This window comes from Rathayibacter sp. AY1D9, from assembly GCF_002932395.1.
Classification (GTDB): domain Bacteria; phylum Actinomycetota; class Actinomycetes; order Actinomycetales; family Microbacteriaceae; genus Rathayibacter.
In genome coordinates, this window is sequence record NZ_PSVQ01000012.1 from 1 (window position 1) to 56,141 (window position 56,141).

The following is a 56,141-nucleotide window of genomic DNA, read 5'->3' on the forward strand; positions in this document are numbered from 1 at the left end:
CCCCGGCCGCCGCCGCGCCTGCGCCCGCTGCCGCCGCGCCCACCGCCTCCCCGGAGCCCACCGACTCCAACCCCGGCTACGTCACCCCGCTCGTGCGCAAGCTCGCCGGCGAGAACGGCATCGACCTCTCCACCCTCACGGGAACCGGAGTCGGCGGCCGCATCCGCAAGCAGGACGTCCTCGACGCGGTCGAGGCCGCCAAGTCGGCTCCGGCCGCCCCGGTCTCGGCGCCCGCCGCCGCAGCCGCCAAGGCCGCGCGCACCCCGCTCGAGACGTCGCCCCTCCGCGGCACCACGCAGCCGATGTCGCGCCTGCGCAAGGTCCTCGCGCAGCGCGCCGTCGAGTCGATGCAGACGAGCGCCCAGCTCACCTCGGTCATCGAGGTCGACGTCACGGCGGTCGCCCGCTTCCGCGACTCGGTCAAGAAGAGCTTCCAGGAGAAGACCGGCGCCAAGCTGTCCTTCCTCCCGTTCTTCGCCCTCGCGGCGGCCGAGGCGCTCAAGGCCTACCCGGTGATCAACTCGACCCTCGACGGCGAGTCGATCGTCTACCCGGACCACGAGAACATCAGCATCGCCGTCGACACCGAGCGCGGCCTGCTGACCCCGGTCCTCAAGAACGCGTCCGAGCTGAACCTCGCGCAGATCGCCTCCACCATCGGAGACCTGGCCGAGCGCACCCGCAACAACAAGCTGAAGCCCGACGAGCTCGCCGGCGGCACCTTCACGCTGACCAACACCGGTTCGCGCGGGGCCCTGTTCGACACTCCCGTCGTGTTCCTGCCGCAGACCGCGATCCTCGGCACCGGCATCGTCACCAAGAAGCCGGCCGTCGTGCAGGTGGACGGTACTGACGCCATCGCGATCCGCTCGACCGTCTTCCTCGCGCTCTCGTACGACCACCGCACGGTCGACGGAGCCGACGCGGCGCGCTTCCTGGTCGCGATCAAGGAGCGCCTCGAGGAGGGCTCGTTCGAGAACGACCTCGGCATCTGACACGCTCCCCCTGAGCGCGCCTCTCACGAGGCCGCTCCGGTGTAGACGTCGCGGATGAGCCAGCCGGCCTCCGTCCTGATGATCAGGACGGAGGCCGCTGTCGTCCCCGGGGCCGTCCGGAGGTGCACGACCGCCGATGCCCCGTTCACGTCGACGAGGACGGCCGACGCCTCCCCCGTCGCCGGGACAGCGGAGGCGGGGCCGTCCGCTGCGTCGCCGAGCGGCGAGTCCGCCGTGACCAGACCGCGGGCGCACTCCCGGTCCCCGCACGCGCGCACCGCGTCGATCAGCACCTCCGCCGCCTGCTCGGCGTCGAGTGAGGTCGCCGCGACCGGAGCCGGCGGTGCCGCGGTCGCCACCGCCGGCGGAGCCGACCGAGCCGGAACGGGCGCGGCTGCGGTCGACGCCTCCGCATCCTGCACCTGCCGATCGGGCCCGCCCGCGAGCGAACCGGCGAGCACCGCTCCCAGCACGATCGCCGTCCCGACGGAGAGCGGTCCCCGACGCCGGACGACGAACGCCCGGAGGCGGTCCTGCCAGCCGTCGAGCGGATGGACCCGCCTGTGCCGGGCAGCCGGAGCGGGCACCGCCTCCCGACCCCGGGCATCCGCGCCGGACGTCGGCAGCGCCCGCACCGCCTCGCCTATCCCCTGCGGATCAGCGAGTCCGTAGAGGTTGCCCTCCAGCGCCAGCAGGTCGCGGTGCCGCGCGAGGGCGGCGACCGGCAGCTCCGGGCAGAGCATTCCGAGGCGCTCCAGGACCCGCTGCAGCGCGTCGCGCGCCGCACGCGGGGTGTCGACGGCGGGCGTCGTCAGCAGCAGCAGCGGCCGACCCTCCTCCGTCAGGCCGATGTCGTCCGTCGTCGGAGCCAGCCATGCTCCCTCGAGCGCGGCCGATCGGACCGCGCCCACCACGGGGGCGAGGAGGGTGACCGCGGCGCCGAGTGCGATCCCCCGCTCGACCCGCAGGAACCTCTCGAGTGTGGCGACGACGGGAGGGGCGGTCGAGACGATGCGCCTCCTCGGAGACGACTCCACCCGGACGATGCGCTCGCGGTGGCGGTGCTCGGCGAGCCGAGCCACCGCCGACACCTGTAGCGCCTCGGCCTCCCGCGGCCGCATCGTCCGCTCGGCCGGCGGTGCGGCATTCGGCGCAGGCGTCCGCCGCCTCCCCGTCCGCACTCCGCCGATCCTCCGGCCCTGGACCGTCCCGCTGCTCGTCATGAGGCGAGCCTGACCGCAGGTCGGGGCGGAGGACGCCCGTCGATCCCGATCGGTGGACGGATCGGCGCACGTGCCCTCTGTGGAGGAGTCGGATCCGCGTCCGGGGTCCGCCGCCGCGCTCCCGCTCGGTATCCTTGACGTCATGGCACGCAGCACGGAACCGTCGACGAAGGCGGTCAAGGAACCCGGACGTCTCAAGCAGATGTGGCAGGTGTTCCAGATGACCCGCCGCTACGACAGCAGCGCCGTCTGGATCATCCTCCTCGCGCTCCTGCTCCCGATCCTGCTCGGCGTGCTCCTCGGCATCCTGCTCGGCAACGGCAACGGCTTCGTGATCGCGCTGTGGATCATCGTGGGCGTGATGGCCGGCCTGGTCGCCGGACTCGCCGTGCTCTCGCGCCGCGCCGAGCGCGCCGCCTACGGGCAGATCGCCGGGCAGCCCGGCGCGGTCGGCGCCGTCCTGCGAAGCGGACTGCGCGGCACCTGGACTGGCGGGGAGATGCCCGTCGCCGTCAACGGCAAGACCCAGGACGCCGTCTACCGCGCCGTCGGCCGCGGAGGCGTCGTGCTGATCGCGGAGGGCCCCGCCTCCCGGACCAAGCGCATGCTCGAGGACGAGCGGCGCAAGGTGTCGCGGATCCTGCCGAACGTCCCCGTCACCTTCGTGCACGTCGGCTCCGACGCCGATGCGACTCCGCTGCACAAGGTGCCGAGCCGCCTCTCGAAGACGAAGAAGGTCCTCACCAAGGCCGAGGTCCTCGCGGTGAAGAACCGGCTCTCCTCGCTCAACACGTCGCTGCCCATCCCGAAGGGCGTCGACCCCTTCAAGGTGCGCCCTCAGCGATCGCGCTGACGCACGACGCGACAGGCCGGTCGGGATCTCTCCCGGCCGGCCTGCTTCGTCTGCGGCACGTCAGTAGCGGACGAGAACCGTCCCGGCCACCTTGTCATGGAAGCCGCGCTGGTCCGAGTCCCAGACGAGCGCCGGCACCAGCACGGCCAGCAGCACAGAGCGCACGATCGGGCGCCACACGCCGACCCAGCCCCCGCCGAGACGGATGACGCGCATCCCGAGCAGGCGGTGCCCGATGCTGCCGCCGATGGTGGGGATGAAGACGACCTGCAGCAGGACGAACAGCAGCAGGCTCGCCCAGCGGTCGTAGTCGAAGAACGCGAGCGACAGCAGAGCGGCGACGGCGAAGTCGACGGCCAGGGCGGCGATGCGGCGGCCGGACCGTCCGACCGAGAGGCGGCCCTCTCGGGGGAGGCCGAGACGCTCCCCCGGGTACGAGCTCGGGGCGGCGTCGGCGAAGGTCCTGCGGTCGGCGGCTGGCATCCTCCGATCCTATCCGCGGCGTCTCGGAGCGGACCGAGGAGCGGGTGGTCCGGCAGACGACGTGGAGCCCGACCCCGGACCGGCCCCGTAACATGTCGGAAACAACAGGGACACGGTGGGGAAACCCCCCGTCACTACCCTGGAACGGCTGCGCTCTGCAGCACCCCGTCACGCCATTGGAGACCTTTGCATGTTTAAAGATTCTTCCGAGGTGCTCTCGTTCATCAAGGACACGGACGTCAAGTTCCTCGACATCCGGTTCACCGATCTCCCCGGTGTCCAGCAGCACTTCAACATCCCCGCCTCGACTGTCGATGAGGAGTTCTTCTCCGTCGGTCAGCTCTTCGACGGGTCCTCGATCCGCGGATTCGCGAACATCCACGAATCGGACATGCAGCTGATCCCTGACGTGACCACCGCCTACGTGGACCCGTTCCGCGTCGAGCGCACGCTGATCCTCGTCTTCGACATCTACAACCCGCGCAACGGCGAGATCTACTCCAAGGACCCGCGTCAGGTCGCGAAGAAGGCCGAGAAGTACCTCGCGTCGACCGGCATCGCCGACACCGCGTTCTTCGCTCCCGAGGCGGAGTTCTACATCTTCGACGACGTCCGCTACGAGATCACGCAGAACTCCGCGTTCCACTCCGTCGACTCGGTCGAGGGCGCCTGGAACTCGGGACGCGTCGAGGAGGGCGGCAACCTCGGCAACAAGACGCCCTACAAGGGCGGCTACTTCCCGGTGAGCCCCGTCGACAAGCAGGCCGACCTCCGCGACGACATCTGCCTCAAGCTGATCGACGCCGGCCTCATCCTCGAGCGCTCGCACCACGAGGTGGGTACCGGCGGCCAGGCCGAGATCAACTACCGCTTCGACACGATGGTCCACGCGGCGGACGACATCCTGAAGTTCAAGTACATCGTCAAGAACACGGCCGAGCAGTGGGGCAAGACCGCCACGTTCATGCCGAAGCCGCTCTTCGGCGACAACGGCTCGGGCATGCACACCCACCAGTCGCTGTGGAACGACGGCACGCCGCTCTTCTACGACGAGAACGGCTACGGCGGTCTCTCGGACCTCGCGCGCTGGTACATCGGCGGCCTGCTCAAGCACGCCCCCGCCGTCCTCGCGTTCACGAACCCGACGGTCAACTCGTACCACCGCCTGATCCCGGGCTTCGAGGCGCCGGTCAACCTGGTCTACTCGGCCGGCAACCGCTCCGCGTCCATCCGCATCCCGATCACGGGCACGAACCCGAAGGCCAAGCGCATCGAGTTCCGTGCGCCCGACGCCTCCGGCAACCCGTACCTCGCGTTCGCCGCCCAGCTGATGGCGGGCCTCGACGGCATCAAGAACCGCATCGAGCCGCACGAGCCGGTCGACAAGGACCTCTACGAGCTGCCTCCCGAGGAGGCGAAGCTCATCCCGCAGGTCCCCGCGACCCTGGGCGAGGCGCTCGACGCCCTCGAAGCCGACCACGACTTCCTCCTCCAGGGCGGCGTGTTCACTCAGGAGCTCATCGACACCTGGATCGAGTACAAGCGCGAGAAGGAGATCAAGCCCCTCGCGCAGCGTCCTCACCCGTTCGAGTTCGAGCTGTACTACGGGGTCTGATCCCGCAGCACTGCCGAAGGGCCGTTCCTCCTCGGAGGGGCGGCCCTTCGCCGTCCCCGGCGCGCGGGCGTCAGCGGTAGGAGGAAGCGTCTCCCGCGGCCGGCCCGTAGAACAGGCGCTCGAAGACCGCGCGGGAGCGGCGGGTCACGCCGAGGTAGTCGTCCTCGAGCGCCGTCGCGGACCCGGCCGGGTACTCCAGCAGGCGCGCGACGCCCTCGAGCTGCCGGCGGTCGGTCGGGAGGACGTCGCTGGTGCGGTTGCCCCAGAGCGTGGTGCCCGAGCGGACACGGGACGCGAGGATCCACGCGGCGCGCAGCCGATCCGCGTCCTGCGGGCCGATCATGCCCTCCTCCTCCGCGACCGCGAGGGCGGTGAGGGTCGAGGTCGTCCGGAGCGCCGGGGTCCGCCGCGCGTGCTGCAGCTGGAGGAGCTGCACCAGCCACTCGACGTCGCTCAGCGATCCGCGGCCGAGCTTGAGGTGACGGCGCGGGTCGGCGCCCTGCGGCAGACGCTCGCTCTCGACCCGTGCCTTGATCCGCTTCACCTCGCGGATGTCACGGTCGGAGACCGCTCCCGGGTAGCGGACCCCGTCGGCCAGCTCCTCGAAGTCCTCGATGAGCGCCTGGTCCCCCGCTACTCCCCGCGCCCGGAGCAGCGCCTGCGCCTCCCACGTCAGCGACCAGCGGGCGTAGTAGGCGCGGTAGGAGTCGAGGGAGCGCACGAGCGGCCCGTTCTTGCCCTCGGGCCGCAGGTCGGCGTCGAGGTCGAGTGGCAGGCGGGAGTCCTCCGTGAGCCGGACCAGCTCGGCGACGACGAACTGCGAGTAGAGCTGGGCCTGGTGCGGCTCGGCGGTGCCGGGTCGCTGGACGTACATCACGTCGGCGTCGGAGCCGAACCCCAGCTCCGCCCCTCCGTACCGGCCCATGCCGATGATCGCGAACTCCGCGTCGGCGCCGGGCCGGGTCGCACTGCCGCGCCGGATGGCGGCGAGCACGCCGCCCAGCAGTGCGCTGATGATGTCGGTGAGGCTGGTCGCGATCTCCTCGATCGAGCTGAGGCCGAGCACGCCACCCATGGCGGTCCGCAGCACCTCGCGCCGGCGCATCGAGCGGAGGACCGAGGCGACCGCGTCGGGCGTCTCGTGCCGGGCGAGCACGGCGCGCACCTCCTCGGCGAGCTGGGCGGCGCTGCGGGGGCGGAGGGCGTCGTCGTCCTCGAGCCAGGCCGCCGACTCCGGGATGCGGTCGAGCAGCTCGCCGACGAAGCGCGATCCGGAGAGCACCGTGGTGAGCCGCTTGGCGGCTCCGGACGAGTCGCGCAGCATCCGGAGGAACCAGGGCGTCCCGCCCAGTGCGTCGCTGAGGCGCCGGAACGCGAGCAGGCCGTAGTCGGGGTCCGGTCCGTCGGCGAACCACTGCAGCATCACCGGCACGAGGTGGCGCTGGATGCTCGCGCGGCGCGAGACGCCCGAGGTCATCGCGGCGATGTGACCGAGCGCCCCGCGGGCGTCTGCGAAGCCGATGGCGGCGAGGCGCGCCTCCGCCTGGCCGGTGGACAGCTCGGCACCGCCGTCGGAGAGCGCGGCGACCGCGGAGAGCAGCGGACGGTAGAACAGGCGCTCGTGCAGGCCCCGGACGCGGTGCTTGATCCCGTTCCAGACGCTCAGCAGCTCCTCCGCCGTGCGGGCGAGCCCGCTGGAGCGGGCGAGGGTCCGCAGCTCGTGCTCGTCCCGCGGCATCAGGTGCGTACGCCGAAGGCGCCGCAGCTGGAGGCGGTGCTCGAGCAGCCGGAGTGCCCGGTAGTCCTGCGCGAACTCCTCGGCGGCGGAGCGGCCGATGTACCCGCGGTCGGCGAGGGCGCCCAGGGCGAGGAGAGTCCCGGGCATGCGGATCTCGTCGTCGGTCTGCCCGTGGACGAGCTGAAGCAGCTGCACCGTGAACTCGATGTCGCGCAGGCCGCCGGGCCCGAGCTTGATCTGGTAGTGGACGTCGTTCTGCGGGATGTTCTCGGTGACCCGCTCCCGCATCCGCTGCACCGACTCGACGAAGTTCTCGCGGGAGGCGCTCGACCAGACCTTGGGCGCGACCGCGTCGACGTACGCCCGCCCCAGCTCCTGGTCGCCGGCGAGCGGACGCGCCTTGAGCAGCGCCTGGAACTCCCAGCTCTTCGCCCACCGGTCGTAGTAGGTGATGTGCGACTCGAGGGTGCGCACGAGCGCGCCCTGCTTGCCCTCCGGGCGCAGGTTCGGGTCGACCTCCCAGAGCTCCGGCTCCATCGCCAGCGCAGAGGTCCCGCGCATGAGGAGCACGGCGAGCCGGGTGGCGACGTCGATCGCACGGGCGTTCGTCAGCTCCTTCTCCGGGTCGCCCTCGGCGACGAAGATCACGTCGACGTCGCTGACGTAGTTGAGCTCGGACGCTCCCGCCTTGCCCATGCCGATGACGGCGAAGCGGGTGGCGGCGACCTCGTCCCGGCCGAAGCGGCCTGGGCCCGTGCCCTCGACCAGCTCGGTCCGCGCCACGGCGAGGGACGCCTCCAGCGCGGCTCCGGCGAGGTCGGCCAGCGCCCTCGTCACCCGGTCGATCGCCGCGACGGGGTCGGCTTGGCTCAGATCGTGGACGACGATCCTGGTGAGGAGGCGGCGGTACCGGACGCGCAGCGCCGTCCAGCCCGCCTCCTCCCGGAGCGACGAGAAGCCGTCGACGGCGCCGACCGACTCGAGCAGCTCGGCCTTCATCTCGGCGCGCCCGGGGAGCGTGCGCACCGGCTCGAGCACGCTGGCCAGCTCGTCGGGCCGGCGCTGGAGGAAGTCGGCGAGGCCGGAGGAGGCCCCCACCACCAGAAGCAGCCGGGTCAGTGCCTCGTCGTCGGCGAGGACCGCGTCCATGCGGTCGCGGTGCCGCCGCAGCAGGTCGATCAGAGCGAGCAGCGCCTCGTCCGGGTCCGCCACCCGGGCGAAGGAGGGCAGCACCGACTCGAGCTGCCGCCCGGCGAGCTCCTCCGCCTCGGCCAGCCGCGCCCCGGTCTCGCCGAGCGCGGCGAAGCCGAGGCGTGCGACATCGCGGAGGGAGCGTTCACGGGGCATGGCCGAGGCGTCAGAGCATCTCGAGATTGCTGCGCAGCTCGTACGGCGTGACCTGGGCGCGATACTCGGCCCAATCCTTCCGCTTGTTGAGCAGCACGAAGTTGAACACCTGCTCGCCCAGCGTCTCGGCCACGAGCTCGGACTCCTCCATCAGCGAGATGGCGCGGTCGAGGCTGGCGGGCAGAGCGCCGTAGCCGAGCGCCCGGCGCTCCGCGTCCGAGAGGGCCCACACGTTGTCCTCGGCCTCGGCCGGGAGCTCGTAGCCCTCCTCGATGCCCTTGAGCCCGGCCGCCAGGAGCAGCGAGTACGCCAGGTAGGGGTTCGCCGCGGAGTCCAGCGCCCGGTACTCGATGCGCGACGACTGCCCCTTGTTGGGCTTGTAGAGCGGAACGCGCACGAGGGCGGACCGGTTGTTGTGGCCCCACGAGACGTAGCTGGGCGCCTCGTCGCCGCCCCAGAGCCGCTTGTAGGAGTTGACGAACTGGTTCGTCACGGCGGTGATCTCGGGGGCGTGCTTGAGCAGGCCCGCGATGAACTGACGGCCGAGCTTCGAGAGCTGGTACTGGGCGCCCTGCTCGTAGAACACGTTCACGTCGCCCTCGAAGAGCGAGAGATGCGTGTGCATGCCCGAGCCGGGGTGCCCGGAGAGCGGCTTCGGCATGAACGTCGCGTAGACGCCCTGCTCGATCGCCACCTCCTTGATCACGGTGCGGAAGGTCATGATGTTGTCGGCCGTGGTGAGCGCGTCCGCGTAGCGGAGGTCGATCTCGTTCTGGCCGGGGCCCGCCTCGTGGTGGCTGAACTCGACCGAGATGCCCAGATCCTCCAGCATGCGCACGGAGCGGCGGCGGAAGTCGTGCGCCGTGCCTCCGGGGACGTTGTCGAAGTACCCGGCGGAGTCGACCGGCTCCGGACCCTCGGCGCCGAAGGACGACGACTTGAGGAGGTAGAACTCGATCTCGGGGTGCGTGTAGAAGGTGAACCCGCGCTCGGCCGCCTTCGCCAGCGTGCGCTTGAGCACGTTGCGCGGGTCGGCGACGGCGGGCTGGCCGTCGGGCGTCGTGATGTCGCAGAACATCCGCGCCGTCGGGTCGATCTCTCCGCGCCACGGGAGGATCTGGAAGGTCGACGGGTCCGGATGCGCGAGGACGTCGGCCTCGAAGGAGCGGGTGAGGCCCTCGATGGCGGAGCCGTCGAAGCCGAGCCCCTCCGCGAACGCGCCCTCCACCTCGGCCGGCGCGATCGCGACCGACTTCAGCGTGCCGACGACGTCGGTGAACCAGAGGCGAACGAATTTGATCCCTCGCTCTTCAATGGTGCGAAGAACGAAGTCCCGTTGCTTGTCCATCCAGACCCCTCCTGTTTCGACCCTCAGGCTACTGCCTCCGACCGGGGCCCGCGGGGCGCCCGAGGCGCGCCGTAGACTGGCGCCCATGTCAGCGCAGCCCGTGAAACGCGTTCGAACCCGCCACTTCCAGAACGCGAAGGACTCCGGTGTCCGCATCACCGGGCTGACCAGCTACGACCAGCTGACGGCGAAGATCTTCGACGACGCCGGGATCGACTTCCTCCTCGTGGGCGACTCCGCCGGCAACACGGTGCTCGGCTACGACACCACTCTGCCCGTCACCGTCGACGAGCTCATCCCGCTGGCACGTGCCGTCGCCGGAGCCGTCGAGCGCGCCTTCGTCGTCGCCGACATGCCCTTCGGCTCCTACGAGTCGGGTGCCGACGACGCGCTGCACACGGCGTTCCGCTTCATGAAGGAGACGCACGCGCACGCGGTGAAGCTCGAGGGCGGAGTCCGCTCCGCCGAGCAGATCCGGCGCATCGTCGAGGCGGGCATCCCCGTGATGGCGCACATCGGCTTCACGCCGCAGAGCGAGCACGGGCTCGGCGGCCACATGGTGCAGGGGCGCGGCGAGGGCATCGAGCAGCTGCTCGCCGACGCGCGCGCCGTCCAGGAGGCCGGGGCGTTCGCCGTCGTCCTCGAGATGGTGCCCGCCGACGCGGCACGTCAGGTGACGGAGGAGCTGCGCATCCCCACGATCGGAGTCGGAGCGGGACCGCACGTCGACGGACAGCTGCTCGTGTGGACGGACTTCGCCGGATTGACCACCGGCCGCATCCCCCGCTTCGTGAAGCAGTACGCGGATCTGCGCGGCGTGCTCACCGGAGCGGTCACCGCGTTCCGGGACGACGTGGAGTCCGGCGCCTACCCCGGCGCCGAGCACAGCTACGAGTAACCGCCGTCAGCGGTCCTCGGCGGCGTCCTCCTCGGCCCACTTGCGGCTGTTCTCGTGCAGCCGCTCGAGGGCGTGCTCCGCCTCCTCGCGAGAGGAGAAGGGTCCCACCCGGTCGACGGAGGGGGACACGAATCCCTGCTCCACCGTGCCGGCCTTGAGGTTGTACCACCAGGAGTTCGCGTCGCCGTCAGCCATGCCGCGATCCTACGCCGCAGCCCGCGTCGGTCCGCACCCCCGCCCTTCGCTAGCATGGCCGCTATGACTGCTGCGGCGACCGCCATCGGGATCGACATCGGGGGAACGGGCATCAAGGGGGCCTCGGTGGACCTGGCCGCGGGCACCCTGCTCAGCGACCGGATGAAGCTCGCCACTCCCCCGGGCGGCACGCCGAAGGACATCGTCGCCACCGTCCAGCAGATCCTCGAGAAGATCCCGGACCTGCCCTCGGACACCCCGGTCGGCATCTGCTTCCCCGCCGTCGTCGTCCACGGACGGACGATGTCGGCGGCGAACGTGTCGGACGAGTGGATCGGCCTCGAGGCCGAGAAGCTGTTCGAGGACGCGATCGGCCGGAACATCTTCTTCGTCAACGACGCCGACGCGGCGGGCTACGCCGAGTCGCGCTTCGGAGCGGCGAAGGACAAGGAGGGCCTGGTCATCATGACCACCCTCGGCACCGGCATCGGGACGGCGCAGATCCACGACGGGATCCTCATCCCCAACGCCGAGCTCGGCCACCTCGAGATCCACGGCGGCGACTACGAGAAGAAGGCCTCGTTCGCCGCCAAGGAGCGCGACGACCTCGACTACAAGCACTGGGCGAAGCGCCTGCAGCGCTACTACTCCCACCTCGAGGCGCTGCTCTGGCCCGATCTCTTCATCGTCGGCGGCGGCATCTCCAAGCACCACGACGAGTTCCTCCCGCTGCTCGACCTGCGCACCCCGATCATCCCGGCGGCGCTCCGCAACAACGCCGGCATCCTCGGCGCGGCCGCGCTCGCAGGGCGGGGCTGAGTCTTTTTCCTCGGCGGTCCCCGCCCGCCGAGGCGCGGTCGGCCTCGGGAGGTGACGCGTTCCGGGGAGCGGGGTGCGGACGGCTACGGCGAAACGCTGGCACGCGTTTCGCCGGTTCGCCTGGTGCGTGGCGCCATGGCGCACGGACATGATCGGACCTTCGGGGTCCAGCGGTCGCGGTGAGCCACGACGGGGCGGGGGCACCCGGTCCTCGGCGGCGATCCGCAGCGGCGTCTCAGGACCGTCCTCCGGGATCGGCGCCTGCCGGACGTCGTGCTGCACCGCGTCGTCCGCAGGAGGCAGCGCGAGAGATGGACCGCGTCAGTCCTGACGAGTAGCCGCGCAAGGGTGTGTCGAGACCCGGGAACCGCCACGGCAGGCCGTCGCGCTGCCTGCGGGCGGGAGCGCGAGCTCGGCGACCGGCGGAGACGCGAGATGCCCCGCCGGGGCGGGGCATCTCGTGGCGAAGGGGTCGGCTGATACGCCGGGTTCTGTTCACGCCGCGCCTCTCGGCGGGCGCTGGACGGCCATCTCTCTCGGAGCCACGTCGCCGTGACCCTCCAGCGGTCTACCCGAGGACCCGACGAGCAGCCGCATCGTCCTCTGTCTGACCTTGCTCCGGGCGAGGTTTACCGAGCGGACCGGATCACTCCGGCCCCTGGTGGTCTCTTACACCACCGTTTCACCCTTACCGCCGGCCGGAGCCGACGGCGGTCTGTTCTCTGTGGCACTGTCTCGCGGGTCGCCCCGGGTGGGTGTTGCCCACCGCCCTGCTCTGCGGAGCCCGGACGTTCCTCGGCACCACGGCTCTCGCCGCGATGACGCGACCGTCTTGCCGGCCCGTTCGCCCGTCCAGTGTACGGCTCAGGCGAGGGTGGACTCCTCGCCGCGCACCAGGATGCAGCCGCTGTCGGGGCAGAGGACGACCTCGTCGGGAGCGGAGGCGCGGATCCAGGAGAGGTCCGACTCGGTGAGGGCCACGCCGCTCCCCTCCGACACCTTCCCGCGGAGGAGGGCCGCGCCGACTCCGTAGCGGGCGCGCTGCTTCTCGTACAGCTCGACCAGGTCCTCCGGAAGGGTCGTCACCAGGTCCGCCCGGTCCCGGGCGAGCGCCTCCTGCTTGTCGCGGAGCTTCTGGGCCTGCGCGTCGCGCTCCTCGGCGAGGGTCCCGAGCGAGGCGACGACCTCGTCGCGCTCGGCCTGAGCCGCGGCGACCTCGGACTCGATGCCCTCGATCCGCTCCATCAGGGTCAGCTCGATGTCCTCGAGGTCTCCCCGTCGCTTCACGAGGGAGGTGATCTCGCTCTCGAGCGCGGCGATGTCCTTGGCCGCGGATGCGGTCTGCAGGCGGTCGCGATCGCGGGTGAGCCGCTTCTCGACCACGCTGACGTCGGACTCGATGCGCCCGAGCTCGGTGCGCACGTCCTCGAGGCGCCCTGTGCGCTCGGCGAGGGAGCGGCGGGTCTCGTTGTCGCGGGCCTGCATCGCCTGGATCCGCGCGATCTGCGGGAGCGTCGCGAGGGCGTGGCGCAGCTGCGCGCCCCTCGTGTCCAGACTCGCCAGAGTCAGGAGTTCGCGCTGGTGTGCGGGGCTGGCTTTCACGTGGCGGTCCTCGTTCCCGGCGCGCAGTACGGGCGCGCCGCGTCCATTCTCCCGTGCCCGCGGCGGGTCAGTGCACGATCGCGAAATCCCACGGGTCGGTGCGGGTCTCGCTCACCTCGACGGTGACCGTGGGCAGGGCCTCCCGCAGCGCGGTCGCGGCGACGTCGAGCCACAGCCACTCGCTCGCCCAGTGCGAGACGTCGATGAGGGCGGGCCCGGTGCCGTGCAGGGCCTTCTCGCGCGCCTCGGAGGCCGGGTGGTGCCGGAGGTCGGCGGTGATGAAGACGTCGCTCGTGCGGACGGCGGGAGCGTCCAGGAGCGAGTCCCCCGCTCCCCCGCAGAGCGACACGCGGCGCACGGGCGTCTCGTAGGCGCCCGCGGCCCGCACTCCCCCTGCGGTGGCCGGCAGGAGCTCGGCCACGGCTCCGGCCAGGCGTCCGAGCGTCACCTCCTCGGGCAGGTCGCCCACCCGGCCGAGCCCGACCGACGGGTCGGCGCCCGGGACGAGCGGAGTCGTGCCGGTCAGGCCGAGGCGGGTCGCGATCACGTCCGAGACGCCGTCCGCGACGATGTCGGCGTTCGTGTGGGCCGAGATCAGTGCGCAGCCGCCCCGGACGAGGTCCGCGAGCAGGCGGCCCTTGTAGCCGTCCTCGGCGATCGAGGTGACGCCGCGCAGCAGCAGCGGGTGGTGCGCGACCAGGAGCTGGTAACCGCCGTCGACGGCCTCCGCGACGGTGTCGGAGACCACGTCGACCGTGAGCAGGATCCGCTCCACCGCGGCGTCGGGGTCGCCGGTGACCAGGCCGGGCGCGTCCCAGCTCTCGGCGGCCGCCTCCGGCCAGAGACGGTCGATGACGGCGTGGACGTCGCGCAGTGAGGGCATGCGTCCAGGGTAGGGCCGCTCAGCGCGGGTGGTCGGTTTCCACGGCGCGGATCGCGGCGTCTGCGTCGGCCGCCGCGTCGAGGTCGGCTCGCAGGTGGTCGTCCGACTCCGGCAGGCGGACGGTGATGCCGCCGTACTGCTCGATCTCGAGCAGGCCCGCGACTCCGGAGGCGGCGAGCACGTGGCCGCCGATCCCGTCGGTGGTGTCGACGACGTGCGTGTGCAGGCCGGCGACGCTGATCCCCTGGAACGGCTGCGGGCCGACGATGCCCAGCAGCGTGCCCTCGACGCCGGTCAGCCGGACCTCGTGCTGGTCGTGCATCGCGTCCGCCAGGCGGCGGTAGGGCTCCGCCCGCGCGATCGGCCGGCGCAGGGTCGGCGTCTCCGTCCGCGCGCGCAGGCGGACGCCGACGAAGACGTCCGGACAGGGCACGAGCGAGCGCACCGCGGCCGGTCCGCCGAACGGCGCGATCAGGAGCCGTGGCGGCGCACGGTCGGTGGTCCGTGCTTGCCTGGGGACCATGAACGAGTACCTGCCCTGGGCCGTCGCGGCCGCCCTGCTCCTGGCCCTTCTCATCACGGTCGTCGCCGGCCGCCGACGGCGCACTGCGGCGAGAGCGGCGGCGGAGCAGGCCGCGGAGGAGGCCTCGGAGGAGCACCAGCGCACGATCGCCGAGCGCGACCGGAGCCACGAGGCGGCGCTCAAGGCACTGACGCGCGCGCGCGACGCCGAGCGCGACCTCAGTCGGAACGAGCTCGAGACGGCGCAGGAGGAGGTCGAGCAGACCCGTGACGCGCTCGCCAGGACCTGGAGCAGCGAGGCCGTCTCGCACACCCTGATCCGGGAGGCGTGCGCCTCGGCGGGGCTGTCCGGCGTCCTCGCCACGAACGTCGTCTTCGTACCGGTCGACGCGCGCACGACGCGCCGCTTCCTCGCGCAGATCGACCATCTGCTGCTCACCCGGCACGGCGCGCTCATCATCGAGGCCAAGTACTGGCAGGGGGTCGTCTTCGACGGCGTGCGACCCGGTACCGTCCACCCCTCCTACGGCGTCCTCCTCGACGAGGACGCCCTGCCCGAGGCCTTCGCGGTTCAGATCGCACCGGGGACGGTGTCGCGGTGGACGGTGCGCACGCATGTCGAGCAGCACGTCCCCGCCCGGCAGGTCCGGATCCAGGCCGCGAGGTTCAAGGAGCACCTGGCCCTGAACGGTCTGCCCACGCCGTGGTTCGAGACGGCCGTGCTCTACAGCCACCCCGACGTCAGGACGTACGCGCCCGGATGGCAGGGCACGGGAGCGGCACGGACGAGGATCCTGACGGGAGTCGACGAGCTGACGGACGCTCTGGCCGATCTCGCACGGCGCCCGGGCACCACGATCGGGGAGGACGCCTGGGGCGAGCTCTCCGGATTCCTCGCCGGATGCGGCGGCCATGTGGAGCCGGTCGGGCCGACCCGCGCGTGACCAGCAGGGGGACCCGGTGGCCGGACGGGCACGGTCATGGCTGGCCGCGCCGGCCTGAGCCGGACAGGACGGCGCCGGACAGGACGGCGCCGGACAGGACGGCGCCGGACCCTCTAACGCAGGGAACGACGAAGGTCCGCACTCCCGGAGGAGTGCGGACCTGTTCGGTGGATCCGAGGGGATTCGAACCCCTGACCCCCTGCATGCCATGCAGGTGCGCTACCAGCTGCGCCACGGACCCATGTTGTGTTCTGTCTTGCTTCGTGCTGTCTTTCGCTGTCTCCGCCCGGCGGAAGCAACTCGAATAAACTACAACACGATTCGCGTGAAGTGAAATCGAGCGCTGTCGCCGGGCGTGTTCGTCAGTTCGAGGACGTCGACGATTCGACGGCGACAGGCTGCTCGAGGGTGAACGGCACCGTCGGGCAGTCCTTCCAGAGGCGCTCGAGCGAGTAGTACATGCGGTCCTCCTCGTGGAAGACGTGCACGACGAGGTCGCCGAAGTCGAGGAGGATCCAGCGGCCCTCCGCACGGCCCTCGCGGCGCAGCAGCTTGGCGCCGGAATCGTTCAGGCGGTCCTCCACCTCGTTCGCGATCGCGACCACGTTGCGCTCGGAGCGGCCGGTGGCGAGGAGGAAGATGTCGACCAGCGGCAGCGGCCCCGAGACGTCGAGGGCGACGAGGTCCTCACCGCCCTTGGAGTCGGCGGCGGTGGCCGCGAGCTGGAGCAGGGCGCGGGCGGAATCGGTCGCAGTCATGAAGCCTTCAGTGTCGGTGGTGGAGATCAGAAGATGTTGAGCACGAAGCCGCCGATGAACAGCGCGATCGCGCCGACCAGCAGGACGGCCGCGGTGATCGCGAGGACCACCGGGACGCTCACGCCGGCGCGCTTCTGCGGCGCGATCATCGAGGTGCCGGCGGCGTGGGTGGAGACGGCGCTGGACGCCCGGACCGGCTCGGACTCGCCGACGGGCTGCTCGCGGTCGATGCGGTCGACGTAGCGGTCCACATCGGGCGAGTCGTAGAGGTTCGGGTGCTGGCCCGTGGAGCCGAGGCTGCGCGGGAGGTCGAACGAGCCGGTGACGAGGATCTCCCCCGTGTCCGTGCCGACTGTCGCGCCGGGGCCCGTGGTCGGCAGGATCAGCGCGTTGGTGGTGGTGACGGCACCGGTGGCGGCGACTCCGCTCGCGATGAGGGAGTCGAACGAGGCGTCCACCTCCTCCTTCGACTTGCTGTCGAGTTCCTCGGTGATGGCGAGGTGCTCGATCGGCGGCTCGAAGCTCCCGGTGATCTCGGTGGCCTTCTCGTCGGCGATGTCGAGGGATCCGCCCACCGACGCGAAGAGCGCGGTGTTCAGGTGCGGCTGCTCGGGCTGCTCGCCGGCCGTCGGCTGCTCGTCGTCCGCGTCCCGCTCGTTGGAGGCGTCCGCGGACGGCGTCTCGTCGTCGGAGGAGGAGCTCTCGATCTCGGCCTCGTGCACCTCGGCCGCGTCGGCGTCCGCGGTCGCATCGGTGGCGGACTCGTCCGCCTCCTCCTCGGACGCCTCGGGGGCGTCCTCGGTGACGACGTCCTCGTCGCCCTCCGGCTCCTGCTCCGCTGCGCCCTCGGGCACCGGCTCCGCATCACGGGACTCGTCGGCCGCCTCGATCACGAGGACCGCCCCGGTCGGCGGGAGCGCCGAGGCGCGCTCGAGGGCGCCCTCGACGTCGTCGGAGCGCTCGTCGTCGGACCGCTCCTCGTCGGCGGGCGGCTCCGCCTCCGGGGCGGCGGCAACCTTCTCCGCCTGCTGCTGCGCCAGCAGTGCGCGCAGCTCCCGACGGGTCAGCTGGCGGCCCGTGGCGTTCTCGGTGGCGACGATCTCCATCGAGGAGGTGCGCAGGTCGGGCTCGCTCGCGGGGCTCGGCTCGACGGGGGTGATCCGCAGGGCCTGGGTGGGGGTCAGCACCGGCATGTCGCCGGCGGTGGTGGCGGTCGCGGTGGCAGCTCGGCGGGACGTCGTCGGAACGGCGGCGGTCGTGGCCGCACCGGCCTCGCGCCTCTCGCGCTCGCGGATCTCGCGCCGGGTGAGCGGCTTCTCCTCGGGCTGAACTGTCATGACGTGCTCCGATACAGGTGGTGCTTCGAGATGTACTGGACGACACCGTCGGGAACCAGGTACCAGACCGGATGACCCCGGTTGACGCGGCTCCGACAGTCGGTCGAGGAGATCGCCAGTGCCGGAATCTCCAACAAGGATACGTCCTGGGCCGGCAATCCCGAAACGTTGAGGACGTGCCCCGGCCGGCTGACGGCGACGAAGTGGGCCAGCTCCCACAGCTCGTCGTAGTCCTTCCAGCTCAGGATCTGAGCGACCGCGTCCGCGCCGGTGATGAAGAACAGCTCGGCGTCGGGGTGCGCGGCGTGGATGTCCCGCAGGGTGTCGATCGTGTAGGTCGTGCCGATCCGGTCAACGTCGACGCGGCTGACGGTGAAGCGCGGGTTCGACGCCGTCGCGATCACCGTCATCAGGTACCGGTGCTCGGCGGAGGTCACCGTCTTCTTGTGCCACGGCTGGCCGGTGGGCACGAAGACGACCTCGTCCAGGTCGAACGACTGGGCCACCTCGGAGGCGGCGACCAGGTGACCGTGGTGGATCGGGTCGAAGGTGCCGCCCATCACGCCGATGCGCGGACGCCGCGGGCCTCCGCTCGCGGCGGACGTCACGATCGCTGGGCTCCCCGCCTAGTGTCCGTGACCGTGCTGGTCGTGCGAGCCGGCGCCGGTCTTGTGCGAGTGGCGGTTCGCCACGTCGCGGTAGCTCCAGGTGACGAAGCCGAGGGCCGTGAAGGCGACGGCGGCGATCAGGCCGAAGACGATCGGGGGGAACGGCAGCTCCGTGTGGGCCGCTGCTTCGGCGAGGACGGTCGTCGCGAGGGACATGCAGTGCTCCTTGGAGGTCGTGGTCGCCCCGGCGGGGCTCAGACGAGTCTACCCGGACGCCGCTCGACGCCGGATCGCCGGTCCGGGCGCTAGGCGCGGACCTCTCCCGCGCCGCGCAGCAGCCACTTCGTGCTGGTCAGCTCGGGAAGGCCCATGGGGCCCCGAGCGTGCAGCTTCTGCGTCGAGATGCCGACCTCGGCGCCGAACCCGAACTCCCCGCCGTCGGTGAAGCGGGTGGAGGCGTTGACCATCACGACCGCGGAGTCGACCTCGGCGAGGAAGCGCTCGGCGCTTCGGAGGTCGTTCGTCACGATCGACTCGGTGTGGTGGGTGGAGTACCGGTCGATGTGGGCCATCGCGGCGTCGAGGTCGTCGACGATCGCGACGGCGACGTCGAGCGAGTAGTACTCCGCGGACCAGTCCTCATCGGTGGCGGGCACCGCGTCGGGCCAGAGCGCCGCGACGCGCTCGTCGCCGTGCACGGTCACTCCCGCTTCCGCGAGCCGGCCGAGGACGGGCGGGAGGAGGCGCTCGGCGGCGTCGCGGTGGACGAGGAGGGTCTCGAGGGCGTTGCAGGTGCTCGGACGCTGCACCTTGGCGTTGTGGACGATGTCCACGGCCCACCGCTCGTCGGCACTGGCGTCGAGGAAGACGTGGACGACTCCGGCGCCCGTCTCGATCACGGGGACCGTCGACTCCGTCACGACCGACTCGATGAGGCCCGCGCTCCCCCGCGGCACCAGGACGTCGACGTAGCCGCGCGCTCGCATGAGGGCCTTCGCGCCCTCGCGGCCGTGGTCGTCGACCGTCTGCACCAGCTCGGCGGGCAGGCCCACGGAGGCGACGGCCTCCTGCAGCAGCTCCACCAGGACGCGGTTCGTGTTCTCCGCGGCCGTGCCTCCGCGCAGGATCACGGCGTTCCCGCTCTTGAGGGCGAGCGCCGCGATGTCGATGGTGACGTTCGGGCGCGCCTCGTAGATCGCTCCAACCACGCCGAACGGGACCCGCACCTGGGTGAGGGAGGCGCCGTTGGGCAGGTTCGATCCCCGCACCGTCTGCCCGACCGGATCGGTGAGCCCGACGACCGCGACGACGGCGTCGGCGAGGGACCCCAGGCGCACCGCATCGAGGCGGAGGCGGTCCTGCAGGCCCGGGCTCATGCCGCTCTCGCGACCCCGCTGGAGGTCGAGCTCGTTCGCCGGGACGACGCGCTCGGCGCTCGAGCGCACCGCGTCGGCGATGGCGAGCAGAGCCCGGTTCTTGAGGTCGGTGGTCGCACTGCGGAGGGAGCGCGACGCGACGCGGGAAGCGGCGAACCGCTCGGTCAGCGCACTGCTGTCGGGGGTTGTCTGCGGCATCCGGCCAGTGTAGAGGCAGACGACCCCGGCGGCGGGAGTCAGCTCTCCTCGCCGGCCTCCGTGCCGTCGCCCTCGTCGGCGACGCGCCAGACGCCGCCCTGGCGCTCGCGCTCGAGTTCCGCGCGGGCCTCGGCCTTGGCGTCCATCCGCTCGAAGTAGTCCTCGCGACGCTCGTTGCGGGTCTTGCGCCGGTTGTCCTCGAGGCGGAGGTCCGTTCCGCGGGGCGCGGTGATGAGCTCGGCCGTCGAGGTGAGGGTCGGCTCCCAGTCGAAGACGACGCCGTCGCCGGGGCCGATGACGACGGTGGAGCCGGCGACCGCTCCAGCCGAGAACAGGCCGTTCTCGACTCCGAGCTTGGCCAGGCGGTCGGCGAGGAAGCCGACGGCCTCGTCGTTCGTGAAGTCGGTCTGCGCGACCCAGCGCACGGGCTTGGTGCCCAGGACCCGGTACACGTTGCCGTACGAGCCGCCCTCGACCCGGATCTCGAAGTCCTTCTCGTCCACGGCGCGGGGGCGGATGGTGATGCGCTCCACCCGCGGCACGGCGGCGAGCTCGAGGCGGTGCTTCTCGACGATCTCGGCGAGGGCGAACGTCAGCTGGCGGAGTCCCGAGTGGCTGACCGTCGAGATCTCGAACACGCGGTAGCCGCGGCCCTCGAGGTCGGCCCGGACGAAGTCGGCCAGTTCCTGGGCCTCGGGCACGTCGACCTTGTTGAGCGCGATCAGCTGCGGCCTCTCGATCAGCGGCACCTGTCCGTCGCCGACGGGGTACGCCGCCAGCTCCCCGAGGATGATGTCGAGGTCGGTCAGCGGGTCGCGGCCGGGCTCGAGCGTGGCGCAGTCGAGCACGTGGACGAGCGCGGTGCAGCGCTCGACGTGGCGGAGGAACTCCAGACCCAGGCCCTTGCCCTCGCTCGCGCCCTCGATGAGACCGGGCACGTCGGCGACGGTGAAGCGCGACTCCCCCGCCTGCACGACGCCGAGGTTGGGCGCGAGGGTCGTGAACGGGTAGTCCGCGATCTTCGGCTTGGCCGCCGAGATCGCCGCGACGAGGCTCGACTTGCCCGCCGAGGGGAATCCGACGAGCGCGACGTCCGCGACGGTCTTCAGCTCGAGGACGACGTCGCCCTCCCAGCCCGGCGTGCCGAGCAGCGCGAAGCCGGGCGCCTTGCGCTTCGTGGTGGCGAGCGAGGCGTTGCCGAGCCCGCCCTGCCCGCCCGGAGCGATGACGAACCGGAGGCCGGGCTCGTCCATGTCGATCAGCTGGTCGCCGTCCGGCGACTTGACGACCGTGCCGACCGGGACGGGGAGCTCCATGAGCTCGCCGTTCCCGCCCGCGCGGTGGTCGCCCATGCCGGGACCGCCGTTCTCGGAGCTGCGGTGCGGGTGGCGGTGGTAGGCGAGCAGCGTCGTCGTCTGCGGGTCGGCGACGAGGACGATGTCGCCCCCGTGCCCGCCGTTGCCGCCGTCGGGGCCGGCGAGCGGCTTGAACTTCTCGCGACGGACGGAGACGCAGCCGTTGCCGCCGTGGCCGGCACGCAGATGCAGCGTGACGTTGTCGACGAAGGTGACCATGGTGTGAATCCGTCCGTGAGTGCGTGCGGCGCCGGGATGCCGGCGCCGGGGGGCTGTGCCCCGGTAAACGCGCAAGGGGCGAGCCGAAGCCCGCCCCTTGCGTCCTGTGCCTGTGCGGCCGAGGAGGTCGACCCTACTGGGCGGCCGCCACGATGTTGACGACCTTGCGGCCGCCCTTGCTGCCGAACTCGACAGCGCCCGCCGAGAGGGCGAACAGGGTGTCGTCGCCACCGCGTCCGACGTTCGCGCCGGGGTGGAAGTGGGTGCCGCGCTGGCGGACGATGATCTCGCCCGCGTTCACGACCTGGCCGCCGAAGCGCTTGACGCCGAGACGCTGCGCGTTCGAGTCGCGACCGTTGCGAGTGGAGCTCGCGCCCTTCTTGTGTGCCATTTCTCATCTCCTCGAGACCGGGGGGCCGCAGCCCCGTGCTGTTGCCCTGCAGGGCGATGGCTCGCTCCGCAGGTCAGCTCAATTCCTTTGCAGGACTACTTGATGCCAGTGACCTTGACGCGCGTGAGGTCCTGACGGTGCCCCTGGCGCTTCTTGTAACCGGTCTTGTTCTTGAACTTCTGAATGATGATCTTCGGACCACGGAGGTCCTCGAGCACCTCGGCGGTGACGGTGACGCCCGCGAGGGTCGCCGCGTCCGAGGTGATCGACTCACCGTCGACGAGCAGCACGGCAGGAAGCTGCACGGTGCCGTTCTCGTCGGCCTTGACGCGGTCCATCGTCACGATGGTGCCGACCTCGACCTTCTCCTGCCGACCGCCGGCGCGCACAACTGCGTAAACCACTTCTCGTACCTGTTTCTCGTCTGGACGGAGCGGAGGCCTCGTCCGGGGCTTGTAGGGACGGGGCTGAGCCCCGGTCTTCCGGTTCGTACCCGTCTCCTCACGACACGAGGGAACCGGCACCGCGGCCCGCGCCCCGTGAGGGGCGGAGCGACAACGGAAATCTGCGTGAGCACATGGATCGCGCCACACCAACGGTCAAGAGTACGGGATCCGCGCTCCACGGTCAAACGCACACGACTGCGAAACCGTGTCCACCCGACCGGCGACCCCGTAACGATAGTCGAGGAGGAGGCGCGTGGACGGACGGCGCGCCGCCTACGATCGGGGAATGGCCATCCTCGTCGACGCCGCGCGCTGGCCGGCGCACGGCCGGCTGTGGGCGCACCTCGTGAGCGACGTCTCGCTCGAGGAGCTCCACGACTTCGCGCGCCGTCTCGGCGTGCCCGAGCGCGGCTTCGACCTGGACCACTACGACGTGCCCGACGAGCGGATCGACGAGCTCGTCGCCGCGGGCGCGGTCCCCGTCGGCGCGCGGGAGCTGGTCGAGCGGCTGAGGCGGAGCGGGCTCCGCGTCCGCGGGCGCGACCGGGACGCCGAGAGGGCCCGGCGCCGGCTCTCGCCGGGCACCGGGCCCTCCTGACACCGGGTCGCGCTACTGGTCGGCGCGGCGCGGGGTCTGCTCGGGGATGACCGCGACTCCGGTGAGCGCGGCCGTCGTGACGCGACGGCTCTTCGCACGGCCCTGGCCGGGCTGCTTCGGGGCCGGCAGAGCGTCGAGCACGGAGTCGAGCAGGTGCTCGGCGACCTCGCTGCGGACGCGGCGCGGAGGCGTGACCGGCGCGATCGGGATGTCGAGGATCGGCGCGGCAACGGCCGGCTCGATCTCCTTCTCGACCGGGGTCTCGACGGGAGCCGACTCGACGGTCGCCGTCTCGGCGGCCTCCTGGCGCGGCTCGCGGTCGCGGCTGCGACGACGGCGCTCGCCCCGGGCGGGACGCTCGCCGCGACGGCTCGGCTCGGACGGCTGCTCCTCGGGTGCCGTGGCGGACTCCTCCGGCGCCATGGCCTCGACGGTCTCGGCGGCGTCCTCGACCAGCGCGGCCGCCTCCTCCGCCGCCTGGCGCACGGCCTGGGGGTGGATGGTGCTGGCGGCGATCTGCGCGAGCGCGTTCTTCGCGTCGTCCGTGATGGCGTGGGTGCTGATCGGCTTGGTCGCCGGCGCGCCCTGCCCGTTCTGCCCGCCGTTCGAGCGCCCGGAGGCGGCGGGCTGCTGCTCGCCGCCCTTGCCCCGGCGGCGCTGCTCCTGCTGCGGAGCGGCGGTCGACCGGTGCTTGAGCACGGGGTCGTGGTGGACGATGACGCCGCGTCCGGCGCAGATCTCGCAGTTCTCACTGAAGGTCTCGAGCAGGCCCAGGCCCAGCTTCTTGCGGGTCATCTGCACGAGGCCGAGCGAGGTGACCTCGGCGACCTGGTGCTTCGTCCGGTCGCGGCTCAGGCACTCGACCAGGCGGCGGAGCACGAGGTCGCGGTTGGACTCGAGCACCATGTCGATGAAGTCGACGACGATGATGCCGCCGATGTCGCGCAGGCGCAGCTGGCGGACGATCTCCTCGGCCGCCTCCAGGTTGTTCTTCGTGACCGTCTCCTCGAGGTTCCCGCCCGAGCCGACGAACTTGCCGGTGTTGACGTCGACCACCGTCATCGCCTCGGTGCGGTCGATCACGAGCGAGCCGCCGCTGGGCAGCCACACCTTGCGCTCCAGCGCCTTCTCGATCTGCTCCGTGATGCGGAACTCGTCGAACGCGTCCTTCTCACCCGTGTAGACCTCGACGCGCTCGAGCAGATCGGGTGCGACCTGGCTGAGGTAGAGCTCGATGGTCTCGCGGGCGTCGTCGCCGGCGATGACCATCTTCTCGAAGTCCTCGTTGAAGACGTCGCGGACGATCTTGATCAGCAGGTCCGGCTCGCTGTGCAGGAGAGCGGGAGCCTGCCCGGTCGCGGCCTTCGCGCTGAGAGCCGTCCACTGCGCGGTCAGGCGCTCGACGTCGACGGTCAGCTGCTCCTCCGTGGCGCCCTCGGCCGCGGTCCGGACGATGACGCCCACGTTCTCGGGCAGCACCTCCTTGAGGATCTTCTTCAGGCGGGCGCGCTCGGTGTCCGGGAGCTTCCGCGAGATGCCGTTCATCGAGCCGTTGGGCACGTAGACGAGGTAGCGGCCGGGGAGCGAGATCTGGCTCGTGAGACGGGCGCCCTTGTGGCCGACGGGGTCCTTCGTGACCTGGACGAGGACCCGGTCGCCGGGCTTGAGCGCGAGCTCGATCCGGCGGGGGCCGCCGGCGTTGTTCGCGGCGTCCCAGTCGACCTCGCCGGAGTAGAGCACGGCGTTGCGCCCGCGTCCGATGTCGACGAAGGCGGCCTCCATGCTCGGGAGGACGTTCTGCACGCGGCCGAGGTAGACGTTGCCGATGAGCGACGCCTCCTGCGAGCGGGCGACGTAGTGCTCGGCGAGGACGCCGTCCTCGAGCACGCCGATGCGGATGCTGTCCTCCTTCGAGCGGACGACCATGACGCGGTCGACGGCCTCCCGGCGGGCGAGGAACTCGGACTCGGTGACGACCGTGCGGCGCCGGCCGGCGTCGCGGCCGTCGCGGCGGCGCTGCTTCTTGGCCTCGAGGCGGGTCGAGCCCTTGATGCGCTGCGGCTCGGTGATGAGCTCGGGCTCGCGGGCCTCGCGCTGCTCGCGCGGCTGGCGGACCCGGACGACGGTGTTCTCGGGGTCGTCGGAGCCGGACCTCTCGCTCTCGCCGCTGCGGCGGCGCGAGCGGCGGCGGACGGAGCCCTGCTCCTCGGCCGGGCTCTCGCGCTCCTCCTGGACGCCCAGCGGCGCACCGCGGGGAGGCAGCGGAGCCAGCTCGACGTAGTCGGGCAGGACCGGCGCCTGGAACAGCAGCGACGGGCTCGGCAGTGCGGGCCGTCGCGGCTCCTCCTGGTCGGCGCCCGGGGTCTGCGGGAGGGCGTTGAAGAACACCGCGCCCGTCGACGTCGACGGCTCGGCCGCCTCCGCGGCGCTCCCGGTCTCGGGCAGCTCGGTGCCCTCGGCTCCGGTCTGGTCGGTCTCGTTGCTGTCGATGATCGTCTCCCCTGTCGCTGGCGCGCTCGACTCGGTCCGCCGGCTCGCCCGGCGGCCACCGAAGAGGCGGCTGATCTTCCTGGCCCCGCTGCGGGGCCCGTCGCGGTCCGGATCGGATCCGCTCGTACTGTTGTCTTCCACCATTCCTGGTGCACTCCTCGGCCGGGTCGTCCGCCGCGTCGTCTTCCCGGATGCTTCTCTCGTGCGAGGGGCCTCGGCCCGCCGCGAATCCTTCCGCTCCCCCGGTCCCGTCGCGCTCGTGGCGCGGGACTCCGGTTGCAGCTGCACTCTCGGAACTGACTATCCGACACGCGCTCCTCCGCGGTGCGACCTGCGGTCGACTCCCGGCGGAGCGGAGATCCGGCGCGTCCATTCGCGGAACGCTGTCGATCTCCTGTGGCCCGGTGCTCGCCCGGTAAACCTTCTTCGCGTCGATGCGGGGTCCCCCGGACCGACGGCTCCGATTATCGCACGCATTCCCAGAGGCGCCGATCCGGCGCGTGCCATAATCCCCCGGTGTCCAGCGATCCCGGGGTGCGCGACGCCCCCATGCAGCAGCGCCCCGTCCTCTTCGCCGTCCTGCTGATCGTCCTCGGCGTGATCGGCTGGACCGCCGCCTTCGCCCTCACGAACGACAAGTTCGCCGCTCTCGAGAACCCCGATGCGGGCCTCGGCTGCGACTTCAGCCTGCTCGTGCAGTGCAGTGCGAACCTGAACTCGGCGCAGGGCGCGGTCTTCGGCTTCCCGAACCCTCTCATCGGCCTGGCTGCCTGGATCGCGCCGATCGTGGTGGGGCTGGGCCTGCTCGCGGGCGCCCGGTTCGACCGGTGGTTCTGGGCGGCCTTCAACGTCGGCTTCCTGCTGGCCCTGGTGTTCGTGGGCTGGCTCATCGCGACGAGCGTCTTCGCGCTCGGGACGCTCTGCCCCTGGTGCATGCTCACCTGGGCCGTCGTCATCCCGGGCTTCTGGCTGGTGACGCTCCGCAACCTCCGTGAGGGCGTGTTCCCCGTCCCCGCCGGGGTGCGCCGCTTCGCCGGTGCCGCCTACGGCTGGGTCCCGTTCATCACGCTGCTCTGCTACCTGCTGATCGCGGTGATCGCGCAGGTGAGGCTGAACGTGCTCGCCTACCTCTGACGGACGTCGTCAGAGGCAGGCGGCCGAGCGGCTCAGGCGAACCAGAGGCCGAGCTCGCGCGCGGCCGACTCCTCGGAGTCGGACCCGTGCACGAGGTTCTGCTGGACCTTGAGGCCCCAGTCGCGGCCGAGGTCGCCGCGGATGGTGCCGGGAGCGGCCGTGGTCGGGTCGGTGGTGCCGGCGAGGGCGCGGAAGCCCTCGATCACACGGTCGCCCGCGATGCGCAGGGCGACGATCGGGCCGCTCTCCATGAACTCGACGAGCGGCTCGTAGAAGGGCTTGCCCTCGTGCTCGGCGTAGTGGGCGGCGAGCAGCTCGCGGTCGGCCTCGATGAGCTTCACGTCGACGAGGGAGTAGCCCTTCGCCTCGATGCGGCGGAGGATCTCGCCGGTGAGGTTGCGGGCGACGCCGTCGGGCTTGACGAGGACGAGGGTCTCCTGAGTGGCCATGGTTCAGCGGTCTCCTTCGGTGGGGTCGGTGGGCTCCGCCGCCCGGCGCGTCTGAGCGTCGAGGCGGGTGCCGGTCACCATGCAGTACGTCCACAGCGCCACGAAGGCGGCGCCGATCACGTACATGATCGGGACCAGCAGGCCCGAGGCCACGATAACGAACTGCAGCACCCAGCCGATGCGGAAGCCGACCGGCCGGTTCAGCAGGCCCAGAGTGGCGACGAGCGCGAGGCAGACCACCGCTCCCCCGACCAGCACGATCACGGGGTCGGCCGCCTTCAGCCCGAAGGCCACCAGGGTGGCGAGGAAGACGATGACCGCCTCGAAGCCGAGCACGATCGAGCCGAGGCTCTCCCGGACGGTCCGCGAGCGCCGCGGGCGCCCGGCCCTCACGCGCCCAGCCAGTTCTCGTCGCGGGCCGCGGTGATCGTGCGGCCGACGAGGGTGATCGAGCCCGTGACCAGCAGGGCGCCCTTGTCGGTGCGCGCCGCGAGGACGCGACCGGCCGTGAGAGCACCCAGCGGGTCGTCGGCGACGCGGACCGCCTCCTCCGGGAACACGGTGCGGGCGAGCGCGGCGAGCTCCTCGGCGGGCATCGCCCGATCGCTCGGCGCCGTGGTCACGATCAGCTCGTCCACCACGGGGCGGAGCTCCCGGAGGATCCCCTCGGCGTCCTTCTCGGCCAGCACGCCGAGGACGGCCGTCACGCGGTCGAAGTCGAAGTAGCGGCCGAGAGCGGCGGCGAGGGACGCGGCACCGTGCGGGTTGTGCGCCGCGTCGACGACGGTGCGCGGAGCGAGTCCGACGAGCTGCAGGCGGCCCGGGGAGGTCGCGGCGGCGAAGCCCTCGTCGAGGACGTCGCCGGTGAGCTCCTGCGTCCCGCCTCCCAGGAACGTCTCGACCGCGGCGACGGCCACGGCGGCGTTCTCGGCCTGGTGGTCGCCGAAGAACGGCAGCAGCAGCTGCTCGTACGTGGTGACGAGTCCCCGGACGGTGACGACCTGGCCGCCGACGGCGACGGTCGTCGACTCGACGTCGAACTCCGCCCCCTCGACGACGATCGTCGACTCGGTGGCCTCGGCCGCGTGCCGCAGCACCGCCTCCGCCTCCGGGACCTGCCTCGCGGAGACCACCGAGGCGAGCGGCTTGACGATGCCCGACTTGGTGCGCGCGATCTCCTCGATCGTCGAGCCGAGGCGGTCGGTGTGGTCGAGGGCGATCGGCGTGAAGACGGCGACCTGCGCGTCGGCGACGTTCGTCGAGTCCCACTCGCCGCCCATCCCCACCTCGACGACGGCCACGTCGACCGGCGCGTCGGCGAAGGCCGCGTAGGCCAGGACGGTGATCGCCTCGAAGAAGGACAGCGGCGCCTCGCCCTGCTCGGCCAGCTCGGCGTCGGTCATCCGCAGGTACGGCTCGACGTCCTGCCAGTTGTCGGCGAGGCTCCGGTCCGAGATCGGCTCTCCGTCGATGACGATGCGCTCGTTGAAGCGCTCGAGGTGCGGACTGGTGAACAGGCCCACCCGCAGCCCGTGGGCGCGCAGCAGGCTCTCGATCATCCGGCTGGTCGAGGTCTTGCCGTTGGTTCCGGCGATCTGGATCACCGGGTAGGCGCGCTGCGGGTCGCCGAGGATCTCGACGGCGCGCCGGGTCGGAGCGAGGCGCGGGCGGACGCTCGACTCGCCCAGGCGCTCCAGCAGCGCGGCGTAGACGGCGTCGGCGGCCGCGCGGTCGGCGTCGTCCGGCTCGAACGGATCAGACATCGGCGGCCTCGACCTTCTCGACGCGGATGATGGCGGTGCCCGCGGGGCCGACGGCGATCGCGCCCTCGCCGCCCTCGAGAGCCGTGGTGAGCGGAGTGAACGCGCATCCGGTCGCGAGGGTCTCCTCCGCGATCCAGAGCGCGTGCGGCTCGAGCGCCTGCAGGCTCGGCTCATCGAGCACGACCTCCAGGACGATCCGGTCGCTGACCTCGAACCCGGCCGCCTTGCGGGCGTCCTGCACCGCGCGGATGAGGTCGCGGGCGAGCCCCTCCGCTTCGAGCTCGGGGGTGGTCGCCGTGTCGAGGAGCACGAAGCCCCCGCGCGGGAGCAGGGCGATGGCGCGGTCGTCACCGGCCGAGCCGCCGACCTCGAGCGTGAGCTCGTACTCGCCCTCGACCAGCTCGACGCCGCCGGCGGTGACGACGCCGTCCGTCTCGCTCCAGTCGCCGGCCTTGGCGGCCCTGATCACGGTCTGCACGCCCTTGCCGAGCCGGGGCCCGGCGGCGCGCGCGTTGACCGCGAGACGGGAGGTGACGCCGTAGTCGGCGGCGCTGGAGTCGACCAGCGGCACCAGCGACACCTCCTTCACGTTCAGCTCGTCGCGGAGGATCGCCTCGAACGGCGCGAGCTCGGCGGCGTCGGCGACCACCACGGTCAGGCGCGCGAGCGGCAGGCGGACGCGGAGCCCGGCCTGCTTGCGGAGGGAGAGCGCGGTGGACGAGATGCCGCGGACCGCGTCCATCGCGTGCACGAGCGCCGGGTCGGCGGGGAACTCGTCCGCCTCCGGCCAGTCGGTGAGGTGGACGCTGCGGCCGCCGGTCAGGCCCTGCCAGATCTGCTCCGTGACGAGAGGCAGGAGCGGGGCGGCGACGCGGCACACGGTCTCGAGGACCGTGTAGAGCGTGTCGAACGCCTCCGATCCGCGGCCGTCCTCGTCGACGCCCTGCCAGAAGCGGTCGCGGGAGCGGCGCACGTACCAGTTCGTGAGCACGTCGCTGAAGTCGCGGAGCGCGGCGGCCGCGAGCGTGGAGTCCAGCGCCTCGAGCCGGCCGGTCACTGTCTCGACCAGATCGCGGGTCTTGGCCAGCAGGTAGCGGTCGAGGACGTCCTCGGAGCCGGTGCGCCTGGTCGCCTCGTAGCCGCCGCCCGCCGAGGCGTTCGCGTAGAGGGAGAAGAAGTACCAGGTGCTCCACAGCGGCAGCAGTACCTGGCGGACGCCCTCGCGGATGCCCTCCTCCGTCACGACGAGGTTGCCGCCCCGGAGGACCGGGCTCGACATCAGGAACCAGCGCATGGCGTCGGAGCCGTCGCGGTCGAAGACCTCGGCCACGTCCGGGTAGTTGCGCAGCGACTTGGACATCTTCTGCCCGTCATTGCCCAGCACGATGCCGTGGCTGACCACGTTGCGGAACGCCGGGCGGTCGAAGAGCGCGGTGGAGAGCACGTGCAGCGTGTAGAACCAGCCGCGCGTCTGCCCGATGTACTCGACGATGAAGTCCGCCGGGTTGTGGGTGTCGAACCAGTCCGCGTTCTCGAACGGGTAGTGCACCTGGGCGAAGGGCATCGATCCGGAGTCGAACCAGACGTCGAGGACGTCGCTGATCCGGCGCATCGTCGAGCGCCCGGTCGGGTCGTCGGGGTTCGGGCGGGTCAGCTCGTCGATGAACGGCCGGTGCAGGTCGTCCGGGCGCACGCCGAAGTCGCGCTCCAGCTCGTCCAGCGAGCCGTAGACGTCGATCCGCGGGTACTCCGGGTCGTCGCTCTTCCACACCGGGATCGGCGAGCCGAAGTAGCGGTTGCGGCTGATGGACCAGTCGCGCGCGCCCGAGAGCCACTTGCCGAACTGGCCGTCCTTGACGTTCTCGGGGACCCAGGTGATCTCCTGGTTGAGCTCCTCCATGCGGTCGCGGATCGCGGTGACGCGGACGAACCAGCTCGAGACCGCCTTGTAGATCAGCGGATTGCGGCAGCGCCAGCAGTGCGGGTACGAGTGCTCGTAGCTCGCCTGGCGGAGCAGCCGGTGGCCCGCGCGCAGGAGCTGCGTGAGGGGCTTGTTCGCGTCGAAGACCTGGAGGCCGGCGACCTCGCTGATCTGCGGCAGGAAGCGGCCGCCGTCGTCGACCGAGATGATGACGGGGATGCCCGCCGCCTCGCAGACCTTCTGGTCGTCCTCGCCGTAGGCGGGCGCCTGGTGCACGATGCCGGTGCCCTCGCTGGTGGTCACGTAGTCGGCGACGAGGATGCGCCACGCGTTCTGCGTGCCCCAGGCCTCGGTGTCCGCGTAGTGGTCCCAGAGGCGGTCGTAGCTGATCCCCTCGAGCTCGGAGCCCCGGTGGGTGCGCGAGACGGCGGCCAGGGCCGACTCCGCGTCCGGATAGCCGAGGTCCTTCGCGTAGGCGCCGACCTGGTCGATGGCGAGCAGGTACTCGGCCGAGAGCTCGCGCTCCTCGGGCTCGCCCCTGCCGTCGGCCGCGCCGTTCGGGCCGGCGGGGACGACCGCGTACTCGATGTCGGGCCCGACGGCGAGCGCGAGGTTCGTCGGCAGCGTCCACGGCGTCGTCGTCCACGCGAGAGCGCGGACCGCCGTCAGCTGGAGCGCCTCCGCCGTCTCGCCGACCAGCGGGAAGGTGACGGTGACCGTCTGGTCCTGGCGCATCTTGTAGACGTCGTCGTCCATCCGCAGCTCGTGGTTCGAGAGCGGCGTCTGGTCGCGCCAGCAGTACGGCAGCACGCGGTGGCCCTCGTAGGCGAGGCCCTTGTCGTAGAGCTGCTTGAACGCCCAGATCACCGACTCCATGAAGGTGGGGTCGAGCGTCTTGTAGTCGTCGTCGAAGTCGACCCAGCGCGCCTGGCGGGTGACGTAGTCCTGCCACTCCCCGGTGTAGCGCAGCACCGACTCCTTCGCGGCGGCGTTGAAGGCCGCGACGCCCATCTCCTCGATCTGGGACTTGTCGGTGATGCCGAGCTGCCGCTCCGCCTCGAGCTCGGCGGGCAGGCCGTGGGTGTCCCAGCCGAAGCGGCGGTGCACCTGCCGTCCGCGCATGGTCTCGAAGCGGGGGAAGACGTCCTTGGCGTAGCCGGTGAGGAGGTGCCCGTAGTGCGGCAGGCCGTTGGCGAACGGCGGGCCGTCGTAGAAGACCCACTCCGGCGCTCCCTCGCGCTGCCGGATCGACTCCTGGAAGGTGTCGTCCGCCTTCCAGTACGCGAGCACGCGCTCCTCGATCTCGGGGAAGCGCGGCGACGGGGACACGCCCCGGCCGAACGCGGAGCCCTCGGCGGGCTCGGCTCCGTGCGGGGTGGGCGGGGTAAGGGGGTAGGTCACGTGCGGTCTCCTGGCAGTGCTGCTGGTCTGCACGAGGACGGCCCGCCCGGATCTCAGACCCCGGGCCGGGTCGCGGTACCACCTCGCTTGGACCGGTCGGCCGGTCGCTCCCGGAGGAGTGCCCGCTGACGCGTTCCCACTCGATCGGCTGTCACGGGCCGCACCCGTCCGGGTCTACTGGGCGCAGGCCGGAGCCGGCGCCGTTCTTCCGGAGACTCACCGGTGATGGCCGGGTCGAAGTCGTCCGGCGCTATCCTAGCGCGTCGGGGGAAGCGGAGCAGGAGCGGTTCATGGTGCGAGGAGTGCAGCGCGGACGACCCCGCGCGTCGTCGCGCTCCATGCTCGAGGACGCCGCACTGGACCTCTTCGTCGAGCAGAGCTACGCGGGCACGACGATCGAGCAGATCGCCCAGCGGGCGGGGGTCTCGCGCAACACCTTCTTCAACTACTTCGAGTCCAAGAGCGACGTCTTCTGGGTGCTGGTCGACGACCGGCTGGCCGAGCTCCCGGAGGCGCTGGCCGAGACGGCGGCAGAGGCGCCGGTGATGGACGCGCTCGGCGACGCGCTGCTCGCGATCGGCTCCGGCTTCGGACCCGCGACGGTGCCGTGGGTGCTCACCCAGTCCGAGATGATCGGCAGCGTCCACGAGCTGCAGGCGTCGGCCCTCGGCCGCCTCGCCCGGCAGGCGGCCGTGATCGCCCGCTTCGTGGAGGAGCGGAGCGCGCGCCCGCTGCCCTCGCACCTCTCGCGCGCCATCGCCTACGCGAGCGTCGGAGCCGCGGTGGCGGCCGTGCAGGCGTGGGCCGCGGCGGGCCCCACCCGCGGCGAGCTCGTGCCCTATCTCGACGAGGCGCTCGCGCCCGTCCGCGCCGGCTTCACCCCCGTCGTCGACTGACCCGGCTCCCGCCGCTCCGGTAGAATCGTCGCGGCCGGCGGGCGACTCGCCCCGGAGCCCCCATCCAGGCACCATCACCACCGACACGGTGCCGCCCATAGCGAACCGGAGCATCATGACCCTCGCCGACCGCCTCCCCGCGAAGCCCGCCCTCGAGGGCCTGGAGGGCACGTGGGGCCTCCGCTGGCAGATCGACGGGACCTACCGGTTCGACCGCACCGGCCTCACCCGCGCCGACGTCTACTCGATCGACACCCCGCCGCCCACCGCGTCCGGGTCGCTGCACATCGGGCACGTCTTCTCCTACACGCACACCGACGTCGTCGCGCGGTTCCAGCGGATGCGCGGCAAGAGCGTCTTCTACCCGATGGGCTGGGACGACAACGGCCTGCCCACCGAGCGCCGCGTGCAGAACTACTACGGTGTGCGCTGCGACCCGACGCTCCCCTACGAGCCCGGCTTCACGCCTCCGTTCGAGGGCGGCGACAACAAGAGCAGCAAGGCCGCCGACCAGAAGCCGATCTCGCGCCGCAACTTCGTCGAGCTGTGCGAGCGCCTCACCGTCGAGGACGAGAAGCAGTTCGAGGACGTCTGGCGGGCCCTCGGCCTGTCCGTCGACTGGTCGCAGAGCTACCGGACCATCGGCGACGAGTCGCAGGCCGCCTCGCAGCGCGCCTTCCTCCGCAACCTCGCCCGAGGCGAGGCCTACCAGGCGCAGGCCCCGACGCTCTGGGACATCACCTTCCGGACCGCCGTCGCCCAGGCGGAGCTCGAGGACAAGGACCAGCCCGGCGCCTACCACCGCCTCGGCTTCCACCGCGAGGGCGGCGAGGACGTCTTCATCGAGACGACCCGTCCCGAGCTGCTGCCGGCCTGCGTCGCCCTCGTCGCGCACCCCGACGACGAGCGTTACCAGCCGCTGTTCGGCACCACCGTCCGCACGCCGCTCTTCGACGTCGAGGTCCCGGTGCTCGCGCACCACCTCGCGCAGAAGGACAAGGGCTCGGGCATCGCGATGATCTGCACCTTCGGCGACATCACGGACGTGGTCTGGTGGCGCGAGCTCGACCTGCCCAACCGCGCGATCATCGGCTTCGACGGCCGCCTGATCTCGGAGGCGCCCGCCGCGATCACGAGCGACGGGGGCCGCGCCGCGTACGAGCAGCTCGCCGGCAAGACCGTCTTCTCCGCGAAGCAGGCCGTCGTGGCGCTGCTGAAGGAGTCCGGCGAGATGGTCGGCGACCCGCGCCCCATCACCCACCAGGTCAAGTTCTTCGAGAAGGGCGACAAGCCGCTCGAGATCGTGTCGACCCGCCAGTGGTACATCGGCAACGGCGCTCGCGACGCGGTGCTCAAGGAGCGCCTGCTGGAGCTCGGCCGCGACGTGCGCTTCGTGCCGGAGTTCATGCGCGTCCGCTACGAGAACTGGGTGAACGGCCTCTCCGGCGACTGGCTGATCTCGCGCCAGCGCTTCTTCGGCGTGCCGATCCCGGTGTGGTACCCGCTCGACGGCGACGGCAACCCCGTCTTCGACTCCCCGATCGTGCCGGACGAGGCGGCGCTGCCGGTGGATCCCTCCAGCGACCCGGCCCCCGGCTACACGGAGGACCAGCGCGGAGCGGCGGGCGGCTTCCAGGGCGAGCTCGACGTGATGGACACCTGGGCGACCTCCTCGCTGACCCCGCAGCTCGCGGGCGGCTGGGAGCGGGACGACGAGCTCTGGCAGCTGGTCGCTCCCTACGACCTGCGCCCGCAGGGCCAGGACATCATCCGCACCTGGCTCTTCTCGACCCTCCTGCGCTCGCAGCTCGAGGACGGCCGCGCCCCGTGGAGCACGGCGACCGTGTCCGGCTTCATCGTCGACCCCGACCGTAAGAAGATGTCGAAGTCGAAGGGCAACGTGGTCACTCCCGCCGCGATGCTCGAGCAGCACGGCTCGGACGCGGTCCGCTACTGGGCCGCCTCCTCGCGCCTGGGCACCGACGCGGCCTTCGACCCGCAGAACCCGACGCAGATCAAGATCGGCCGCCGACTGGCGATCAAGATCCTCAACGCGGCGAAGTTCATCCACGGCTTCCCTCTCGCCGAGGGCGCCGAGGTCACCGACCCTCTCGACCTCAGCATGCTGGCCACCCTCGACACCGTGGTCGCCGACGCGACGACGGCGCTCGAGAACTACGACCACGCCCGCGCCCTCGAGACGACGGAGGCGTTCTTCTGGACGTTCTGCGACGACTACCTGGAGCTGGTGAAGGAGCGCGCGTACAGCGAGGACGGCGCGTCCGCCGCCGCCGCCCTGCACCGGGCGCTCGACGTCCTCCAGCGCCTGTTCGCGCCGTTCCTGCCGTTCGCGACGGAGGAGACCTGGTCGTGGTCGCACGACGACTCGGTGCACCTGCGCCCCTGGCCGGCCGTCGAGGGCCTGGGCGGCGACCCCGCCGTCCTGGCCGCGGCGAGCTCGGTCCTCACGGCCATCCGGCGCGCGAAGACCGATGCGAAGGCCTCGCAGAAGACGCCGGCCCGCTCCGCCCTGGTGACGGCGCCCGCCGAGCTCGTCGCGTCTCTCCGACTCGCCGCGGGAGACCTCGCGGCCGTCGGCAGGATCGCGACGCTCGACTTCGCCGAGGGCGACGCCCTCGCGGTCGGCATCGAGCTCGAGACCGAGGCGTAGCGCCGCTCCCGGGAGGCGGGAATGGTCCCGCCTCCCTCCCCACCGTCGAGAGGACCCCTCCCATGCAGCTCGGAACCCGCTGGTCGGTCGGCCAGGTGCCGCCGCAGACCCTCCCCGAGATCGTCGTCACCGCCATCGGCGACGTCGAGGGCGAGCTCACCGCGGCCGGCACGGCGACCGCCGACTGGCGCTGGACGCTCACCTGGCTCGAGGGCAGGCCCGTCCTCGAACTCGACGACGGCACGACGATCACCTACCGTCCTGACGAGGACGCTGCCTACATCACGCAGCCGCAGGGCCGCGTGGAGGGCGAGGACGACGACGACTGGGGCTGACGCCCCTTCGCGGCGCGGTCGTCGAGTCCGGTGAGCGCGCGCGTCCTGCGATCCTGAGTCGGAGCCCGCTCCCCCGCTCGCGCTCTAGGCTCGCAGGATGAGCGCACCCGATCCCGTCGCCGTCCTGCTCGAGCCCAGCGGACTCCCCCACGGGCTCCCCGACTTCGCCGCCGTCGACCCCGAGGCCTACCGCCCGGCGTTCCTCGAGGCCCTCCGCCGGCACCGCGCCGAGATCGACGCGATCGCCGGCGCCTCCGAGCCGCCGACCGTCGAGAACACCCTCGTCGCCCTCGAGCGGGCGGGGCGCGAGCTGCGCCGGGTGAGCGCCGTCTTCTTCACCGTCGCCGCCTCCGACCGCACTCCGCTCACCGACGCTCTGGAGGCCGAGCTCGCTCCGCTGCTCTCGGCCCACAGCGATGCGATCAGCCTCGACCCGCGCCTGTTCGCCCGGCTCCGCACCCTCGCCGAGCAGTCGTCGGAGCTCGACCTCGACGCCGAGACGGCCTACCTCCTCGAGCGGAGGATCACCGGGTTCGAGCGCTCCGGTGCGCTCCTCGACGACGTGGGGAAGGCACGGCTCGGCGAGCTGAACGAGCAGCTCTCGACCCTGACCACGCGTTTCGAGAAGGACCTGCTCGCCGAGTCGAACGACCGGGCTGTCCTCCTCGAGGACGTCGCCGGCCTCGACGGGCTCGACGAGTCCGACGTCTCGGCCGCCGCGCGCGCCGCCGCCGACCGCGGTGTCGACGGCTGGCTGATCACCCTGCCCCTCTACTCCGGCCACCCCTGGCTCGCGCGTCTGCGCGACCGCGGCGTCCGCGAGCGCGTCCTGCGCGCCTCTGTCGGCCGCGGTGCGGAAGGCGGGCCGCACGACACCACCGCGACCCTGCAGCAGATCGTCGCGCTGCGGGCCGAGCGCGCAGCTCTGCTGGGCGCGGCCTCGCACGCCGAGTTCGTGATCTCGGGCCAGACCGCGGGCTCGCCGGAGCGCGTCCTGTCGCTGCTGCACGAGCTCGCCGCTCCCGCCGCCCGGAACGCGAGGATCGAGCTCGAGCGGATGCAGGCCTCCGCCGACGCCGAGCAGGACGCCGCCGGAGCGCCGCGCTTCACGATCGAGGCGTGGGATCGCGCCTACTACGAGGAGCGCGTGCGGTCGGAGAGCTACTCCGTCGACTCCAGCGCACTGCGTCCCTTCTTCGAGCTGGAGCGGGTGCTCCGGCACGGCGTGTTCGCCGCCGCCACCGGTCTCTACGGCGTCCGCTTCTCGGAGCGGAGCGACCTGACCGGCTACAGCGAGCACGTCCGCGTGTTCGAGGTGCACGAGGAGGACGGGACCCCGCTGGGCCTGTTCCTGCTCGATCCCTTCACCCGCGACTCGAAGCGCGGCGGGGCGTGGATGAACTCCCTGTCCAGCCGCACCTCGCTGCTCGGCGACTCCGCCGTCGTCGTGAACAACCTGAACCTGTCGGCTCCGGGCCCGGGTGTGCCCGCCCTTCTCAGCCTCGACGAGGTGGAGACGCTCTTCCACGAGTTCGGGCACGCCCTGCACGGCCTGTTCGCGAGCACGCGGTACCCGCGCTTCGCCGGTACCGCGGTGTTCCGGGACTTCGTCGAGTTCCCGAGCCAGGTGAACGAGACGTGGGTGCGCCGCCCCGGGCTCCTCGCCGAGTACGCCCGCCACGTCGAGACCGGCGAGGCCCTGCCCGCGGGGACCGTCGAGCGCCTCGAGGCGTCCGCGCTATGGGGCGAGGGCTTCGCGACGAGCGAGTACCTGGCGTCCGCCCTGCTCGACCTCGCCTGGCACTCCCTGCCGGCCCCGGTCGAGCCGCGCGACGCGGCCGCCTTCGAGCGCGACGTGCTCGACGGCGCGGGCCTCCTCCTTCCCGCCGTGCCGCCCCGCTACCGCAGCACGTACTTCGCGCACGTCTTCTCCGGCGGCTACTCCGCGGGCTACTACTCCTACATCTGGAGCGAGATCCTCGACGCGGACACGGTCGAGTGGTTCGAGGAGAACGGCGGCCTCGACCGCTCGGCGGGCGAGCGCTTCCGCCGCGGGGTACTCGAGCTCGGCGGCTCCCGCGATCCGCTCGACGCGTACCGCGCGTTCCGCGGGCGGGATGCGCGGACCGAGCCGCTGCTCGCGCGCCGCGGCCTCCTCTAGCGGCGCCGGGGGACGAGCCAGGCGAGGAGGACGAGTCCCACGACCAGGCCCCAGAAGGCCGAGCCGATCCCCGCGATGGTCGTGCCGGAGGCGGTGACCAGGAGCGTCGCCGCCGCCGGCAGCCGCAGCCGCGCGTCCTCCACAGCGGCCTGCACCGCCGACACGAACACCCCCAGCAGCGCCAGACCGGCGACCGCCTCGATCAGCAGCGGGCTCGCGGAGGACACCAGCGCGGCGGCCGCTCCGGCGAACACGCCCAGCACGAGGTAGGAGGCGCCCGCCGAGACCGAGGCGACCCAGCGCTCCTCCGGCCGCGGTGAGGCCTCGGGACCCGCGGTCAGCGCGGCGCTGAGCGCGGCGTAGTTGATCGGCACGCCGCCGAAGATCGCCGAGACCCCGGAGAGAGCACCGGTCGAGACGATCCCGGGACGCGAGTGGGCCGCGAAGCCGAAGCTCGTCAGCACCGCGATGCCCGGGATGTTCTGCCCGGCCATGGTGACCACGTAGAGCGGCAGGCCGATCCCGACCATCGCTCCGATCTCGAACACCGGAGCGACGAACTGCGGCACGGGGAGCAGCGGCGCACCGGCGAGTGCCGCGCCGTCCGTCACGATCAGCAGCACGATCGCCAGGGCGATCGCGGCCGGCACCGCCCAGCGGGGCAGGAGCCGCAGGAGCAGCAGCCAGAGCAGGATCACCGGCAGCGCGAGTGAGGGGATCTCGACCGCCGCGCGCACCGGCGCCAGGACGAGCGGGAACAGGATGCCCGCGAGCATGGCGTTCGCGAGCGGCCGCGGGATGCGCGCGACGAGCCTCCCGAGCGCCGGCCACAGCCCGGTGACCACCAGCAGAGCGGAGGCGACCAGGAACGCCCCGACCGCGCGGTCGAAGCCGCCGGGGAGCGTCGCGGTCGCGGCCAGCAGGGCGGCGCCCGGCGTGCTCCAGGCGAAGGTCATCGGCACGCGGTAGCGGATGCTCAGCGCGATGCACAGGACTCCCTGCAGCACGCAGACGGCGAGGAGGCCCGAGGCCGCCTGTTCGTCCGTCGCGCCCACCGCGACCACCCCGGCGAGCACGATCGCGAACGAGCTCGAGAAGCCGGTCAGGGCGGCGACGATCCCGGCGAGCAGCGGCTGGACGATGGCGGAGCCTCCCGGAGGATCGACGGCACCGAGGCGACCGGACGCGCCGTCGGCACGCTCCGCCAGGTTAGGGAAGCGGGAGCGCCTCGCCCGACGATCCGCCGGGCCAATCGCGGTGAACTGGCAGAGCGGGGCGGGGAGCGACTAGGCGCTCTTCTCCTGGCGACGGGGAGCGTGGGGCACGATCGTCGGGGCCGCGTTGTCGAGCACCGCGGCGCGGGTGACGACGACGCGCGCCACCTCGTCCGAGGAGGGCACCTCGAACATGATCGGGCCGAGCACCTCCTCGAGGATCGCGCGCAGTCCGCGGGCGCCGGTCTGGCGGAGGACCGCCAGGTCCGCGATGGCCTCGAGAGCGCCCCGGTCGAACTCGAGCTCGACGCCGTCGATCTCGAACATCCGCTGGTACTGCTTCACGAGCGCGTTGCGCGGCTCGGTGAGGATCTGCATGAGCGCGACCTGGTCGAGCTGCGTGACCGTCGTGACGACGGGGAGGCGCCCGATGAACTCGGGGATCAGCCCGAACTTGTGCAGGTCCTCCGGGAGGACCTCGCTGAAGATGTTGATCTCGTCTTCCTTGTTGTGCAGCGGGGCGCCGAAGCCGATGCCGCGCTTGCCCGCCCGCGACGAGATGATGTCCTCGAGCCCGGCGAAGGCGCCGGCGACGATGAAGAGGACGTTCGTCGTGTCGATCTGGATGAACTCCTGGTGCGGGTGCTTCCGCCCGCCCTGCGGGGGCACGGAGGCGACGGTGCCCTCGAGGATCTTGAGCAGTGCCTGCTGCACTCCCTCGCCCGAGACGTCGCGCGTGATCGAGGGGTTCTCGGCCTTCCGCGCGATCTTGTCGACCTCGTCGATGTAGATGATGCCGGTCTCGGCACGCTTGACGTCGTAGTCGGCGGCCTGGATGAGCTTGAGGAGGATGTTCTCGACGTCCTCGCCGACGTAGCCCGCCTCGGTGAGGGCCGTGGCGTCCGCGACGGCGAAGGGCACGTTGAGGCGCTTCGCGAGGGTCTGGGCGAGGTAGGTCTTCCCGCATCCCGTGGGGCCGATGAGCAGGATGTTGCTCTTGGCGATCTCGACCTCGTCGTGGATCGCGTCGGCGGCGGTGATGGTGTTGCGGGCGCGTACGCGCTTGTAGTGGTTGTACACGGCGACGGCGAGGGCCTTCTTGGCCTGCTCCTGCCCGATCACGTACTCCTCGAGGAAGCCGAAGATCTCCTTCGGCTTCGGGAGGTCGAACTCGTGGCTCGTCTCCTCGCTCGACTCGGAGAGGCGCTCCTCGATGATCTCGTTGCAGAGCTCGACGCACTCGTCGCAGATGTAGACGCCCGGTCCCGCGATGAGCTGCTGGACCTGCTTCTGGCTCTTGCCGCAGAAGGAGCACTTCAGCAGGTCGGCGCTTTCGCCAATACGTGCCACGGGGATGCCCCACTTCCTTGTCGTGCGTCTGTCGTGCGTCGGTCGGTCGTGCAACGGAGCCCGGAGCTCCGGCCGGTGCGAGCGGGACGAGCCCCCTGACACTGCTCCGAGCCTAGCCGCTGAGCCGCGAGGGCTCGGCAGGCGGGCCGGATTCGCCGTGCCTTGCGCCTCGTGTGGCGCTTTGCTACGGCGACGCAGGACGCAGAGAGGGGCCGGGCGGCGGATCGCTCCGCCACCCGGCCCCTCCTGGACGCCCTACGCCGTGAGAGCCGGGAGGCTCTTGCGGCTGGTGAGCACCTGGTCGATCAGCCCGTACTCGAGCGCGTCGCTCGCGCCGAGGATCTTGTCGCGGTCGATGTCCTTCTTGACCTGCTCGATCGAGCGGTTCGAGTGGTGCGACAGCGTCTCCTCGAGCCACTCGCGCATGCGCATGATCTCGGCGGCCTGGATCTCGATGTCCGAGGCCTGGCCCCCGCCCTGCTGCACGGCGGGCTGGTGGATGAGGATGCGCGCGTTCGGCAGCGCGAGGCGCTTGCCGGGCGTTCCCGCGGCGGTGAGCACGGCGGCGGCCGAGGCGGCCTGGCCGAGCACGACCGTCTGGATGTGCGGGCGGATGTACTGCATCGTGTCGTAGATCGCCGTCATCGCGGTGAAGGAGCCACCGGGCGAGTTGATGTACATGACGATGTCGCGGTCCGGGTCCTGGCTCTCGAGCACGAGGAGCTGGGCCATGATGTCGTCCGCGGAGGCGTCGTCGACCTGGACTCCGAGGAAGATGATGCGGTCCTCGAAGAGCTTGGCGTACGGGTCCTGGCGCTTGTAGCCGTAGGCCGTGCGCTCCTCGAACGTGGGGAGGATGTAGCGCGAGGACGGTGCGGCTCCGGAGCCGAACGCCGTTCCGCCGAAGGTGGGTGTGGTCATTGTCTGTTCCTGATCTCTCGGCGCGTTCGCTGGACTACTCGTCGATGGCGGTTCCGCCACCGCCGGCCACGTCGGTCGCCGACGAGCGGATGTGGTCGACGAAGCCGTAGGCCAGGGCCTCCTCGGCGCTGAACCAGCGGTCGCGGTCGCCGTCCTCGTTGACCTGCTCGACGGTCTTGCCGGTCGCCTTGGCGGTGATCTCGGCGAGGCGCTTCTTCATGTCGAGGATGAGCTGCGCCTGGGTCTGGATGTCGGAGGCCGTGCCGCCGAAGCCGCCGTGCGGCTGGTGGAGGAGCACCCGCGCGTTCGGGGTGATGTAGCGCTTGCCCTGGGTTCCGGCGGTGAGGAGCAGCTGGCCCATGGAGGCCGCCATCCCGATGCCCACGGTCACGATGTCGTTCGGGACGAACTGCATCGTGTCGTAGATCGCCATGCCCGCGGTGATGGAGCCGCCGGGCGAGTTGATGTAGAGGTAGATGTCCCGCTCGGAGTCCTCGGCTGCCAGGAGCAGGAGCTTCGCGGCGATCTCGTTCGCGTTCTCGTCGCGCACCTCGGAACCGAGCCAGATGATCCGGTCCTTGAGCAGGCGGTCGAAAACACTGTTGGGCATAACCATGTCGGCCATGTATTGCTCCGTTTCAGTTGTCGCTTCGGAGGCGAATCTATCGGACGCCGCCAACCCGATCCGGCCGTGTTCGCCCGGGGCGGAGCGGGAGTCGCCCGTGTTCGCCCGGGGCGGACCGGAGCCCCCCCAACGAGAGGAGCCGCCCTCCGACGGATCGGGGGGCGGCTCCTGACGTGCTCGCGGCGACTACTCCGCGGCCGGGGTCTCCTCGGCGGGAGCGGCGGCCTTCTTCTTGGCCGGCGCGCGCTTCTTCTTGGGGGCCGGGGCGGGCTCCTCCTCGGCAGCGGGCTCCTCGGCGACGGGCTCCGCGGGGACCTCGGCGTCGGCGGCGGCCTGAGCCTCCTCCACGACCTCGGTCTCGTCCGAGGCGACGGCCTCGTCGGAGGCCTCGACGGCCTCGTCGTCACCGGGGACCGCGGTGAACGCGGTCAGGTCGACGGCGTTGCCCTCGGTGTCGGTGACCTTCGCCTTGCCGAGGACGATCGCGAGCGCCTTGTTGCGGGCGACCTCGCCGACCATCTGGCCGATCTGGTTGTTCTCGGACAGGATCTTGATGAACTCGTTCGGCTCCATGCCGTACTGCGCCGCACCCTGGATGAGGTACTGCGTGAGCTCGTCCTGGCTGACCTGGACCTTCTCCTGCTCGACGACGTGGTCGAGGAGGATCTGCGTCTTGAAGGTCTTCTCGCTGGCCTCCTTGACCTCGGCGCGGTGCTCGTCGTCCTCGAGGCGGTTCTCGCCCTCGAGGTGGCGGTGCACCTCGTCCTCGACGAGACCGGCGGGCACGGGGACCTCGACGAGGGCGAGCAGCGCCTCGACGAGCTTCTCGCGGGCCTCGCCGCCCTGGCCGAAGGTCTTCTGCTGAGCGGCCTGCTCCTTGAGCGACTCGCGCAGCTCGGCGATGGTGTCGAACTCGCTGGCGATCTGCGCGAAGTCGTCGTCGGCCTCGGGGAGCTCGCGCTCCTTGACGGCGGTGAGCGCGACGGCGATCTCGGCCTGCTCGCCGGCGTGGTCACCGCCGAGCAGCGGAGCGGTGAACGTGGTGCTCTCGCCCGCGGTGAGCGAGTCGAGCGCCTCGTCGATGCCCTCGATCAGCTCGCCCGAGCCGAGCTCGTACGAGATGGCGTTGGCGGTGTCGACCTCGACGCCGTCGATGGAGGCGACCAGGTCGATCTGCGCGAAGTCGCCGGTCTTCGCCGGGCGGTCCACGGTGACCAGGGTGCCGAAGCGGCTGCGGAGCTTGTCCAGCTCGGCGTCGACGTCGGCGTCGGTGACCTCGGCCGCCTCGACGGTGAGCTCGATGCCGTCGTAGTCCGGGACGGTGATCTCGGGGCGCACGTCGACCTCGATGGCGAGCTCGAGGTCGCCGGTGAAGTCCTTGTCGCTCGGCCAGGCGACGATGTCGGCCTGCGGGCGGCCCAGGGGGCGGACCTCGGTCTCGCGGACGGCCTCGCGGTAGAAGCCGTCGAGGCCCTCGTTGACCGCGTGCTCGAGCACCGCGGCCTTGCCGACGCGCTGGTCGACGATGGCGGGCGGGACCTTGCCCTTGCGGAAGCCGGGGACGTTGATCTGCTCGGCGATGTGGCCGTAGGCGTGCGTGATGCTGGGGCCGAGCTCGTCCGGGGTGACCGAAATCGCGAGCTTCACGCGGGTCGGGCTCAGCTGTTCTACCGTGGTCTTCACGTGAGGGGATCTCCTGTGCTGGTTGGTGTCGGCGCCGGATGACGGTCGTCACGGGTCGATGTCGTCACGATGAGTACTCGTGGTCGGGGCGACAGGATTCGAACCTGCGACCTCCCGCTCCCAAAGCGGGCGCTCTAGCCAAGCTGAGCTACGCCCCGGATGCGCGGGCCTGGGCACCGTGCGTGAGACTCTCGTCGAGCCGTCCCCGCACGTGCGCTTGCGCGACACGCCGAAATGGCCTTCGCAAGTGTACTGCACCGCGGCAGCGGCGACCGGAACCGCGCGGCGGAGGACGACCGGGGTGTCCACGGTGCTCGCGCGATGTACTACGCTGTCCTGGTGCCCGGTCGAGAGACCCGGTCGCACCGGTTCGCGGTCGTCAGACCAGCGATTCGGGGCTGTAGCTTAGTGGTAAAGCCTCTGTCTTCCAAACAGATGATGCGAGTTCGATTCTCGTCAGCCCCTCTCCTCTCGAAGAGCCCCGGATGTCCGGGGCTCTTCGTCGTTCCGGGCGTGCTCAGCCGACCGCGCCGCGGTGCTCCTCCGTCAGGGCGAGGTACGAGGCGGCGTTCCGGCGGATGCCCTCGCGCTCCTCCTCCGTCAGCTCCCGCCGGACCCTCCCGGGGACGCCCGCCACCAGCGAGCTCGGCGGGACGACCGTCCCCTCGAGGACGACGGCGCCCGCGGCGATCAGCGAGCCGGTGCCGACGACGGCCCCGTTCAGGACGGTCGCGCTCATGCCGACCAGCACGTCGTCCTCGAGGGTGCAGCCGTGCAGCACGGCGTTGTGCCCGACCGAGACTCCGGCGCCGATGACCGCGTCGTAGTCGGCGTCGACGTGGACGACGACGCCGTCCTGGAGGTTGCTGCCGGCGCCGAGCTCGATCCGCGCGTGCTCGGCGCGCAGGACGGCGCCGTACCAGACGCTCGCCCGCTCCCCCAGGCGCACGGAGCCGATCACGGTGGCGCCCGGAGCGACCCACGCGGTGTCGGCGATCTCCGGGGCGCGTCCCCCGGTCAGGGCGAGGACGCGGGCGCCCTCCGCAGGACTCGACGGCATCGGGTTCTCCTCTTCTCCGGTGGTCAGCGCCCGGCGCGCAGGAAGGCGAGGACCGCCAGCACCCGCCGGTGGTCGGAGCCCGAGTCCTCGAGCCCGAGCTTCTGGAAGATCGCGGTCACGTTCTTCTCCACGGCGCCCACGCCGACGAAGAGAGCAGAGGCGATGCCCGCGTTCGTGCGCCCCTGGGCCATCTGCTCCAGCACCTCCCGCTCCCGCGGGGTCAGCGAGGCGAGCGGGTCGCGGTTGCGCTGCAGGAGCGAGGCGACGACCTGCGGGTCGAGGACGGTTCCGCCCGCCGCGACGCGCTCGACGGCGTCGCGCAGCTCCTCCACGGAGGCGACCCGGTCCTTCAGGAGGTAGCCGAGTCCGCCGTCGCCGGAGCCGAGCAGCTCCTGCGCGTAGGTGACCTCGACGTACTGGCTGAGCAGCAGGACCGACACCTGCGGGTAGCGCCGGCGGATCTCCAGCGCCCCGCGGACGCCCTCGTCGCGGAAGGTCGGCGGCATCCGGACGTCGAGCACGGCGACGTCGACGCCGGCCGGGTCCCGCGCCAGATCGGCGAGCAGGGCGTCCGCGTCCCCGAAGGCGCCGACGGAGGCGAACCCCGCGTCCTCGAAGAGGCGGACCAGGCCCTCGCGCAGGAGGACCGAGTCCTCGGCGATGGCGACGCGGATCACGGGCACGCCCTCAGGATAGGGCGGCCGGGCGGTAGGGGACGTGCACCCCGACCGTGGTCGGCCCGCCGACCGGCGACTCCACGCTCAGGATCCCGCGCAGGCCCCGGACGCGCCCGCCCACCCCCTCGAGACCGTGACCGGCGACCGGCGACGCCCCGCCGACTCCGTCGTCGACCACCCAGGCGTCGAGCCAGCGCTCCCCCGGAGTGCCGGAGTCGCGGGTGTCGAGATGCACCCGCACCGATCGGGCACCGGAGTGCTTGGAGACGTTGGCGAGCAGCTCGGCGACGACGAAGTAGACGCTGCGCTCGACCTCGGGCGGGACGTCCGCCACGGGGTGCTCGGTGAGGACCTCGACCGGCACGGGGCTGAGCTCGGCGAGCGAGTGCACCGCCGCCTCGAAGCCCCGGTCCTGCAGGATCGGCGGCGCCACTCCGCGGGAGAGGGCGCGCAGCTCGTCGAGCGCGGCGCGCACGTGCTCGCGAGCCTCGTCGACCAGGCGGGCGGCGGACTCCGGGTCGGCGGCGAGTCGGTTGCGGGCCGAGGCCAGGTCCATCTGGACCCGGATCAGGCGCTGCTGCGGGCCGTCGTGGATGTCGCGCTCGAGCCGGCGCAGCGCGCGGTCCTCGGCGGCGACGGCTGCGCCGCGGGAGGCGCTCAGCTCGGCGACCTCGCGCTGGAGCGCCTCCGACTCCCACGGGCCGAGCAGGCGACGGTCGACCAGCCAGTGCAGGAGGGAGAGGCCGCGGGTGGCGAACGGCAGGGTCGAGACGAAGAGGACGGTCGTGGCGACCGTCGCCGCGGCGACCAGTCCCGCCGGAGGCTGCGGGGCGCCCAGCAGAGCTGCTCCGCTCTCGGCCAGCAGGCGGGCCGGACCGGGGGCCCCCGTGAGCGCGGCGGCCACCGTGCCCGGGCCCGCCCAGGTCCACAGCGCGAGGAGCAGTCCGGACAGCAGCGCGAGCACCGGAGCCACGACGAGCGTGTGCAGGAGAGCGAGCCAGTAGTGCCCGTCGATCACCGGACCGTAGAGGGCGAAGGTCGAGGGAGTGACGGCGGAGGGCGGTCGCCGCCACTGCGGCCGGGGGACGGCGGGCCGTCCGGCCAGCACGTCGAGGCCGACGGCGGCCCGCGAGAAGAAGCGCGCCGTGTAGAGGGCGGCGGGCAGGAACACCAGGCCGATCAGGACTCCGACGAGCCCGAGCGCGACGGCCAGCGCGACGCCGGCGCAGAAGGCGCCGAGGAGCGCGACCGGGATCGCGGCCACCAGCGCGACCACCTCCCGGGGCAGTCCGCGCCAGAGCCGGAGGTAGGCGCGCGAGGCCTCGCCGAGGGCCGTCGATGCTCCGCTCATCCGCGCCTCCTGTCCGCTCCCGCCGCCGCCGCGACCCGGTCGAGCGTACCGGCGGCACGGCTCCGGGCACCCGGGGGGAAGCCCCCGTGACGCCCCTCCGCGACAGAGGTGAGCCTGTCCTTCACCGGACTGAGCCGAGCCTGCGCTTCCTTGCGGCGCCGAGGGATCTGCGTACTGTTGACGATCAGTCACCCCCTCTCGAAAGGACCAGACGATGTCCACCACGTCCGTCACGTCGCTCACCTCGTCGAACCCGGATGTCGCATCCGGAGTCGCCCAGTTCCTCAGCCCCGTCGTCGTCGAGATGACCGCGCTCGCCGTCAACGGCAAGCAGGCGCACTGGCACGTCCGCGGCGCCAACTTCATCGGCGTCCACGAGCTGCTCGACGCGATCGTCGGCCGCGCCATCGAGTGGGCCGACCTCGCCGCGGAGCGCGTCGTCGCCCTCGGCCTCCCGGTCGACGCCCGCATCCAGACCGTCGCCTCGGCGACGCAGTCCGAACCCCTCACCCCCGGCTTCCAGCGCTCCGAGAACGCGATCGTCGAGATCATCCGCCAGATGGACGTCGCCATCGCGACCGTCAACACGGCGATCGCCGAGCTCGCCGAGATCGACGCGAGCAGCCAGGACGTCGCGATCGAGATCGGCCGCGGCCTCGAGAAGGACCGCTGGTTCCTCTTCGCCCACGTCAGCGAGAGCTGAGCACCACGCCTCGACCGGCCCGCGGATCCTCGGATCCCGCGGGCCAACGTCGTTCCCCGGCCCGTCCGCGCGATCCGGAGCAGCCGGAGTCGCGACGGGCGCGGGTCAGCCGCCGTGCGTGAAGCGGCCCGCCAGGAGGGTCGCGGCGACCGGCATGGATCGGAGGGCTCCTGCATCGGCGGCGAGCGGATCGCGGTCGACCACCACCAGATCGGCGGGATCGCCGGCCGCGGGCGTGAGCCGGCGCACCCGGGTCGAGGCGACGATCGCCTCCTCGACGCTCACCCGCTGCTCCGGATGCCAGGGCTCGTCGCCCGGCAGCGCCCGCGCGACCGCGGCCGAGATCGCGACCCACGGGTCGAGCGGAGCGACCGGAGCGTCCGAGCCGAGCACCACGCGGGCGCCGGAGTCGAGCAGCGAGCGCAGCGGGAACGCCCGGCCGGTGCGTCCCGGCCAGTACCGCTCCGCCACCTCGCGGTCGTCGAGCGCGTGCGCGGGCTGCACTCCGGCCTCCACGCCGAGCGCGGCGAACCGCGGAAGGTCGGTCTCCGCGAGCAGCTGAGCGTGCTCGATCCGGCCCCCGCCGACCCGGCCGAGCGCGTCCAGAGCCAGCGTCGCCGCGGCGTCTCCGATCGCGTGCACGGTGGAGCGGATGCCCCCGGCGGCCGCGCGGGCGAGCAGCTCGTCCAGCTCGGCGGGCTCCACGGTGAGGACGCCGTTGCCGTCGTGGTCGGCGTAGGGGTGGGCGCAGTAGGCGGTCCTCGTGTTGAGGGAGCCGTCGATCAGGACCTTGAGCGGGCCCATCCGCAGCAGGCCGTCACCGCCGTCGAGTTCGTCGCCAGTGCGCAGTCCCTCCGCGAGGGCGCGGTCGAGGTGGTCGCGGTAGACGCCGGTGTCGACGCGGAGGGAGCGTGCTCCGCCAGCGACGCGACGGGGCCAGTCCCCCACATTCCAGCGCATCTCGAGGTCGACGACGCCGACCACCCCGCGAGCCGCAGCCCGCCGCGCCGCCGCGTCGGCGAGTGCGTCGAGCTCGTCGTCGCCGAGGGCGCCGAGTGCGGTGACGAGCTCGAAGCAGGCGTCCTCGCGCAGCAGCTCGGGCTCGGGAGCGACGGCGTAGCGCCGGTACGCGGCGGAGTTCAGCCAGGCGCAGTGCAGGTCGCCGCTGATCAGCACGACGGGCCGCTCCGGAGAGACCTCGTCCAGGAGCGCGGTCGTCGGCGGCTCCGGCCAGAGGCCGTCGCGGAAGCCGAAGCCGATCAGCGTGCCGGTACCGGGCTCCTCCGCCAGGCGACGTCGGACCGCGTCCGCCGTTCCGCGGGCCGAGTCGGCTGACGAGACGTCCAGGCGCGGGGCCGTCATCGCCCACTGGGAGAAGTGGACGTGCTCGTCCCAGAGGCCGGGGAGCACCCAGCGCCCGTCGAGGTCGCGCACCTCGTCGCCCGGGGCGGCGGCGGCGTCCGGTCCGACCGCTTCCACGCGGCCGTCGCGCAGGAGCACGGCACCGGGTCGGGACGAGCCGAGGAGGCGGGCGCCCCGGAGCAGGAGACCGCCGGTCATCGGGCGGCCTCGCGGAGCGCGGGGCGGACGGCTCGGCGGGTGCGCGACCGGGCGGACCGCTCTCCACCCGCGCTCACGACTGGCACACCGGGCACCAGTAGAGCTTGCGCGCGCCGATCTCCTCGAGCAGCACGTTCGTGCCGCAGACGCGGCAGGGCAGGCCCTCGCGCTTGTAGACGTAGTTGCGCTCGGCGCGGCTGCGGACGGCTTTCGAGCGCTCGGTCTTCGTCAGGCCGCGGCGCGTGATCATCATCCCGGTCCGGATGCCGTCCTCGAGCAGGTCCGCCCAGTCCCGCCACAGCTCCTGTGCGAGCTCCAGCGGCACCTGCTTGCCGGGAGTGTGCGGGTCGAGGCCGGCGCGGTAGAGCAGCTCCGCGCGGTAGATGTTGCCGATGCCACTGACCACGGACTGGTCCATCAGCACCAGCCCGACCGGCGTCGCCGTCCTGCGGAGCCGGTTCACGAAGCGGTCGCGCGCCTCGTCGGAGTCGTCGTCGGCCGGATCCGGACCGAGGCGGGCGAGGAGGGCCTCCACCTGGGCGGGGTCCATCACCTCGCAGGCGGTGGGGCCGCGCAGGTCGGCGACCGTCTCCTCCGTCATGATGCGTACGCGCACCGCGCCCACGGGCGGCGGCGGGAACTCGTCGAGGTCGGAGTCGGTCTCGTGCTCCGTCTCGGAGAGGCGCACGGCGCGGCGGCGCCGGAGAGCGCCGATGCTGCTGCCGGCCTTGCCGTCCGGGAACAGCGGCGAGACGTGCCCGAGGAAGTCCCACGCACCGTAGAGGCCGAGGTGGACGTGCAGCGTCAGGTCGCCCTCGAAGCGCAGCAGCAGGTGCTTGCCGACGGCCGTGGACTCGAGGACCTCGCGCCCGTCGAGGAGCGCGGCTCCCTCGGTGAAGCGGCCCTGGGGGCTGCTGGTCGCGACGCGGTGCCCGACGACGTCGCGCTCGAACTGCAGTGCGATCCGGTGGACGGAGTGCCCCTCGGGCACTCAGCGCTCCTTCGCGGCGGAGTCGACGACCCGGCCGGCGATGTCGCCGGTGGCCTCGTACTCGGCGAGCTGCGCGATGCGGCGCACGTGCCGCTCCTCGAAGGTGAAGGGCTCGGCGACGAACGCGTCGATGAAGCCGGTGGCCTCCTCGACGGAGTGCTGGCGGGCCCCGATCGAGATGACGTTCGCGTCGTTGTGCTGGCGGGCCAGCACGGCGGTGCTCAGGTTCCACACGAGGGCCGCGCGCACGCCCGCGACCTTGTTCGCCGCGATCTGCTCGCCGTTGCCCGAGCCGCCGAAGACGACGCCGAGAGCCTCGACCCCCGCCTCCTGATCGCGGACGACCGCGGCGGCAGCGTTGATGCAGAAGGACGGGTAGTCGTCCAGCGGGTCGTAGGACGTGGGGCCGTGGTCGATCACGTCGTGACCGGCGGCGCCGAGGTGCTCGATCAGGTGACGGCTGAAGTCCAGCCCTGCGTGGTCCGTGGCGATGTGGATGCGCACGAGAGAACTCCTCCGGAAGAGCCGTCTGGGACCCGCGGTGCCCGGGCCGGGAGCCAGAGTACCGCGGGTCGGCTCAGTCGAACTGCGGGTCGCGGGTCCGCGAGCGCTTGAGCTCGAAGAAGCCGTCGAAGGAGGCGGCGGCGACGATGCCGTCCCAGAGGGTCAGCGCCTGCTCGCCCCTCGGGATCGGCGAGATGACGGGGCCGAAGAAGGCGACGTCGCCGATCGCGATGACCGGGGTGCCGACGTCCTGGCCGACCCGCTCGATCCCGTCGAAGTGGGAGGCGCGCATCGGCTCGTCGTGCTCGTCCGAGTCGGCGTGGGCGGCGAGCTCCGCAGGCAGGCCGAGCTCGGCGAGCGACTCGGCGATCACCGCGTCGACGTCGGTGCGCCCCCCCGGGTGGATCCGGGTGCCGAGCGCGTCGTAGAGCGGCTTGACATGCTCGCGGCCCTCGCGCTCGGCGACGGCGGCGACCAGGCGGGTGTATCGCAGCGCGCGCGGGAGGAAGGCGCGGTACGAGTCGTCCACGTCCTTGTCCTCGTTGAGGACGGCGAGGCTCATGATGTGCCACTGCACGTCGAGGTCGCGCGCGGGGGTCACCTCGTCCACGAATCGCGAGGTCATCCAGGCCCACGGGCAGGAGGGGTCGAACCAGAAGTCCACAGAGGTCATGGGGACACGCTACGCCGCTCGCCGGGGCCGCGTCCGCGCTCCCCGGCGGCTCCGCAGGATCGGCGCCACGGGGCTCCACGGCGGGTCCCGGCAGCTCTAGGGTGGATCGGCGGCGCCCGCACCCCGGCGCCCGCGGCAGCGCCCGAGACGAACGGATGGAGCACCCCCGTGCCAGGAGACAACCTCACCCGGAGCGAGGCGCAGGAGCGCGCCTCGCTGATCCAGGTCCACGACTACGACATCGCCCTCGACCTCACCCGGGGAGCCGAGACCTTCCTCAGCACGACCACGGTGCGCTTCTCCGCCACCGAGGGCGCCTCGAGCTTCATCGACGCCGTCACGGGCACGGTCCACTCCGTCACCCTCAACGGCGCGGAGCTCGACCCCGCCGACGTCGCCGACGGCGTCCGGATCCGCCTCGACGTCCTGGCCGCGAACAACGAGCTCACGGTCGTCGCCGACGCGCTCTACACCAACACGGGCGAGGGCCTGCACCGCTTCGTCGACCCCGTCGACGGCGAGGTGTACCTGTACTCGCAGTTCGAGGTGCCCGACTCCCGCCGCGTCTTCGCGGTGTTCGAGCAGCCGGACCTCAAGGCCGAGTTCCGCTTCACCGTCACCGCGCCCGCGCAGTGGCAGGTCGTGTCGAACCAGCCCACTCCCGAGCCGGTCCCGGCGGGCGAGGGGATCGCGACCTGGAGCTTCGAGCCCACCCCGCGCATCTCCTCCTACATCACGGCCCTCGTCGCCGGACCCTACGTGGTCGAGACCGACTCGCTCGTCTCCTCCGACGGCCGCACCATCCCGCTGGGGGTCTTCGCCCGGGCCTCGCTCGCGCCCTTCCTCGACGCCGACTACGTGTTCGAGAAGACGAAGCAGGGCTTCGCCTTCTACGAGGAGAAGTTCGGCGTCCCGTACCCGTTCGCGAAGTACGACCAGCTGTTCGTCCCCGAGTTCAACGCGGGCGCGATGGAGAACGCGGGAGCGGTGACCTTCACCGAGACCTACGTGTTCCGCTCCAAGGTGACGGACGCGATCAAGGAGCGCCGGGTCGTCACGATCCTTCACGAGCTCGCCCACATGTGGTTCGGCGACCTGGTCACGATGAAGTGGTGGAACGACCTCTGGCTCAACGAGTCGTTCGCCGAGTACGCCTCCACCCTCGCCACCGCGGAGGCGACGGAGTGGACCGAGGCGTGGACCACCTTCGCCGCGATGGAGAAGAGCTGGGCCTACCGCCAGGACCAGCTGCCCTCGACTCACCCGATCGTCGCGACCATCAACGACCTCGAGGACGTCCAGGTCAACTTCGACGGCATCACCTACGCCAAGGGCGCCTCGGTGCTCAAGCAGCTCGTCGCGTGGGTCGGCGAGAAGGAGTTCCTGGCCGGCGTCCACGAGTACTTCGTCAAGCACGCCTTCTCGAACACGGAACTGCGCGACCTGCTGGTCGAGCTGGAGGCCACCAGCGGGCGCGACCTCACCGAGTGGTCGGCGCAGTGGCTCGAGACGGCCGGCGTGAACACGCTCCGCCCCGAGATCGCGGTCGACGAGAGCGGAGCGATCGCGTCCTTCGCGATCCTGCAGACCGCGGTCGAGGAGTACCCGACGATCCGCCCGCACCGCCTGGCGATCGGCCTGTACGACTTCGAGGGCGAGCGCCTCGTCCGCGTCGAGCGCCTCGAGCTGGACGTCGACGGGGAGCGCACCGAGGTGCCCGAGCTGATCGGCCGCACCCGTCCGGCGCTCGTGCTGCTCAACGACGACGACCTCGCCTACGCGAAGGTCCGCCTCGACGACGCTTCGCTCGCCGTGGCCGTCGAGCACCTCGCGAGCATCGACAGCCCCCTGGCCCGCTCGCTGGTCTGGGGCTCGGTCTGGGACTCGACCCGCGACGCCGAGTCGGCGCCGCGCGACTTCGTCCGCCTCGTCCTGGGCAACGTCGCGACCGAGACCGAGTCCACGACCCTGCGGACGGTGCTCAACCAGCTCGTCGCCACCGCCACCCAGTACGTCGCTCCGGAGTACCGGGCCGAGGTCGTCGAGGAGGCGGGCGATCAGCTGTGGACGCTCGCGCAGAGCGCCGAGCCGGGCAGCGACGCGCAGTTCCAGTTCGTGAAGTTCTTCGCCGCGATCGCGTCCACCCCGGCGCACCTCGAGGCCGTGCAGGCGCTGCTCGACGGCTCCACCGCCCTCGGCGGCCTCGACATCGACACCGACCTCGGCTGGGAGCTGCTGATCGCTCTCGTCGCCGGCGGGCGGGCCGGTGCGGACGACATCGACGCGGCGCTCGCCTCGGACAACACGGCGACCGGCCAGCAGTCGGCCGCGCACGCTCGTGCCGCACTGCCGACCGCGGAGGCGAAGCGCGCGGCGTGGGACTCCGTCACGGCCGACGACTCGGCACCGAACACGATCGTCCGCTCGACGGGCCTGGGCTTCCAGCGCGCCGCCGACCCGCGCCTGCTCGACGCGATGGTCCCGGTCTACTTCGACGCCCTCCGCACCCTCTGGGAGTCGAAGAGCTACAAGATCGCCGAGTATCTGGTCGTCGGCTTCTACCCGGCCGCCACGCCCTCGCAGGAGATCGTCGACGCCACCCGCGCCTGGCTCGACGCGAACCCGGAGGTCCCGGCGCTGCGCCGACTCGTGATCGAGAACCTGGCCGGCGTGGAGCGTGCGCTCCGCGCCCAGGAGCGCGACACCCGGGGCTGACAGTGAGCCGCCCGGTCCCCCGGCGCTCGGCGCTGCGGGACCGGGCGGCTCTCCCCGTTCCCGGCGCCTAGCGCTGCGGGACCGAGCGGCGCTCCGGCCCGTCATAGGCGGACAGCGGCCGGATGAGCGCGTTCGAGCCCCGCTGCTCGATCACGTGGGCCGTCCAGCCCACCACCCGCGCGGCGACGAACAGCGGAGTGAAGATCCCGGTGTCGAAGCCCATCAGCCGGTAGGCGGGGCCGGACGGGTAGTCGAGGTTCGGCAGGATGCCCGTCCGCTCGGCCATCGCCGCGGCCAGGGCGTCGTACAGCTCCATCATCTCGCCGGCCCCCTCGTGCTCGGCGAGCCGCCGGAGAGCGGCGTCCATGGTCGGCACCCGCGAGTCGCCCGACTTGTAGACCCGGTGGCCGAACCCCATGACCTTCCGGCGCTGTCCGAGAGCCTCGGCGAGCCACTCGCGGGACCGCCGGTCCGCCTCCGGTCCGGTGCCGACCTCGTCGAGCACGTGCAGCACGGCCTCGTTCGCCCCGCCGTGGAGCGGTCCCTTGAGCGCTCCCACGGCGGCGGTCACGGCGGAGTGGACGTCCGACAGCGTCGACGTCACGACGCGGGCCGTGAAGGTCGAGGCGTTGAAGGAGTGCTCGGCGTAGAGCACCAGCGAGACGCGGAACGCGTCGACGACGACCGGCTCCGGCACCTCGCCGAAGGTCGTCCAGAGGAAGTTCTCGGAGTAGTCGAGGTCGTCGCGCGGCTCGATCGGCTCGAGGCCGCGCAGGCGGCGCTGAGCGTAGGCGACGATCGCCGGCAGTGCCGCCCAGAGCCGCACGGAGCGCTCCAGCACGGCCTCGGGAGCGTCGGCGTCCGGATCCTCCTCGAGCGCGCCCAGGACGCTCACCGCCGTCCGCACGACGTCCATCGGGTGCGCCGACAGCGGCAGCAGGTCGATCACGGTGCGCACCTCGGGGGCCAGGGCGCGGTGGGCCCGCTCCACGGCGGCCAGCCCGGCCGTCTCCTCCGCAGTGGGGAGCTCGCCGTGCCAGAGCAGCCAGGCCACGTCCTCGAACGAGGTCCCCGCCGCGAGCTCCTGCACGGGGTAGCCGCGGTAGAGCAGCGAGTTCGACGCCGGGTCGACCTTCGAGACGGCCGTCGTGTCGACGACGACCCCCACGAGTCCCTTGCGGATGTCCTGATCGGTCGTGCTCATCCTTCGCTCCTTCGCGAGAGGCGGGCGGCGGCGCCGGGGAGCGCCGCCGGTTCATGCGGGTCGGCGCGCTCAGGCGCCGTAGTGGTCGGCGAGCGAGAAGTCGAAGACGCCCTCGTCGAAGCGGCTGTACGAGGCGTAGTCGAGGAGCTCGTAGAGCTCGGCGCGCGTCTGCATGCCCGGGACCTCCGAGCGGAGCGAGCCCTCCGCCTTGAGCGCGTCGAGAGCCCGCATCGCGGCGCCCATCGCGATCCGGAGCAGCGAGACCGGGTGGATCACGACGTTCACGCCGACGTCGGCGAGCTGCTGCGCGGTGAACAGCTCGCTCTTGCCGAACTCGGTCATGTTGGCGAGGATCGGCACGTCGATCGCGGCGCGCACGGCCTCGAACTCGGACAGGTCGCGCATCGCCTCGGGGAACACCGCGTCGGCTCCGGCGTCGACGAGGCGCTTGGCGCGGTTGATCGCGGCCGGCAGGCCGTCGAGGGCGCGGATGTCGGTGCGGGCCATGATCACCAGATCGGAGTCGCGGCGCGCGTCGACGGCCGCCGCGATCCTCCGCACCGAGGTCGCCTCGTCGACGACCGCCTTGCCGTCGAGGTGCCCGCAGCGCTTGGGGTTCACCTGGTCCTCGATGTGCAGCCCCGCGACTCCGGCGTCCTCGAGCATCTGCACCGTGCGCGCGACGTTCAGCGGCTCGCCGAAGCCGGTGTCCGCGTCGACGAGGACCGGCAGGTCGGTCAGGCGCGCGATCTGCTGCGAGCGGCCGGCCACCTCGCTGAGCGTGGTGAGCCCGATGTCCGGCAGCCCCAGCTCGGCCGAGAGCACGGCGCCCGAGACGTAGATCCCGTCGAAGCCCTTCGCCTCGATGAGGCGCGCGGAGAGCGGAGTGAACGCGCCGGGCAGCTGCAGCAGCTCGCCCGAGGCGAGGCGCTCGCGGA

At 71.9% G+C, this 56,141-nt stretch carries 49 protein-coding genes, 3 tRNA genes and 1 other RNA gene (1 of these 53 running past the window's edge); 15 read left to right on the forward strand and 38 right to left on the reverse strand.

Annotation, left to right across the window (positions count from 1 at the left end; translation table 11 throughout):
* A partial coding sequence (sucB, locus tag C5C50_RS06965; RefSeq protein WP_104273168.1) for a 2-oxoglutarate dehydrogenase, E2 component, dihydrolipoamide succinyltransferase occupies nt 1-995 on the forward strand: 995 nt, incomplete at its 5' end.
* A gap of 23 nt (nt 996-1,018) precedes the next feature.
* On the opposite strand, the gene C5C50_RS06970 is transcribed toward sucB, so the two are convergent.
* Complete coding sequence (locus C5C50_RS06970; protein ID WP_146085680.1) at nt 1,019-2,077, reverse strand: hypothetical protein; 1,059 nt, start codon at nt 2,075-2,077, stop codon at nt 1,019-1,021.
* A gap of 283 nt (nt 2,078-2,360) precedes the next feature.
* Between C5C50_RS06970 and C5C50_RS06975 the strand changes: the two genes are divergently transcribed.
* Nucleotides 2,361-3,071, forward strand: a complete 711-nt coding sequence (locus tag C5C50_RS06975) for a DUF4191 domain-containing protein (protein ID WP_104223728.1) — start codon at nt 2,361-2,363, stop codon at nt 3,069-3,071.
* Between the two features lie 60 nt (nt 3,072-3,131).
* Here C5C50_RS06975 and C5C50_RS06980 read toward each other — a convergent pair whose 3' ends face one another.
* Nucleotides 3,132-3,554 (reverse strand): RDD family protein, encoded by a 423-nt coding sequence (locus C5C50_RS06980; protein WP_104223667.1) that lies wholly within the window; start codon nt 3,552-3,554, stop codon nt 3,132-3,134.
* A 190-nt stretch (nt 3,555-3,744) separates the two neighbouring features.
* On the opposite strand from C5C50_RS06980, the gene glnA reads away from it, so the two are divergent.
* Entirely contained in the window at nt 3,745-5,169 is a 1,425-nt protein-coding gene (glnA, locus tag C5C50_RS06985; protein WP_104223668.1) for a type I glutamate--ammonia ligase, read from the forward strand.
* A gap of 70 nt (nt 5,170-5,239) precedes the next feature.
* Here the strand turns inward: glnA and C5C50_RS06990 are convergent, their stop codons facing one another.
* The gene (locus C5C50_RS06990) at nt 5,240-8,254 is read right to left on the reverse strand and encodes a bifunctional [glutamine synthetase] adenylyltransferase/[glutamine synthetase]-adenylyl-L-tyrosine phosphorylase (RefSeq protein ID WP_104273170.1); all 3,015 of its coding nucleotides are present in this window, start codon (nt 8,252-8,254) and stop codon (nt 5,240-5,242) included.
* Between the two features lie 10 nt (nt 8,255-8,264).
* Nucleotides 8,265-9,602, reverse strand: a complete 1,338-nt coding sequence (locus tag C5C50_RS06995; protein ID WP_068253236.1) for a glutamine synthetase family protein — start codon at nt 9,600-9,602, stop codon at nt 8,265-8,267.
* 85 nt (nt 9,603-9,687) lie between these two features.
* On the opposite strand from C5C50_RS06995, the gene panB reads away from it, so the two are divergent.
* Entirely contained in the window at nt 9,688-10,500 is an 813-nt protein-coding gene (gene panB / locus C5C50_RS07000) for a 3-methyl-2-oxobutanoate hydroxymethyltransferase (protein ID WP_104273171.1), read from the forward strand.
* 6 nt (nt 10,501-10,506) lie between these two features.
* Here the strand turns inward: panB and C5C50_RS07005 are convergent, their stop codons facing one another.
* Complete coding sequence (locus tag C5C50_RS07005) at nt 10,507-10,695, reverse strand: SPOR domain-containing protein (protein ID WP_104223671.1); 189 nt, start codon at nt 10,693-10,695, stop codon at nt 10,507-10,509.
* Nucleotides 10,696-10,758: 63 nt separating this feature from the next.
* On the opposite strand from C5C50_RS07005, the gene ppgK reads away from it, so the two are divergent.
* Nucleotides 10,759-11,514, forward strand: coding sequence for a polyphosphate--glucose phosphotransferase (gene ppgK / locus C5C50_RS07010; RefSeq protein WP_104239180.1), 756 nt, complete (start codon nt 10,759-10,761; stop codon nt 11,512-11,514).
* 464 nt (nt 11,515-11,978) lie between these two features.
* Here the strand turns inward: ppgK and rnpB are convergent.
* The 4 genes from rnpB to C5C50_RS16910 all read right to left on the reverse strand — a co-directional run bounded on the left by rnpB (nt 11,979) and on the right by C5C50_RS16910 (nt 14,522).
* An RNA gene (rnpB, locus tag C5C50_RS07015) (RNase P RNA component class A) lies at nt 11,979-12,357 on the reverse strand.
* A 21-nt stretch (nt 12,358-12,378) separates the two neighbouring features.
* On the reverse strand, nt 12,379-13,116 hold the full coding sequence (locus C5C50_RS07020) for a zinc ribbon domain-containing protein (protein ID WP_104273172.1): 738 nt from the start codon (nt 13,114-13,116) through the stop codon (nt 12,379-12,381).
* Between the two features lie 67 nt (nt 13,117-13,183).
* Nucleotides 13,184-13,999: a Nif3-like dinuclear metal center hexameric protein gene (locus tag C5C50_RS07025; protein WP_104247263.1), complete on the reverse strand. Its 816-nt coding sequence runs from the start codon at nt 13,997-13,999 to the stop codon at nt 13,184-13,186.
* Between the two features lie 19 nt (nt 14,000-14,018).
* The gene (locus C5C50_RS16910; RefSeq protein WP_181027152.1) at nt 14,019-14,522 is read right to left on the reverse strand and encodes an acetolactate decarboxylase; all 504 of its coding nucleotides are present in this window, start codon (nt 14,520-14,522) and stop codon (nt 14,019-14,021) included.
* Here C5C50_RS16910 and C5C50_RS07035 point away from each other — a divergent pair.
* Entirely contained in the window at nt 14,521-15,465 is a 945-nt protein-coding gene (locus C5C50_RS07035) for a nuclease-related domain-containing protein (RefSeq protein WP_104247264.1), read from the forward strand. The genes C5C50_RS16910 and C5C50_RS07035 overlap by 2 nt on opposite strands.
* A 168-nt stretch (nt 15,466-15,633) precedes the next feature.
* Here C5C50_RS07035 and C5C50_RS07040 read toward each other — a convergent pair.
* The 9 genes from C5C50_RS07040 to rplU form a co-directional block, all read right to left on the reverse strand.
* Nucleotides 15,634-15,706, reverse strand: a tRNA-Ala gene (locus tag C5C50_RS07040).
* 121 nt (nt 15,707-15,827) lie between these two features.
* Nucleotides 15,828-16,223 carry a ribosome silencing factor gene (rsfS, locus tag C5C50_RS07045; protein WP_104247265.1) on the reverse strand — a complete coding sequence of 132 codons (396 nt, stop codon included), beginning with the start codon at nt 16,221-16,223 and terminating at the stop codon, nt 15,828-15,830.
* A 26-nt stretch (nt 16,224-16,249) separates the two neighbouring features.
* Complete coding sequence (locus C5C50_RS07050; protein WP_104273173.1) at nt 16,250-17,560, reverse strand: hypothetical protein; 1,311 nt, start codon at nt 17,558-17,560, stop codon at nt 16,250-16,252.
* A complete protein-coding gene (gene nadD / locus C5C50_RS07055) occupies nt 17,557-18,168 on the reverse strand; it encodes a nicotinate-nucleotide adenylyltransferase (RefSeq protein ID WP_104223678.1) in 612 nt (203 codons plus the stop codon). The genes C5C50_RS07050 and nadD overlap by 4 nt, the downstream gene beginning before the upstream one ends.
* Before the next feature lie 18 nt (nt 18,169-18,186).
* Nucleotides 18,187-18,384, reverse strand: a complete 198-nt coding sequence (locus C5C50_RS07060; protein WP_104223679.1) for a hypothetical protein — start codon at nt 18,382-18,384, stop codon at nt 18,187-18,189.
* An 89-nt stretch (nt 18,385-18,473) separates the two neighbouring features.
* Nucleotides 18,474-19,742: a glutamate-5-semialdehyde dehydrogenase gene (locus tag C5C50_RS07065; RefSeq protein ID WP_104261261.1), complete on the reverse strand. Its 1,269-nt coding sequence runs from the start codon at nt 19,740-19,742 to the stop codon at nt 18,474-18,476.
* A 38-nt stretch (nt 19,743-19,780) separates the two neighbouring features.
* Entirely contained in the window at nt 19,781-21,316 is a 1,536-nt protein-coding gene (gene obgE / locus C5C50_RS07070; RefSeq protein WP_104223681.1) for a GTPase ObgE, read from the reverse strand.
* 133 nt (nt 21,317-21,449) lie between these two features.
* Complete coding sequence (rpmA, locus tag C5C50_RS07075) at nt 21,450-21,707, reverse strand: 50S ribosomal protein L27 (RefSeq protein WP_068209107.1); 258 nt, start codon at nt 21,705-21,707, stop codon at nt 21,450-21,452.
* A 95-nt stretch (nt 21,708-21,802) separates the two neighbouring features.
* Complete coding sequence (rplU, locus tag C5C50_RS07080) at nt 21,803-22,111, reverse strand: 50S ribosomal protein L21 (protein ID WP_104223682.1); 309 nt, start codon at nt 22,109-22,111, stop codon at nt 21,803-21,805.
* A gap of 328 nt (nt 22,112-22,439) precedes the next feature.
* Between rplU and C5C50_RS07085 the strand changes: the two genes are divergently transcribed.
* The gene (locus tag C5C50_RS07085; RefSeq protein WP_104254915.1) at nt 22,440-22,751 is read left to right on the forward strand and encodes a DUF4031 domain-containing protein; all 312 of its coding nucleotides are present in this window, start codon (nt 22,440-22,442) and stop codon (nt 22,749-22,751) included.
* A gap of 12 nt (nt 22,752-22,763) precedes the next feature.
* Here the strand turns inward: C5C50_RS07085 and C5C50_RS07090 are convergent, their stop codons facing one another.
* The gene (locus C5C50_RS07090) at nt 22,764-25,385 is read right to left on the reverse strand and encodes an Rne/Rng family ribonuclease (protein ID WP_104261258.1); all 2,622 of its coding nucleotides are present in this window, start codon (nt 25,383-25,385) and stop codon (nt 22,764-22,766) included.
* A 372-nt stretch (nt 25,386-25,757) separates the two neighbouring features.
* Here C5C50_RS07090 and C5C50_RS07095 point away from each other — a divergent pair, with 372 nt between their 5' ends.
* The gene (locus tag C5C50_RS07095; RefSeq protein ID WP_374954497.1) at nt 25,758-26,375 is read left to right on the forward strand and encodes a vitamin K epoxide reductase family protein; all 618 of its coding nucleotides are present in this window, start codon (nt 25,758-25,760) and stop codon (nt 26,373-26,375) included.
* A 32-nt stretch (nt 26,376-26,407) separates the two neighbouring features.
* Here C5C50_RS07095 and ndk read toward each other — a convergent pair whose 3' ends face one another.
* The 4 genes from ndk to ileS are packed head-to-tail and all read right to left on the reverse strand — an operon-like array spanning nt 26,408 to nt 31,909.
* The gene (gene ndk / locus C5C50_RS07100; RefSeq protein WP_104273174.1) at nt 26,408-26,824 is read right to left on the reverse strand and encodes a nucleoside-diphosphate kinase; all 417 of its coding nucleotides are present in this window, start codon (nt 26,822-26,824) and stop codon (nt 26,408-26,410) included.
* A gap of 3 nt (nt 26,825-26,827) precedes the next feature.
* Complete coding sequence (locus tag C5C50_RS07105) at nt 26,828-27,217, reverse strand: DUF4233 domain-containing protein (RefSeq protein WP_258060376.1); 390 nt, start codon at nt 27,215-27,217, stop codon at nt 26,828-26,830.
* Complete coding sequence (locus tag C5C50_RS07110) at nt 27,214-28,587, reverse strand: folylpolyglutamate synthase/dihydrofolate synthase family protein (protein ID WP_104273175.1); 1,374 nt, start codon at nt 28,585-28,587, stop codon at nt 27,214-27,216. Before C5C50_RS07110 ends, C5C50_RS07105 begins: the two co-directional genes overlap by 4 nt.
* Entirely contained in the window at nt 28,580-31,909 is a 3,330-nt protein-coding gene (gene ileS / locus C5C50_RS07115; RefSeq protein WP_104273176.1) for an isoleucine--tRNA ligase, read from the reverse strand. Before ileS ends, C5C50_RS07110 begins: the two co-directional genes overlap by 8 nt.
* 290 nt (nt 31,910-32,199) lie before the next feature.
* Between ileS and C5C50_RS07120 the strand changes: the two genes are divergently transcribed.
* The 4 genes from C5C50_RS07120 (at nt 32,200) to C5C50_RS07135 (ending at nt 37,972) form a co-directional block, all read left to right on the forward strand.
* Nucleotides 32,200-32,805: a TetR/AcrR family transcriptional regulator gene (locus C5C50_RS07120; RefSeq protein ID WP_104223688.1), complete on the forward strand. Its 606-nt coding sequence runs from the start codon at nt 32,200-32,202 to the stop codon at nt 32,803-32,805.
* Nucleotides 32,806-32,920: 115 nt separating this feature from the next.
* Nucleotides 32,921-35,476: a valine--tRNA ligase gene (valS, locus tag C5C50_RS07125; RefSeq protein WP_104261274.1), complete on the forward strand. Its 2,556-nt coding sequence runs from the start codon at nt 32,921-32,923 to the stop codon at nt 35,474-35,476.
* Nucleotides 35,477-35,538: 62 nt separating this feature from the next.
* Nucleotides 35,539-35,811 (forward strand): hypothetical protein, encoded by a 273-nt coding sequence (locus C5C50_RS07130; protein ID WP_104261275.1) that lies wholly within the window; start codon nt 35,539-35,541, stop codon nt 35,809-35,811.
* 97 nt (nt 35,812-35,908) lie between these two features.
* Nucleotides 35,909-37,972: a M3 family metallopeptidase gene (locus C5C50_RS07135; protein ID WP_104273177.1), complete on the forward strand. Its 2,064-nt coding sequence runs from the start codon at nt 35,909-35,911 to the stop codon at nt 37,970-37,972.
* Here the strand turns inward: C5C50_RS07135 and C5C50_RS07140 are convergent.
* The 6 genes from C5C50_RS07140 to C5C50_RS07165 all read right to left on the reverse strand — a co-directional run bounded on the left by C5C50_RS07140 (nt 37,969) and on the right by C5C50_RS07165 (nt 43,923).
* On the reverse strand, nt 37,969-39,225 hold the full coding sequence (locus C5C50_RS07140) for a benzoate/H(+) symporter BenE family transporter (RefSeq protein ID WP_374954498.1): 1,257 nt from the start codon (nt 39,223-39,225) through the stop codon (nt 37,969-37,971). The two genes, C5C50_RS07135 and C5C50_RS07140, sit on opposite strands and share 4 nt — an antisense overlap.
* Before the next feature lie 33 nt (nt 39,226-39,258).
* Complete coding sequence (gene clpX, locus C5C50_RS07145) at nt 39,259-40,536, reverse strand: ATP-dependent Clp protease ATP-binding subunit ClpX (protein WP_104223693.1); 1,278 nt, start codon at nt 40,534-40,536, stop codon at nt 39,259-39,261.
* Between the two features lie 255 nt (nt 40,537-40,791).
* On the reverse strand, nt 40,792-41,457 hold the full coding sequence (locus C5C50_RS07150) for an ATP-dependent Clp protease proteolytic subunit (RefSeq protein ID WP_068253282.1): 666 nt from the start codon (nt 41,455-41,457) through the stop codon (nt 40,792-40,794).
* Nucleotides 41,458-41,491: 34 nt separating this feature from the next.
* Nucleotides 41,492-42,082, reverse strand: a complete 591-nt coding sequence (locus tag C5C50_RS07155; RefSeq protein WP_097165884.1) for an ATP-dependent Clp protease proteolytic subunit — start codon at nt 42,080-42,082, stop codon at nt 41,492-41,494.
* Nucleotides 42,083-42,268: 186 nt separating this feature from the next.
* The gene (gene tig, locus C5C50_RS07160) at nt 42,269-43,765 is read right to left on the reverse strand and encodes a trigger factor (protein WP_104232539.1); all 1,497 of its coding nucleotides are present in this window, start codon (nt 43,763-43,765) and stop codon (nt 42,269-42,271) included.
* A gap of 80 nt (nt 43,766-43,845) precedes the next feature.
* Nucleotides 43,846-43,923: transfer RNA gene (locus C5C50_RS07165), tRNA-Pro, on the reverse strand.
* A 236-nt stretch (nt 43,924-44,159) separates the two neighbouring features.
* Between C5C50_RS07165 and C5C50_RS07170 the strand changes: the two genes are divergently transcribed.
* Nucleotides 44,160-44,230 (forward strand) — tRNA-Gly (locus C5C50_RS07170).
* A gap of 52 nt (nt 44,231-44,282) precedes the next feature.
* On the opposite strand, the gene C5C50_RS07175 is transcribed toward C5C50_RS07170, so the two are convergent.
* The 3 genes from C5C50_RS07175 to C5C50_RS07185 are packed head-to-tail and all read right to left on the reverse strand — an operon-like array spanning nt 44,283 to nt 46,853.
* On the reverse strand, nt 44,283-44,825 hold the full coding sequence (locus C5C50_RS07175; RefSeq protein WP_104273179.1) for a gamma carbonic anhydrase family protein: 543 nt from the start codon (nt 44,823-44,825) through the stop codon (nt 44,283-44,285).
* Nucleotides 44,826-44,848: 23 nt separating this feature from the next.
* Nucleotides 44,849-45,508 carry a response regulator transcription factor gene (locus C5C50_RS07180; RefSeq protein ID WP_104223696.1) on the reverse strand — a complete coding sequence of 220 codons (660 nt, stop codon included), beginning with the start codon at nt 45,506-45,508 and terminating at the stop codon, nt 44,849-44,851.
* Nucleotides 45,509-45,512: 4 nt separating this feature from the next.
* A complete protein-coding gene (locus C5C50_RS07185; RefSeq protein WP_181127381.1) occupies nt 45,513-46,853 on the reverse strand; it encodes a histidine kinase in 1,341 nt (446 codons plus the stop codon).
* Nucleotides 46,854-47,067: 214 nt separating this feature from the next.
* On the opposite strand from C5C50_RS07185, the gene C5C50_RS07190 reads away from it, so the two are divergent.
* Nucleotides 47,068-47,556 (forward strand): Dps family protein, encoded by a 489-nt coding sequence (locus C5C50_RS07190; RefSeq protein ID WP_104226731.1) that lies wholly within the window; start codon nt 47,068-47,070, stop codon nt 47,554-47,556.
* A 105-nt stretch (nt 47,557-47,661) separates the two neighbouring features.
* On the opposite strand, the gene C5C50_RS07195 is transcribed toward C5C50_RS07190, so the two are convergent.
* The 4 genes from C5C50_RS07195 to C5C50_RS07210 form a co-directional block, all read right to left on the reverse strand.
* Nucleotides 47,662-49,116, reverse strand: coding sequence for an amidohydrolase (locus C5C50_RS07195; protein WP_104226732.1), 1,455 nt, complete (start codon nt 49,114-49,116; stop codon nt 47,662-47,664).
* 73 nt (nt 49,117-49,189) lie between these two features.
* Entirely contained in the window at nt 49,190-50,107 is a 918-nt protein-coding gene (locus C5C50_RS07200) for an Fpg/Nei family DNA glycosylase (RefSeq protein WP_104273180.1), read from the reverse strand.
* Nucleotides 50,108-50,611 (reverse strand): ribose-5-phosphate isomerase, encoded by a 504-nt coding sequence (locus C5C50_RS07205; RefSeq protein WP_104223700.1) that lies wholly within the window; start codon nt 50,609-50,611, stop codon nt 50,108-50,110.
* Nucleotides 50,612-50,684: 73 nt separating this feature from the next.
* On the reverse strand, nt 50,685-51,284 hold the full coding sequence (locus C5C50_RS07210; RefSeq protein WP_104232533.1) for a DsbA family protein: 600 nt from the start codon (nt 51,282-51,284) through the stop codon (nt 50,685-50,687).
* 168 nt (nt 51,285-51,452) lie between these two features.
* Here C5C50_RS07210 and pepN point away from each other — a divergent pair, with 168 nt between their 5' ends.
* On the forward strand, nt 51,453-53,999 hold the full coding sequence (pepN, locus tag C5C50_RS07215; protein WP_104273181.1) for an aminopeptidase N: 2,547 nt from the start codon (nt 51,453-51,455) through the stop codon (nt 53,997-53,999).
* Nucleotides 54,000-54,066: 67 nt separating this feature from the next.
* Here pepN and C5C50_RS07220 read toward each other — a convergent pair whose 3' ends face one another.
* Together C5C50_RS07220 and prpB are read right to left on the reverse strand one after the other, a co-directional pair.
* Nucleotides 54,067-55,203 (reverse strand): bifunctional 2-methylcitrate synthase/citrate synthase, encoded by a 1,137-nt coding sequence (locus C5C50_RS07220; protein ID WP_104267232.1) that lies wholly within the window; start codon nt 55,201-55,203, stop codon nt 54,067-54,069.
* 69 nt (nt 55,204-55,272) lie between these two features.
* On the reverse strand, nt 55,273-56,141 hold the 3' portion of the coding sequence (prpB, locus tag C5C50_RS07225) for a methylisocitrate lyase (protein ID WP_104273182.1). 43 nt of this gene lie beyond the right edge of the window; 869 of the gene's 912 nt are visible here — the last part of the coding sequence; its start codon lies off the right edge, out of view — the gene reads right to left on this strand; it ends in the stop codon at nt 55,273-55,275.

What these genes read in the sequence shown, in the direction of transcription:
- C5C50_RS07150 (WP_068253282.1), bottom strand. Translation starts at nt 41,457, where the DNA reads ATGACCACACCCACCTTCGGCGGAACGGCGTTCGGCTCCGGAGCCGCA.
- rsfS (WP_104247265.1), bottom strand. Translation starts at nt 16,223, where the DNA reads ATGACTGCGACCGATTCCGCCCGCGCCCTGCTCCAGCTCGCGGCCACC.
- C5C50_RS07155 (WP_097165884.1), bottom strand. Translation starts at nt 42,082, where the DNA reads ATGGCCGACATGGTTATGCCCAACAGTGTTTTCGACCGCCTGCTCAAG.
- C5C50_RS07005 (WP_104223671.1), bottom strand. Translation starts at nt 10,695, where the DNA reads ATGGCTGACGGCGACGCGAACTCCTGGTGGTACAACCTCAAGGCCGGC.
- obgE (WP_104223681.1), bottom strand. Translation starts at nt 21,316, where the DNA reads ATGGTCACCTTCGTCGACAACGTCACGCTGCATCTGCGTGCCGGCCAC.
- C5C50_RS06975 (WP_104223728.1), top strand. Translation starts at nt 2,361, where the DNA reads ATGGCACGCAGCACGGAACCGTCGACGAAGGCGGTCAAGGAACCCGGA.
- C5C50_RS07175 (WP_104273179.1), bottom strand. Translation starts at nt 44,825, where the DNA reads ATGCCGTCGAGTCCTGCGGAGGGCGCCCGCGTCCTCGCCCTGACCGGG.
- C5C50_RS07110 (WP_104273175.1), bottom strand. Translation starts at nt 28,587, where the DNA reads ATGTCTGATCCGTTCGAGCCGGACGACGCCGACCGCGCGGCCGCCGAC.
- C5C50_RS06995 (WP_068253236.1), bottom strand. Translation starts at nt 9,602, where the DNA reads ATGGACAAGCAACGGGACTTCGTTCTTCGCACCATTGAAGAGCGAGGG.
- ndk (WP_104273174.1), bottom strand. Translation starts at nt 26,824, where the DNA reads ATGGCCACTCAGGAGACCCTCGTCCTCGTCAAGCCCGACGGCGTCGCC.
- C5C50_RS07025 (WP_104247263.1), bottom strand. Translation starts at nt 13,999, where the DNA reads ATGCCCTCACTGCGCGACGTCCACGCCGTCATCGACCGTCTCTGGCCG.
- C5C50_RS06990 (WP_104273170.1), bottom strand. Translation starts at nt 8,254, where the DNA reads ATGCCCCGTGAACGCTCCCTCCGCGATGTCGCACGCCTCGGCTTCGCC.
- C5C50_RS07090 (WP_104261258.1), bottom strand. Translation starts at nt 25,385, where the DNA reads ATGGTGGAAGACAACAGTACGAGCGGATCCGATCCGGACCGCGACGGG.
- rpmA (WP_068209107.1), bottom strand. Translation starts at nt 21,707, where the DNA reads ATGGCACACAAGAAGGGCGCGAGCTCCACTCGCAACGGTCGCGACTCG.
- C5C50_RS07120 (WP_104223688.1), top strand. Translation starts at nt 32,200, where the DNA reads ATGGTGCGAGGAGTGCAGCGCGGACGACCCCGCGCGTCGTCGCGCTCC.
- C5C50_RS07060 (WP_104223679.1), bottom strand. Translation starts at nt 18,384, where the DNA reads ATGTCCCTCGCGACGACCGTCCTCGCCGAAGCAGCGGCCCACACGGAG.
- C5C50_RS07195 (WP_104226732.1), bottom strand. Translation starts at nt 49,116, where the DNA reads ATGACCGGCGGTCTCCTGCTCCGGGGCGCCCGCCTCCTCGGCTCGTCC.
- glnA (WP_104223668.1), top strand. Translation starts at nt 3,745, where the DNA reads ATGTTTAAAGATTCTTCCGAGGTGCTCTCGTTCATCAAGGACACGGAC.
- C5C50_RS07130 (WP_104261275.1), top strand. Translation starts at nt 35,539, where the DNA reads ATGCAGCTCGGAACCCGCTGGTCGGTCGGCCAGGTGCCGCCGCAGACC.
- C5C50_RS07065 (WP_104261261.1), bottom strand. Translation starts at nt 19,742, where the DNA reads ATGCCGCAGACAACCCCCGACAGCAGTGCGCTGACCGAGCGGTTCGCC.
- C5C50_RS07185 (WP_181127381.1), bottom strand. Translation starts at nt 46,853, where the DNA reads ATGAGCGGAGCATCGACGGCCCTCGGCGAGGCCTCGCGCGCCTACCTC.
- C5C50_RS07035 (WP_104247264.1), top strand. Translation starts at nt 14,521, where the DNA reads ATGAACGAGTACCTGCCCTGGGCCGTCGCGGCCGCCCTGCTCCTGGCC.
- C5C50_RS07085 (WP_104254915.1), top strand. Translation starts at nt 22,440, where the DNA reads ATGGCCATCCTCGTCGACGCCGCGCGCTGGCCGGCGCACGGCCGGCTG.
- C5C50_RS07135 (WP_104273177.1), top strand. Translation starts at nt 35,909, where the DNA reads ATGAGCGCACCCGATCCCGTCGCCGTCCTGCTCGAGCCCAGCGGACTC.
- C5C50_RS06980 (WP_104223667.1), bottom strand. Translation starts at nt 3,554, where the DNA reads ATGCCAGCCGCCGACCGCAGGACCTTCGCCGACGCCGCCCCGAGCTCG.
- C5C50_RS16910 (WP_181027152.1), bottom strand. Translation starts at nt 14,522, where the DNA reads ATGGTCCCCAGGCAAGCACGGACCACCGACCGTGCGCCGCCACGGCTC.
- ppgK (WP_104239180.1), top strand. Translation starts at nt 10,759, where the DNA reads ATGACTGCTGCGGCGACCGCCATCGGGATCGACATCGGGGGAACGGGC.
- valS (WP_104261274.1), top strand. Translation starts at nt 32,921, where the DNA reads ATGACCCTCGCCGACCGCCTCCCCGCGAAGCCCGCCCTCGAGGGCCTG.
- C5C50_RS07050 (WP_104273173.1), bottom strand. Translation starts at nt 17,560, where the DNA reads ATGACAGTTCAGCCCGAGGAGAAGCCGCTCACCCGGCGCGAGATCCGC.
- C5C50_RS07190 (WP_104226731.1), top strand. Translation starts at nt 47,068, where the DNA reads ATGTCCACCACGTCCGTCACGTCGCTCACCTCGTCGAACCCGGATGTC.
- panB (WP_104273171.1), top strand. Translation starts at nt 9,688, where the DNA reads ATGTCAGCGCAGCCCGTGAAACGCGTTCGAACCCGCCACTTCCAGAAC.
- C5C50_RS07210 (WP_104232533.1), bottom strand. Translation starts at nt 51,284, where the DNA reads ATGACCTCTGTGGACTTCTGGTTCGACCCCTCCTGCCCGTGGGCCTGG.
- C5C50_RS07220 (WP_104267232.1), bottom strand. Translation starts at nt 55,203, where the DNA reads ATGAGCACGACCGATCAGGACATCCGCAAGGGACTCGTGGGGGTCGTC.